Genomic DNA, 55019 nt, shown 5'->3' on the forward strand with positions numbered 1-55019 from the left:
AGACGGTCGCCGGCCGATAGCGTCGGATCGGAATGCGGCCGCCGACAAGCCCGTCCTCGCGCGCAAGGCCCGCCGGCGACGGCGCATCGAACTCGGCGCAGAGCGCATCGTACCATTTGCGCTGCTGTCCGATCGATGCATCGACCGCGTCGGCGGGGTAGAAGGCTTCGCAGCGCTGGTGAAAGGCGAGAATGCCCTTCTCCGTCGGCATCGGTTTCAATACGGCCTGATCCAAAGTCCGCCTCCATGATTTCTCCGGCAGAAGTCTAACATCGGTCTGCCCACCTTCTATCCGGAAACCGACATCACCAGGAAAATCCCGCCGCGGTTGCGTGGGACGATCTCTCGCCTGTGCTTGCAAGCACCCCACGACCGCGATTAACTGCGCGGATGGCCTTCACCTTCAGACAGTTGCAATATTTCGTCGCCGTCGCCGAGCAGGGCTCGATCACCCGCGCGGCGCAGAACCTCTCGATCTCGCAATCCTCGATCACCGAGGCGATCAAGGAGCTTGAAGGCGACCTCGGCGTCGAGCTGTTCGACCGGCATCCCCGCGGCCTTTCGATCACCCATAACGGCCACCAGTTTCTGCGGCATGCGACGAAGATCCTTTCCAATGTCTCCGACGCGAGGCGCAGCTTTTCCGACAGCCGCGAGGAGACTGGCGGCAAGCTCAATCTCGGCGTCACCTCGCTGGTTGCCGGTTACGTGCTCTCGGACCTGCTCGCCCGCTATCGCCGCGCCTGCCCCGGCGTCGAGGTCAGCGCCATCGAGGACAATGGCTCCTATCTCGAACATCTCCTGATCGGCGGCGAACTCGACGTCGCCGTCATGGTCATCTCCAACCTGCGCGACCGCATGGCGCTGCAGGCCGAGATCCTGGAAACCTCGCCCTATCGGCTTTGGCTGCCGATCGGCCATCCGCTCGTCAGTGCCGACATCATCTCGATCAGTGATATCGCCAAGGAGCCGCTGATCATGCTGACGGTCGACGAAATCGAGGAGAACACCGGCAAGCTCCTGTCAGCGCTCGGCGCCCGGCCGCATGTTGCCTTTCGCACCCGCTCGGTCGAAGCGGTGCGCAGCCTGGTGGCGACAGGTGCGGGCATCGCGCTTCTGCCCGACCTCGTCTACCGCCCCTGGTCGCTTGAAGGCGACCGCATCGAGAGCCGCGACGTCTCCGGCGCCCTGCCCGTCGTTCAGGTCGGCATGGTCTGGCGCAAGGGCTCCAGCTTGCCGCAATCGGCACGCGATTTCGTCGGCATTGCCGAAGCTCTGCGCAGTGCCCGCCCGCGCTGACGCTCGAGCACTTTCGCCGTCTGCTCCTGAACGCAGAACGCATGCAGGAGTGTTCTATCCCTTTGTTTTTACGCAATTCCGGACGCAAAACCGCTGCGCACTTTTGCTGGAATTGCTCCTGATATCGGCAAAACCGATAGCGGCATTCTGATTAATGAATTTGCGAATACGGAGAAATCAAGGCACGCTTCAACCTGGGAACGAAGCCGTAAAATGCGGCTCAACACTGGGAGAATTCAGATGAAGCAGATCCTGAAATCCTGCACCGCGCTGACGCTGTCGCTCGGCCTCGTGGCGCCCGCCTTGGCGCAGGAACCGCTGAAGGAACTGGGCAAGGGCGAAGGCGAATTGTCGATCGTCGCCTGGGCCGGCTATATCGAGCGCGGCGAGACCGACAAGAACTACGACTGGGTCAGCGATTTCGAAAAACAGACCGGCTGCAAGGTCTCGGTCAAGACCGCCGCCACCTCCGATGAAATGGTGGCGCTGATGAACGAAGGCGGCTTCGACCTCGTCACCGCCTCGGGCGACGCCTCGCTGCGCCTCGTCGCGGGCAAGCGCGTCCAGCCGATCAATACCGACCTCATCCCCAGCTGGAAGACCATCGACGAGCGCATGCAAAGCGCGCCCTGGCACACCGTCAACGGCGTTCACTACGGCACCCCCTATGTCTGGGGCCCGAACGTGCTGATGTACAACAAGGACGCCTTCAAGGGCGAAGCGCCGAAGAGCTGGAACGTCGTCTTCGAGGAAATGAACCTGCCGGACGGTAAGTCCAACAAGGGCCGTGTCCAGGCCTATGACGGCCCGATCCACGTCGCCGACGCCGCCAACTACCTGATGGCCCACAAACCCGAGCTCGGCATCAAGAACCCTTACGAACTCAACGAAGACCAATACAAGGCAGCGCTTGATCTGCTTCGCACCCAGCGCACGCTCGTCGGCCGCTACTGGCACGATGCGATGATCCAGATCGACGACTTCAAGAACGAAGGCGTCGTCGCCTCCGGCTCCTGGCCGTTCCAGGTCAACCTGATGGAAGCCGAAAAGCTGCCGATCGCCTCAACCATTCCGGACGAAGGCGTCACCGGATGGGCGGACACCACCATGCTGCACGCCGAAAGCGCGCATCCGAACTGCGCCTATATGTGGATGGAGCATTCGCTATCGTCCAAGGTGCAGGGCGATGTCTCCGCCTGGTTCGGCGCCAACCCCTCCGTCGGCGCTGCTTGCAAGGGCAATGAACTCTTGACCGACGAGGGTTGCAAGACCAACGGCTACGAGGACTTCGAGAAAGTGAAGTTCTGGAAGACGCCGGTGACGAAATGCGAAAGCCAGGGCGAATGCGTGCCCTATCACCGCTGGGTCTCCGACTATATCGGCGTCATCGGCGGGCGGTAAGCCGCCACGACCACATCGCAAGCATTCCGCCCCTCACCCTGGCCCTCTCCCCGCAAGCGGGGAGAGGGAACGCCCCCGGCAAAGCTCTCACCCCGGCATTTTAGGTGAGCTGCGGCCGCGAGCCTCCTTCTCCCCGCAGGCGGGGAGAAGGCGCCCGTCAGGGCGGATGAGGGGCCAAACTTTCCGGAGCATTCCTATGACCGCCGTGCTTTTCGACAATGTTTCCCGCCACTTCGGCGCCGTGCGCGCCGTCGATGGCGTGAACCTCGAGATCGCCGAGGGCGAATTCTTCGCCATGCTCGGCCCCTCCGGCTCGGGCAAAACCACTTGCCTGCGCCTGATGGCCGGCTTCGAACAGCCAACCGGCGGCCATATCGAAATCTTCGGCGAGACGGCAGAAGGCGTGCCGCCCTATCGCCGCAGCGTCAACACCGTCTTCCAGGACTATGCCCTGTTCCCGCATCTCTCGATCCTCGACAATGTCGCCTACGGGCTGATGGTCAAGGGCGTCGGCCGGGAAGAGCGCCGCAAGGCCGCCGAGGATGCACTCGCCATGGTCAAGCTGCCGAACTATGGCAGCCGCCGCCCCGGCCAGCTCTCGGGCGGCCAACGCCAGCGCGTGGCGCTCGCCCGCGCGCTCGTCAACAAGCCGAAGGTGCTGCTGCTCGACGAGCCGCTCGGCGCTCTCGACCTGAAGCTGCGCGAACAGATGCAGGAGGAACTGAAGAGCCTGCAGAAATCGCTCGGCATCACCTTCGTCTTCGTCACCCACGACCAGGGCGAAGCGTTGTCGATGGCCGACCGCATCGCCGTCTTCAACGATGGCCGCATCCAGCAGCTCGGCAGCCCCGAAGAAGTCTACAAGCAGCCGAAGACGCGCTTCGTCGCCGATTTCGTCGGCTCGTCAAATGTGCTGCCGGCAAGGCTGTGCCAAAGGCTGGGGGTCACATCCTCCTATGCCAGCCTTCGCCCCGAGGCGATCGTGCTGTCGGCACCGCGCGACGGCGCGCTCAGCCTCTCCGGTACCGTGTCGGCCCATAGTTTCCTCGGCGCGGTCAACCGGGTCGTCGTCGACGTCGAAGGCGCGCGCATCGCTGTCGCAAGCCCCGTCTCGCTCGTTGTGCCCAAGGTCGGCAGCCCCGTCACCATCAGCTTTGCCGCCGACGAGCTGCACCCGATGGAGGACGCATGACCGCCGTCGCCGAGAATCTCATGTCTCCGGAACGCCGCGGCCCGACCGGCCGGCTCTCGGACTTCTTCTGGAAGCACCCGCACGTGCTGCTGACGGTCCTGCTGGCGCCGCCGCTGCTGTGGCTCGGCGTCGTCTATATCGGCTCGCTCTTTGCTCTCTTGCTGCAGAGCTTCTTCTCGATCGACGACTTCTCGGGCCTGATCAATTACGAGTTCACCTTCGCCACCTATCGCCAGCTGCTCAGCGAGACCAATCTCGACATCATCCTGCGCACCGTGTCGATGGCGGCAATCGTGACGCTCGCCTCCGCACTCATCGCCTTCCCGATCGCCTACTACGCGGCGCGTTACGCCCAGGGAAAATGGAAGGTGCTGTTCTATCTCGGCGTCATGCTGCCGCTCTGGTCGAGCTATCTGGTCAAGATCTATGCCTGGAAGCTGATCCTTGCCAAGGAAGGCATCGTCACCTGGTTCTTCGAAAAGCTGCATCTGCTGTGGCTGCTCGACGCCTGGCTCTCGCTTCCCGTCGTCGGCGGCAACTCGCTCTCCGTCAGCTACACCGGCACCTTCATCGTCTTCGTCTATGTCTGGATGCCGTTCATGATCCTGCCGATCCAGGCAGCGCTTGAGCGCGTGCCGACCAACCTGATCGAGGCCTCCTCCGATCTCGGCGGCACGCCGGCCCAGACCTTCCGCCACGTGCTCTTCCCGCTGGCGCTGCCCGGCATCGTCGCCGGCTCGATCTTCACCTTCTCGCTGACGCTCGGCGACTACATCATTCCGCAGATCATCGGCTCCTCCCGGCTGTTCATCGGCCAGGCGGTCTATGCCCAGCAGGGCACGGCCGGCAACATCCCGCTTGCCGCCGCCTTCACCGTCGTGCCGATCGTCATCATGGGCGCCTATCTCTGGATGGCCAAACGCATGGGGGCCTTCGATGCGCTCTGATCGCCTCAACCGCTCACCCCTCGGCCTGAAGATCGCGGCCGCCGCCGGCCTCGCCTTCATGCATGTGCCGATCCTCTTGATCTTCCTCTATGCCTTCACCACCGAGGAAAAGAGCTACCAGTTCCCGCCGCCGGGGCTGACGACGCAATGGCTCGCGGTTGCCTGGAACCGACCGGACGTCTGGGCGGCGCTGACGCTCTCGGTCAAGGTCGCCTCGATCGCGACCGCCGTCGCCCTGGTGCTCGGCACGCTTTGCGCCGCCGCCGTCAGCCAGACGCGCTTCTTCGGCCGCGAGACGATCTCGCTCTTGGTCATCCTGCCGATCGCGCTGCCCGGCATCATCACCGGCATCGCGCTGCGCTCGGCCTTTTCCATGGCGGAGATCCCGTTTTCCTTCTGGACGATCGTGCTCGGCCACGCGACCTTCTGCATCGTCGTCGTCTACAACAATGCGGTCGCCCGCTTCCGCCGCATCTCAGGCTCGCTGGTCGAAGCCTCGATGGATCTCGGCGCCGATGGTTTCCAGACCTTCCGCTACATCATCCTGCCCAATATCGGCACGGCGCTGCTGGCCGGCGGCATGCTCGCCTTCGCACTGTCCTTCGACGAGGTGATCGTCACCACCTTTACCGCCGGCCAGCAGTCGACGCTGCCGATCTGGATGCTCGAAGAACTCATCCGTCCGCGCCAGCGGCCGGTGACCAACGTGGTCGCCATGATCGTGGTGCTGGTCACTTTCCTGCCGATCCTCGGCGCCTACTACCTGACCCGCGACGGCGACCAGATCGCCGGCGCCGGCAAATAAACTCGACTTTCAAGGGAGAACAGACATGGACACCCAGCTTTTGATCGGATCGCGCTTCGAAGCCGGAACCGAGGCCGAGGAGCATATCCTGAACCCACGCACCGGCGGAAAGATCATCGACCTCGCCGAAGCCTCGCACATGCAGGTCGAAGCGGCGGTGGATGCCGCGGAACGCGCCTTCGTCTCCTGGTCGACGACGACGCCGGGCGAACGCTCCGGCTATCTGCTTAAGGTCGCCGACGCGATCGAGAAGAACGCCGACGATTTTGCAGCCCTTGAAGCGCTCAACTGCGGCAAGCCGATCAACGCGGTGAAGAACGACGAGCTGCCTGCCATCATCGACTGCTGGCGCTTCTTTGCCGGCGCCATCCGCAACCTTCATGCGCCGACGGCCGGCGAATACCTGCCCGGGCATACCTCCATGGTCCGCCGCGACCCGGTCGGCATCGTCGGTTCGATCGCGCCCTGGAACTACCCGCTGATGATGATGGCGTGGAAGCTGGCGCCGGCGATTGCCGGCGGCAACACCGTCGTCTTCAAGCCGTCCGAACAGACGCCGCTGACCGCGCTGAAGCTCGCCCGCCTTTTGGCCGACATCCTGCCGGAAGGCGTCGTCAACGTCGTCACCGGCCGTGGCGAAACCGTCGGCAATGCGCTGATCAACCACCCGAAGATCGCGATGGTCTCGATCACCGGCGACATCGCCACCGGCAAGAAAGTGCTGGCGGCCGCCGCAAAGACCGTCAAGCGCACGCATCTGGAGCTCGGCGGCAAGGCCCCGGTCATCGTCTATGACGACGCCGACCTCGAAGCCGTCGTCAACGGCATCCGTACCTTCGGCTATTACAATGCCGGCCAGGACTGCACGGCCGCCTGCCGAATCTATGCCGAAGCCGGCATCTACGAAAAGCTCGTCGCCGACCTGAGTTCGGCCGTCTCGACCATCCGCTACAATCTTGCCGACGACACGGAGAACGAGATCGGCCCGCTGATCTCGCGGCGCCAGCGCGATCGCGTCGCAAGCTTCGTCGAACGCGCCGCCGACCAGAAGCACATCGAGATCACCACCGGCGGCGGCCCGGGCAGCGCCGACGGTTTCTTCTTCCAGCCGACGGTGATTGCCGGCGCGACCCAGGAAGACGAGATCGTGCGCCGCGAGGTGTTCGGGCCGGTCGTTTCGGTCACCCGCTTCACCGGCAGGGACGATGCCGTCGCCTGGGCCAACGACAGCGACTATGGCCTCGCCTCCTCGGTCTGGACCAAGGATATCTCCAAGGCGATGAAGGCGGCCTCGCGCCTGCAATACGGTTGCACCTGGATCAACACCCACTTCATGCTGACCAACGAGATGCCGCATGGCGGCGTCAAGCAGTCGGGCTATGGCAAGGACATGTCGGTCTATGCACTCGAGGACTACACCGCCGTTCGCCACATCATGATCAACCACGGCTGACGCCGCGCACGACGTTGGCCGCGGTGCGGACAAAGCATGCAAACGAAGACAACCGGGAGGAAATTGCCATGTACCGTCGTCAACTGCTTGCTGCTGCAGGTGCTTTGGGTCTGAGCACCTTTCTTCTGGCGCCCGCCGGCTTCGCCGCCGACGCGGCGCCCGATGTCGTCGCGGCCTACGTCGCTGCGTGGAACGCCCATGACTCGAGCAAGGCCGCGTCCTACTTCGCCGATGACGTCACCTATTACGATGCGTCCGTCGGCAAGCCGGTGACCGGGAAGGATGCCGCCAAGACCGGCGTCATCGACAACTTCCTCAACGCGGTCCCCGATGCCGTCTGGACCATGAAGGGTGATCCCATCGCCGCCGGCGACAAGGTTTCCTTCGAATGGGAATTCTCCGGCACCAACAGTGGCGCCTGGGCCGATGGTACGGCGGCAACGGGCAAGAGCTTCAAGTTCACCGGAGCCTCGGTCTTCACCGTCAGGGACGGCAAGATCGCCGCTCAAAACGACTATTATGATGCGCTCGGCTTCTACAAACAGCTCGGCTTGATGTAGGCGGCCGTCGAGCCGGCGGCACCGGCCCTTCAGCAGCCGCAAGCCCGAGCTTGCGGCTGTCCTCGCGCCTCGCCCGCGAGTTAAAACATGCGGACAAAACTCATAAAACGGCTTGCACAACGAAGAAACATGAGTAACACGGTCACCTTATGAATGTCTGACCCGTTCAGAAGGTGTCGCATGGTTGCAAGAAGGCGTCTGTCCGCTCCCGCGTTTGTGCTCGCGACGGCTCCGCGCCGCGGGCCCAGCAACGGCAGTGGGCCGGCCGCGGGCCACATGCGGGTGCCCCAATGACCGGCGCCTCCGAGCCGGTCATGGAGACGGGCGGCCCCAGGGCACTCTCATCCGCCTTTTCCGGCCCGCACGCCTGGTGCAACGAGAAGATGGTGCTGTCTGACGAGCTTTCCGACGGCATGGCGCTGCCCGAATTCTTCGCCTCCGGCGCCTTCGACCGGGCGCTTGACACCTACGCTGAAAAGTCCGGCGGCACAGATCGCCGTGCGGTCGCGTCCATGTGGTCACTCTATTACTTCTCGGCGCTCACCATCCCCTACCTCGTTGCCCGCGTGCTCGACCATCAGGTATTGCCGGTCTCGTTCGCCCGCATGAAGGTGGCGCTCGCCGAAGACGGCCTGCCCCGTGCCTTTGGCGTCGCCGATGCCGGCGACTGGAAGGCTGGCGATGACGACGACGTCTTTGCCTCCCTGGCACCGCTGATGGGCGAGCACCTGCGCGACGTCGTCGGCTATCTCAAGTCGACCGGCGGCATCGCCCCGAAACTCGCCTGGAACAATGCGCTGGTCTACATCGACTATGCCCTGCGCGCCGCCGGCGTCGAGCCGCTTCATGCCCAGGCAGAGGCTCTCATCGGCAGCAGATCCCTGCCCGACGGTTCACCCAACCCCTTCTTCGATTGCCTGCGCCACGAGGAAGAGGGCGGCGCGCGGGTCTGCCGGCGCAAGATCTGCTGCCTGCGCTACCTGCTACCCGGGGTGCGCAGCTGCGGCAGCCTCTGCGCCCTTCCCAGCCAGGGCAAACAGTAGCCCTGAGGGTCAGGACCTTCGACCGCGCCGCGGCGATATTGCCACCCGCCCCTCACCCTATATAAGGGTGAATGAGGAGGAGCTTCATGCTTTGGTTGGTAGCGTTGGTTTGCGTGGCGATCGTGTATCTGGCGGCGCGTTTCAGCCGCTTTCGCCGGTGGGCCGAACCCATCCTGTCGGTCGCAGTGGCAATCGCCCTGCTCTCTGCCTTCATCATCTGGATCAGCGACCGCGGCGAGCGCAAAGCTCCGGCGCCCGAGCCGGTGACGACAGCTCCGGCGGTTCCGGCCACCGAGAACATCAGCCTCGAGGGCATTACATTCGAACAAAGCCAGCCGGAACGAAGCTTCCGCCTGCGCGGCACGGTCACCAACAACGGCCAGACGCCACTCGAATATTTCCGCCTATCGGTAACGCTCGAGGATTGCCCGCAGGACGCCTGCGAGAAGATCGGCGACGACACGGCCCTCGTCCTCGCCCGCGTGCCGGTCGGCCAAGCGAAACCTTTCGAGACCTTCCTCACCTTTCCGAGCCGCGAGGGTGAGAGCCTGACGGCACCGAAATGGACCTACCAGGTGCTGGAAGTCCGCGGCGCCGCCAGCCGATAGGCCACCGCATCACTCCTCAATCGGCATCGACTTGAGGAGAAGTTGGTGTGGCAGGCTGCAAGCGCTGCAGCGCCCTTACGCCGCCGACGCTGGCCGCAGGGCCGAGACGATCGCAACCGTCGTCGTCACCTCGGCGAATTCCGCCCGCAACGTGGCGACATGGGCACGGTGGATTTCGCGCGCCGGGATCACGGCGCCATTTCCGTCCGACAAATCGAAGCAATCGCAGGCATCTTCCACAGGATGACCCGATATCCGAGATTGGCCCCGACCCGCACCGAGGTCGAGACGCACATATCAGTCGAGATGCCGAAGAGAACGATCGTATCGGCGCCGAGCCGGCGCAGGCGCAGATCGAGGTCGGTGCCGATGAAGGCGGCATTGACGCTCTTGCTGACGAGCGGCTCGTCGCCGGCGGGTTCGAAGCCCGGGCGCGGCGCATTGCCCGCCGCAGCCCGGCCGAGCGTCGAGCCCGGCGCGACGCTGTCGTGACGCACATGGATGATCGGTCGGCCGGCGGTACGCCAGGCGGCGAGCAAGGCACGCCCGTTGTCATCGACATCAGCATTCCACCGTGGCGGCCAAGGGGCAGCGTCGAATGCCTGCTGCATGTCGATCGGGATCAGGACGGCATTGTCGGGAAGTCTCGGAATAGTCATGGCTAACGCTCCTTGGTTGCGTCAGGAAGCTAGCCATCCTATCGTCCGGTTTCACTGGACATGATGACGGCAGGCCGGACATTCTTCCGGCCAGATGACCAAGAGGGCGACACATTGACCGAACTCGATGAGAAGGACCGGCTGCTGCTGGCCGCCTTGCGGCAGGATTCGCGCCAGAGCCTGGTGGCGCTCGCCCGCCATGCCGGCCTGTCGCGCAGCGCCGCCCATGAACGTCTGCGCCGGCTCGAAACGCGGGGCGTCATTGCCGGCTACACGATCCGCATCGGCATAGAGGACAAGGCGCCGGTCGTGCGCGCGCTGATCGCCGTCTCCTTCCAGCCCGGCAAGAATTGCGACCACATCGTGCCGCATCTCGCCGGCATGCCGCCGGTCGTCAGTTGCTGGTCGCTTGCCGGCGAGACCGACCTGATGCTGCTGATCGAATGCGCCTCGAACGGTGATCTCGACACCATCCGCCGACAGATCTCGCTGATATCCGGCGTTGCGACGGTGCAGACGCATGTGGCGCTGCGCACCCATTTCGACCGAAGGGACTGATCGCTACAGCCCACCCGCATCCCTCATTCCTGTGCTTGTCACAGGAATCCAGCGACGGCGCGTTTGCACGGTCAGTGACGTTCTTCATCACATCAGGCGCTTTCAACGCCCCTTCACACGGCCGTTGCGGCGCTGCTCGCGTCCCGCGGCCGAGACGCCGATGAGCCGTGGGTCGGCCGGCTGATCTCGTCGAGATACCAGTTGATGTAGCGCAGTTCGTTCTGCTCCATCGGCGCGATCGGCCCCGGCACGAAATAGTGCGAGCGCACGCCACGCGAGGTGTGTTCGATGATCGCCTTGTCCTCGTCGGTCGTCACCGTCCACAGCCAGGTGAGCTTTTCGAGATCGTAGTCCCGCCCCTCCTCGGCCTTGCCGTCGACGAGCCAGATCAGTTCCATCTCGCAGGTCCCAGCCGTCTTCGGAATGAAGCGGTAGATCATGCCGTGGTCAGGATAGCAGACGAGGAATGTCGTGCCGCCGAGATGAATGGAGGTGACGCCGCCGTCGAAATCGCTGAACCGGCCCATCAGGGTGCTGAGCGGTTGGCCGTCCTTGCTGCCGGTCTTGACGCCGTCATAGAGCGCGTAGCGGAAGGCATGGACCGTTTCCTTGCCGCCCGCCGAACTCTGCCAGTGGTCGCCGGAGCCGACTTCGATGCCGAGCGCGCAGGTGCGCGCCTCCATCTTGGCATTCAGCTCCTCGATCATGTGCAGCGGCTGTTCGAGCGCGTGCGTCTCGGAATATTCCGGATGCGCCGGGCCGCAATGGTAGCACTCGACATAGTTCTCGACCGCGAGCTTCCAGTTGGCATCGACAGGATAGGACTGCCGGTGCGCGACCTTGGCCTCAGCCCAGCCATATTGGCCGCAGGTCGCACGCAAGAGGTTCTCGACCTCGGTAAAATCGAGCGGCTGTTCGGCAAAGGAGATGAAGATCAGCCCCCCGACAACGCGTACATGCAGCTTCTTCAGCCCATGGTCCTCGCGCTTGAAATCCTTCGGCATCAGCCGCGCTGCCTTCAGCGCGCCGTCATTGCCATAGGTCCAGGCGTGGTAGGGACAGACGAAGGCGCGGGCATTGCCCTTGTCCTTGGTGCAGACCTCGGCGCCGCGATGGCGGCAGACGTTCAGCATGGCATGGATTGCGCCGGTGGCGGTGCGGGTGACGATCACCTGCTCGGAGGCCATGCGAAAGACTTCGAAATCATTGGGGTTCGGGATCACGCTTTCATGCGCGACGCAGTGCCAATGGCGGCGAAACACCCGGTCGAGATCCCGCTCGTAGATATCCTCGTCATGGTAGAAGGCCCTGACCAGCCCATGGCCCGGCCGATGCGCCGCGACCAGCTGATCAATGCGGTCGCCCGCGACGGTCGTATTGGAAAGGTCCGATGCGAACATGGGCCTGAACTCCCGAAAGAAGAACCGGAAGACCCGCGTTCCGGCGCGCGTATTGTCACTTGGGTAGGACTTCGAAAGCCCCTCATCCGCCTGCCGGCACCTTCTCCCCGTCTTGACGGGGAGAAGGAACTTGCCGCACCGGCCCGGTCCCCTCTCCCCGCCTGCGGGGAGAGGGTTAGGGTGAGGGGCAGTTCCACGTCGGGAGTCGTCGGCCCTCGACGCCATTCCCGAACAAACCTACATCCTCACCCGCTCGGAGCGCGGATCGTACATCGCCTTCAGCGACGCCTCGGCTTTCACCCGCGTGCCGGCGATCTCGATCTCGAAACTTGAACCGAGCACGTCGGCGTCGCTTTCGCCTTCGGAGGGCACGTAGCCAAGGCCGATGGCGCCGCCGAGATGGTGGCCGTAATTGCCTGAGGTGATGGTGCCGACGATCTTTCCATCACGCACGATCGCCTCGTTGTGGAAGAGGAGCGGCTCCGCATCGGCCAGCCGGAACTGCACCAGCCGGCGCGAAAGCCCGCGATTGTGCTTGGCGAGCACCGCCTCGCGGCCGATGAAATCACCCTTGTCGGGTTTGACAGCAAAGCCGAGCCCGGCCTCGAGCACGTGGTCCTCGTCTGTGATGTCGTGGCCGAAATGTCGAAAGGCCTTTTCGATGCGGCAACTGTCGAGCGTGTGGATGCCACAGAGCTTCAGCCCGAGATCCTGCCCCGCCTCCTCCAGCGCCTCGAACACATGCGCCGTCTGGTCGGTGGAAACATAGAGTTCCCAGCCGAGTTCGCCGACATAGGTGACGCGGTGGGCGCGGGCGAGGCCCATGCCGATCTCGATCTCACGCGCCGTGCCGAAGGGATGCGCGGCATTCGAAAAATCGTTCGGGCTCACCTTCTGCATCAGGTCGCGCGCCTTCGGCCCCATGACGCAGAGCACGCTTTCGCCGGCGCCGACATCGGTGATGACGACGAACTCGTCGCGCACATGCTTGCGCAGCCAGGCAAGATCGCGCTGCAACGTGGCGCCCGGCACCACCAGCAGGAATGCGGTTTCCGAAAGGCGCGTGACCGTCAGGTCGCTTTCGATGCCGCCGCGGCCGTTGAGCATCTGGGTGTAGACGATGCGGCCGGCCTCGACATTCATCTCGTTGGCGCAGAGCCGCTGCAGGAAGGAGAGCGCATCGCGCCCCTCAACCCGGATCTTGCCGAAGGAGGTCATGTCGAACAGGCCGACGCCGTTGCGAACCGCCAGATGTTCGGCCTTCTGGTTTTCGAACCAGTTCTGCCGTTTCCAGGAATAGCGGTATTCGCGTTCCTGGCCTTCGTTCGCAAACCAGTTGGCGCGCTCCCAGCCGGCGACCTCGCCAAACACGGCGCCGCGCGCCTTCAGATGTTCGTGCAGCGGCGAGCGCCGTACCCCACGCGCCGTTGCCATCTGGCGATAGGGGAAGTGATCGGCATAGAGCAGCCCCAGCGTTTCGGAGACGCGATCCTTCAAGTAGGCGCGGTTCTTCTGGAACGGCTGGGCCCGGCGGATGTCGACTTCCCAGAGGTCGAAGGGCGGCTCGCCGTCGTTCATCCATTGCGCCAGCGCCATGCCGGCGCCGCCTGATGAGACGATACCGATCGAGTTGTAGCCGGCCGCGACCCAATAGCCTTTCACCTCCGGCGCCTCGCCAAGATAGTAGCGGTCGTCGGGCGTAAAGCTTTCCGGACCGTTGAAGAAGGTATGGATGCCGGCCGTCTCCAGCATCGGCATGCGATTAACCGCCATTTCGAGGATCGGCGAGAAATGGTCGAAATCGTCAGGCAGCTGATCGAAGCAGAAATCCTCGCGGATGCCGTCCATGCCCCAGGGCTTGGCCTTGAGCTCGAAGGCGCCGACCAACATCTTGCCGGCATCCTCCTTGTAGTAGGTGCATTCGTCCGGCACGCGCAGCACCGGCAGGCGGGTCAGTCCCGGGATCGCCTCGGTGACGATGTAGAAATGCTCGCAGGCATGCAGCGGCACGGTGACGCCTGATTGCCGCGCGAACTCCCTGCCCCACATGCCGGCACAGTTGACGACGTTGTCGGTCTCGATCGTGTAGCTCTCGCCGTTCTGCTCGCAGGTCACGCCCGTCACCCGGCCGTCCTTCTTCAGGACGGACGTGACCTTGACGCCCTCGATGATCGTCGCCCCGTTCTGGCGCGCACCCTTGGCGAGCGCCATGGCGATGTTGGCCGGATCGCACTGGCCATCGAGCGGCAGATGCACCGCCGCCCTCACGTCCGAGGTATTGAGATGCGGATACATCGCCTTGACCTCGTCGGGCGTGATCTCGCGCACGTCGACGTTGAAGGCACGCGCCAGCGATGCCTGGCGGTAGATTTCCTCCTTGCGCTCCTCCGTCAGCGCCACGGTGATCGAACCGTTCTGGCGCATGCCGGTGGAAATGCCGGTTTCGGCCTCAAGCTTGACGTAGAGGTCGGCCGAGTATTTCGCCAGCCGCGTCATGTTCTGCGAGGCGCGCAGCTGGCCGATGAGGCCGGCCGCATGCCAGGTCGTGCCCGACGTCAGCTGCTTGCGCTCAAGCAGCACCACGTCGGTCCAGCCGAGCTTGGCGAGATGATAGGCGACCGAACAGCCGGAAACGCCACCACCGATGATGACCGCACGGGCTTTCGAGGGGATCGGCTTCGTCATGCGCGCAGTCTTTCGTTAGAGGGATCCCAGAGCGGCTGGTCGGCCTCGACGGTCGCCTTGAAGCGATCGCCGAAGATCTCGACCTCGATCTCCTTGCCGGGCACGGCGAGATCAGCGCGCAGCATGCCGAGCGCAATCGACTTGCCGACGCGGTAGCCCCAATTGCCCGACGTCGTTTCGCCGACCACCTGACCGTCCGACCAGAGCGTCGACATGTAGGGAGCGTCGCAGCCGTCGGCGGCGACCGTCAAGGTGACGAACCGCTTGCTCACGCCCTGCTGTTTCTCCCGTTCGAGTGCCGCCTTGCCCTTGAAGCCCGGCTTCGCCCAGTCGACGAACCGCTCCAACCCTCCCTGCAGGATAGTGTAGTCGGTGGAGAGATCGCCCTTCCAGGCGCGGTAGCCCTTCTCGATGCGCAGGCTGTCGAGCGCCTCCATGCCGAAGGGCTTCAGGCCATGCTTCTGACCGGCACCCCAGACCGCATCGAAGATGGCGGCGGTGTCGTCGGTCTTGGTGTGGATCTCCCAGCCGAGTTCGCCGGCAAAGGACACGCGCACCAACTGGCAGTAACGCCCGGCGATCTGCGCCGTCTGGTGGGTCAGCCAGCCCTTGGCGAGATCCGCGTTGCTGACTTCGGCGAGGATATCGCGCGATTTCGGACCCGTCAGAATCTGGCAGGCAAACTGGGTGGTGACATCGTCAAGCGTGAAGGCGGCGTCCTCGGGCAGATGTTCGCGCAGCCATTCCAAGTCGTGCCATTGCGCTGTTGCCGCCGTGATCAGGAAGAAGAAATCCTCGTCCAGCATCATGACCGACATTTCCGTGACGATGCGGCCCTTGTCATCGGAGAAATAGGCAAGGCCGATGCGACCCGGCTTCGGCACGCGGCCAGTGATCAGGCCGGAAAGCCACGCGGTCGCCCCCTTGCCCTTGACCCGGAAGCGCGAGAACCCCGGCAGGTCGAGGATGCCGGCGGCATCGCGCACGGCCAGGCATTCTTCTTCGATGCGCTTGGCCCACGGCCCTTGCCGGCCCCAGGTCTGCGTCGCCTCCTCTGACGTGTCGTCGCCGGGTTTGGCATACCACATCGCCCGTTCCCAGCCGTTATAGGGTTTGAACTGCGCGCCGAGTGCGGCGATACGATCGTGGATCGGCGACAGCTTCTTGCCGCGTCCGGCGGCCCAATAATGCTTCGGAAAATGCATCGCATATTCGTGGCCGTAGATCTCCATGCCCTTGGCGATGCAATAATCCTGGTCGGTATAGTCGGTGTAGCGCCGCGGATCGCAGGACCACATGTCCCACTCCGTCTGGCCCTCGGTGATCCACTCGGCCAACACCTTGCCGGCGCCGCCGGCCTGGCAGATGCCGAAGGTGAAGACGCAGGCCTCGAACGCGTTCGGCACGCCCGGCATCGGCCCGATCAGCGGATTGCCATCGGGCGCATAGGGGATCGGGCCGTTGATGACCCGCGACAGCCCCGCGGTTCCAAGGATGGGCACCCGTTCGACGGCGTCGTTCAGATACCATTCCAGCCGCTCGAGATCGTCAGGGAAGAGCTGGAACGAAAAGTCTTCGGGCATCGGGTCGTCGGGCGTCGTCCAGTGCGCACGGCAGTTGCGCTCGTAGGGTCCGAGGTTCATGCCGTTCTTCTCCTGGCGGAGATAGTAGGAGCTGTCGACATCGCGCAGCAGCGGCAGCTTGTGGCCAACCTCCTTCGACCAGGCGGCAAGCTCCGGGATTTCGTCGAACAGGATGTATTGATGGCTCATCACCATCATCGGCACGTCGCGGCCGAACATCTTGCCGACCTCGCGGGCGTAATAGCCGGCGGCATTGACGACATATTCGCAGCGGATCTCGCCCTGCGGCGTCGAGATCACCCATTCGTCGTTTTCGCGGCGCGCCGCCGTGACGGGACAGAAGCGGATGATCTTTGCTCCCATATCGCGCGCGCCCTTGGCGAGCGCCTGCGTCAACTGCGCCGGGTCGATGTCGCCGTCATAGGGGTCGTAGAGCGCGCCGGTCAGCTCATGGGTTTCGAGGAACGGATAGCGGCTGCGCATCTCGTCCGGCGTCAGGATATCGAGGTCCATGCCCTGGTAGCGCCCCATGCCGACGACGCGCTTGAACTCCTGCAGCCGCTCGCGGGAATGGCCGAGCCTTATCGAGCCGGTGACGTGGTAGTTCATGGGATAGTCGACGCGCTGCCCAAGATCGCGGTAGAGCGACGCGGAATAGCGCTGCATGTTCATGATCGACCAGGACGACGAAAACGTCGGCACGTTGCCGGCCGCATGCCAGGTCGAGCCGGCCGTCAGCTCGTTCTTTTCCAGAAGCACGCAGTCGGTCCAGCCGGCCTTGGCAAGATGGTAGAGCGAGGAAGCGCCGATCGCTCCCCCACCGATGATCACGACCCGCGTGTGAGACGGCAAATTCGACATGCACTGTTCCCTCGTTTTGCCGGAATTCTTGCCGTCGAAACGGGGCGCCATCAAGCGATGGAAACAGGCTTTATTGATCGACAATTTCGATTAGATTGGACGAACCTTCGAAACCGGACGGGATGCCGATGCAAGTGGATCTGATCGAGACGTTCCTGGACCTGATGGAGACGCGCTCCTTCAACCGCACCGCCGAGCGGCTGAACATCACGCAATCGACGGTGTCCCACCGGGTCAAGGCGCTGGAAGCCCAGTTCAATCGCAAGCTCTTTACCCGCAACAAGGGCGGCACGGTGCCGACGGCTGCCGGCCTGCGGTTCCTGGATTACGCGAAAGCCCTGCAAAACCAGTGGCATGAGGCAACACGCGCGGTCACCAATGCCGGCGCGCTGGAGCGCTCGATGCGGCTCGGCATCCAGCACGATCTGGCCGAAGCCTTTGCCGGCGAATGGCTCTCGGCCATTCGGCTGGAGTTGCCGACAACCGAGATCTACATGGAGGCCGATTACTCCAACCAGATGAACCGGGATCTCGGTGCCGGCGAACTCGACCTCGCCATGCTCTATACTCCGCATTATCTGCCCGATCTGCACTATGAAAGGATCGGCGATCTGCATTACACGATGGTGAGCACGGCTGCCGCCGCCTTGTCGGATATCAGGATCGAGACCTATATCCAGGCGATCTATTCGCCGGCCTTCGATCGCGCCCATCGGCTGGCCTTGCCGCATCTCTCCGCAGCACCGGTGGCAACCGGCCAGAACCTGGCGATCACGATGCTGCTGCATTCGCTCGGTGGCGCCGCCTATGTCACCACCGCAACGGCTCGCAGGCTCATGCAATCCGGGAGCGCCACCCTTGTTGCCGACGCGCCGGTGATCGCGCAGACGGTCTATGCCGCCACCAGCCTGCGCACCCGACACGCCCACCAGCACCGCAAGATCATCGGCGCGATGCAGGCGCTGCTTTCCGCAAATGACGAAGGCGCTGGCTGACGGGCCTACAGCGCCGCGCGTCTATTTAGACGCGCAAAGGTCGCTGTAACACTTTGAGTTGCTGCATAATTTTGTCCTTAAATCGATTCCGATTTAAGGAATTATGCAGTAGGCCATGCGGCGCTGGATCAGCCGCTGCAGGAACATCAGGATCGAGACGATCGCCAGATAGTAGACGAGTGCTGCCGAATACCATTCGACGAAGCGGAAGCTCGACGCGATCGCGTCGTTGACGACGGCCATGATCTCCCGCATCGAAATCACATAGGCAAGCGAGGTCAGCTTGATCAGGTTGATGAACTCGTTGACGAGCACCGGCATGACGATGCGCAATGCCTGCGGCAGGACGACGAGGAAGAAAGTCTGCAGCCGGTTGAGCCCGAGCGCGCGGGCCGCATCCGTCTGTCCCTGGCCGATCGCCGCCAGCGCCCCGCGCATCGCTTCGGCCATATAGGCGGTCGTGACCAGCGTGAAGGCGATGAAGGCGGCGGCAAAGGGCGTGTACCAGGGCGCCCGCGTCAGGCCTGGAAAGAGCTGCGGCGCGCCGTTCCAAACGATCAGCAGCACGAGGATCAGCGGGGCCGAGCGAAACAGCCAGACATAGATCTGGGCTGCAGTGCGGCGCACCGCCGCCATCGAATTCAGGGCGACGGCAAGCGGCAGGCAGAGCAGGAACGATGCGACCTGAACCAGGATGGACAGCAGGATGGCGATGGCCGCGCCCTGCAGCATGACCGGCATGGTCAGGGCATCCAGAAACAGTTTCGTATCGAAGTTCATTCCCTGCCCACCTTCTCAAGCATCAGCGGTCGTAATCGACGTCGAAGAGCGCCGGATCGAGGCCGTACTTCTTGGCGATGCCACCAAAGAAACCCTGTTCCTTCAAGGTCTTCAGCCCCGCCTTGACCGCGGCGGCATCGCTGCCTTCGCGTCTGGAGTAGATGCCGTAGGTGAAGTCCGAGGCCCAGGTGTAGGGAAGCTGCAGCTCTCCGTCGGAGCGCGAGGCGCGGTAGGCGCCTTCGGCCTCCTCGGTCACCGTCGCATCGACGCGGCCGACGAGGACCTGCTGGTAGGCCGCCTGCTGGGTCGGATATTCCTGCACCTCGACCGGCGGCTGGCCCTTGGCGATCAACGCCTTGTTCAGGGGCTCGATCCGCTCCTCCTTGTAGTAGGCGCCGGCTTCGAGCGCGATCACCTTGCCGCTCAGATCTTCCGGCACCTTGATGGCGTCGCTGCCGGCCTTGGTCACCATTGCGGTGGCCGATTTCATGTAGGACACGCCGTCATAGGTCTCGCGGCGCTTGGCGTTGATGTAGATGCCGCTGGCGATCATGTCGCAGCGCCCGGCTCCGAGCGTCGGCAGCAGCCCGGCAAATTCCGTGACGGTATAGTTGACCTTGGCGTTCCAGAGGCCGGCGAGCGCCTCGACGATCTCGACATCGATGCCGGTAGGCTTCGCATCGGCCGGGCTCTCCTTGAAGGTCAGCGGCGGAAAGGCTGCGGTGGTGCAGACGCCGATATCGCCGTCGGCGGCAAAGGCCGGCGGCTCCGCCTGGGCAAGCCCCGCCGACAGCAGAATGGTCCCGAGAAGGGTTGCATGCGATGCCAGTCTGATCATCTCTATTCCCCTCATTGTGTTGGTGAAACGCGCCCGACGATGTCGCCGTAGGTCTGGCTGTCGAAGGCGGGAAGGATAAGCGGGTCCACGAACCCGTCGCGTCGTGCCGTCAGCACGTATTGCATCATCGACGCATTGTCCGGCATCTCGAAAACCTGGACGAAATCGTAAGCTCCGAGCGTGGCGTAGAAGGCGACCGAGCGACCGCCGAGCGAAGAGACGCGGTCTTCGCTCACCTTGCGCCGCGCGCCGCTATCGGCGAGTTCGGCCAATCCCTTGGCCGTCAGTTTCATCAGCGAGATATATCGTTGCATGGGGCATCATTCCGTTGAAACGGTTGGCATAGAACCAGCGATGTGGTGGTGGTGTCGGTGTTAGCGGCTTGCGTTCGCCAGGCCGGCGATGACCGCGTCGCTGGTCGAGACCGTGCCGAAGACGCCGTTCTCGATCGAGATCATGTTGATCGCCGCCTCATGCGCCCATTGCTCGCCGCTGGCGCAGCAGTCCGAGATCGTCAGGCACTGGAAATTGCGGTCGCAGGCCTCGCGCAGCGTCGTATGCACGCAGACATCGGTGGTGCAGCCGGCAAACAGCATATGGGTGATGCCCTGCGCCCTCAGCACGTGCTCGAGATCCGTATAGGTGAACGAGCTGTTGCAGGTCTTGTCGATGATGACGTCGCTCTCCGCGACATCGAGTTCTGGCAGAAGCTGAAAGCCAGGGCTCGAACGCAACAGCACCTGCGTGTTCTCCAGACCTGAGCGCTTGCGGCGCCATTTCTCGTAGGGCGTCATGTCGGCGAGGTCGGCACGGTAGCCCTGGCGCGTGTGGACGATCAGGCAGCCGGCTCGTCGCGCGGCTGATATGACGCGGTTGACCACCGGCACGATGGCCGCGAGCGGCGCCGGATCGTAGCCCATCGAGGCGAAGTAGCCGTCGGGCGAGCAGAAGTCGATCTGAAGGTCGATCACCATCAGCGCGGTCTGTGACGGAACCAGCTTGTCGTCATAAGGAAAATCAAATGGTTGCGCCGCGATCATGGTGTCTCTCCCTCTCTCCGACCCGATTCATAGGAGTAAAAATCGATTGGGAATAGCGATTTTTTGTGCTTGATATTGTCTAGTTTCGCTAAACGATTGCGGGTTCCGACCCGAATGCAATCAGCGGCAGATCAGGGCCCGGAGGTAGAATGAAGGCGCTGCATTTCCTGCCCTATCTCAGGGCTTTCGAAGCCGTCGCCCGGATCGGATCGGTCCGCCAGGCGGCCGACGAGCTGGGCCTCAGCCCGGGTGCGGTATCGCTGCAGCTGCGCCGGCTTTCGGAGACGACGGGGCTGACGCTTCTGGAGAAATCGGGGCGCAATATCCGTCTGACCGCGGCCGGGCGCGACTTCGCCCAGACCGTTTCCCATGCCATCGGCAATCTTGCCGTCGCGGTCGAGAACGGTGCCGAACGGAAGCTCGAAAACCACCGGAAGAAGCTGACGGTCGCGCTGCCACCGGCGCTGGCGATCGCCTGGATGGCCGGCCTCCTGGTGCAGTTTGCCGATACGCGCGGCGTCACCGATCTCGCCATGCGCAGTTGCATCCGCGCAGGCGACGTCCTGTGGGACGATGTCGATCTTGCTATCGTCTACGACAATCCGCCCTTTGACGGACTTTGGTGGCAGGTGGTCAGCGACGTGAAGCTCAGGACCATATGTTCGCCGCTCTTGTTCCCGCGACTGGAAGGGTCACACCGCGACAGGAAACTGCGCGACGTCACATTGCTGCATGAAGATGACGGCCGGGAATGGACACGCTGGTCGGCCGCCTCGCGTATCTCGCTCGAAGGCAGCCGCAGCGTCCGGGTGCCCTCGGTCGCCGTCGCCGTGGCATCGGCCCTGCAGGGACAGGGGATCGCACTCGTCTCGGATGTGCTGACCCGCTCCTACCTGCAGGAAGGCCGGCTGATCCAGCCGTTCCCGACGGCGATACCGGCATCTGCGGGATACTATCTCCTCTGCCCGACGGAAAAGGCCGAGGAACCGCTGATCCAGGCGCTTGCCCATCAGATCGCCGCACATCTGCGCGGCGACTGAAAGAGCCTCTGCCAGACGATCAATAGCGCCCCTTGAGCAGCGTCTTCAGCCTTGCAGTATCATCCGTCGTCACGCCGGGCGGATCGACCACCTGCATCCATGCATCGATATAGTGTTCCGGCGCATAGACATGGCCGTAGCCGATCGGCGTCGTCGTGCCCATCGCCATGTCGGCCAGAAGCTGGAACATCGTCACAACGGGGAACCATGCAAGGTCGGGCGAGACATCGTGACCGCGCGGCGCCTTCATCCAGTCCGGCTCGCGGTAGAAGGAATGCGGATCGAAGAAGGTGATGGGGTCGCTGGCATATTGCAGGTAGACGATCCGCACCCCGCCCCACTGGGCGCCGGGAATGTCGAGCGCATTCTCCTGGCTGGTGAAGCGGATGACAGAGCCGTCGCGATAGCGCGGCAGCCATTCCGGCGAGCCCGGATTGCGGCCGGCCGTGACCGAAAGCCAGGTCTTCGTGGGGAATGGCGAGCCGACCCAGAGCGCACCCTGGAAGGGATCGCTGATGATATCGAACGGGTCGACCGATCCTTGCGAATTCATCGAGCCGAGGCTGAGGCCGTAGAGGTAGAGCCGCGGCCGCTTGTCCTTGGGCAGCGTCGTCCAGTAGCCGTAAACCTCGTCGAACAGCGCATTGGCGGTCTCGGCGCCATATTCCGGCTCGACCAGCAGGGAGAGCCAGCTGGTCAGGTAGGAATACTGCACCGCGACGCTGGCGACGTCGCCTTTCAACAGATACTCGGCCGAATCGAGCCCCGGCGGATCGATCCAGCCGGTGCCGGTGGGCACGACGATCAGTAGCGACGAACGCTCGAAACCGCCGACGCGCTTCAGTTCCTCGAGCGCGAGCTTCGCCCGCTCCTTGGCCGTCTCGGCCGAATTGAGCCCGGCATAGACCCGCAGCGGCTCCTGCGCTTGCCCACTGAAGAACGCGCCGATATCGGCCGCCGTCGGGCCTGTCGCGATGAACTGGCGACCCTGGCGCCCCAGCTGGTCCCACTGCATCAGCGAGGCGGCGCTGCCTGTCTTGACCGGGTCGCTCGGCGGCGCAATGTCGGCGTCGATGAAGGCGTCGAGCTTCTGGAAGGAGCTGTCGGCCGCATGCAGCGCGAAGCGGAAGATCACCCCGTCGACCGCCGACCAGAACAGCGCGATCGCCGCCAGCGCACCGACGGCCTTGGCGAGCGGTCGCGTCAGCACATATTCGAGCCGCTTCGAGGCGAACCGGAACGTCAGGCGAAACAACCGCGCCAGAAGCACGATGGCGACGAAGACCAGGACGGCGATGAGGCCAAGCTTCAGCGGCTCGGCGCTCTCGACCGGGTCAAGGCCCATGAGGCTCCGCACCGTGTTCTGCCACGCGGCCGCCCGCCAGAGAAAGGCGAGCGCAACGACAATGCAGCCGAGGGCCGCCGCAAGCTTGAGGAACAGGCCGGTCCTTGGGCGCACATCGGGCAATTCGAGAAACGACCAGAGCCAGCGAAGGAACACGCCGATGGCGTATCCGGCAGCAAGCGAAAGTCCTGATATGACCGCCTGGATGACATAGGGGCGCGGGATCAGGCTCGGCGTCAGCGATGCGGCGAAGAACAGTACCCCGACGATGAGGCCCGTCGTCGAAAATGACGCCCAAAGCACGGACACGAACTGTGGAACGGGCCACTTCGCCCTGCGCAGACCCGTCTCTTGAAGGTGATCCACCGGCAGGCTCCTTGTTCACTGTCTTTCGTCGGGCGCGCCCTCTTCAATTGGAGCGTGTCCCGCTTGATAGCCGCCCGGCACGCCGGCGGCAAACTGGCATTGGCCGTGCCGCTGCCCCCGTTGCAAGTGGGGTGTGCTGATCAACTCTTCTGGAAAGCCAGATGAACGCCCAGCCCGACGAGCACACCCCCGCCGACCCGTTGCATGGCGCGCTGCGCCATGCTCGAACGCTTGAGCCGGGCGATCAGCACGCCCACCAGGATGACGCAGGCAATATCGGCCGAAGAAAACATCAGGTTGACGATCGTGCCGAGGATGACGAACTGCAGCCAGACCGGAAACGCCGCAGATGCATCGATGAACTGCGGCAGGAAGGCCACGAAAAAGATCGCCGTCTTGGGGTTCAGCACTTCGACGGTGATGCTCTCGAAGAAGGCGCGGTGGCCGGATTTCGCCTCGATCCCGGGCAAGTCGCCCGCCCCTTGCGCCTTGGCGCGAAACAGCGAAATCCCGAGCCAGACGAGGTAGGCCGCACCGGCAAACTTGACGATCATGTAGAGCACCGGCACCGCGTGAAACAGCACGGAGAGCCCGGCAGCAGCCGCAAAAACATGCACATAACCGCCGAGGTGGATGCCGAGCGTCGCCATCAATCCGGACCAGCGGCCGCGCGCCATCGTCTGCGCCGCCGCATAGAGCATCGCAGGGCCGGGGATGTAGGCGAAGATCACCGTGGTCGCGAGGAAAGCCAAAAGCAGTTCCATAGACGGCATCGATGTGCTCCCAATGGGTCGGATAGTGCGGAACAGCTGGCAATAGACAATGCCTGCGCCCGCTTGGCAAGGCGAGATCGCTCCCTGCCCGCACGCGGGCATTGCAGGGGCCGACCTGCTGCGGCTCACGCCGCCTTAAACCTCCCGGCTCGTCGGCGGATCGTCTCTCAGATCCGCCGCTCCTTGATCGTGTTCATGACGAAGCTCGTCTCGATCGAGGCCACACATTTGAGCCGGGCGATCTTCTCCTTGATGAAACGCTCGTATTGTTCGAGCCCGGCACTCATCACCTTCAGCACGTAATCGCGCGAGCCGGTGACGAGGTGACATTCGAGCACTTCGTCCCAGCCGCGGATCGCCTGCTCGAACATGACGATCTCGTCCTCGTGCTGGCGGCTAAGCCGGACGGTCGCGATCGCCGTCATCGTCCAGCCCTCCACCGCCGGGTCGATCAGCGCGGTGTAGCCGCGGATGACACCGGTTTCCTCCAGCCGCCGCAGCCGCCGCAGGCAGGGCGAAGCCGACAGCCCGACGCGCTCGGCGAGCTCGTTGTTGGTGATGCGCGCGTCGGCCAGCAATTCCTTCAGAATTCGGCGGTCTGTTTCGTCGGCAATTTTCTGCGTCATATTTTCATGATCCCGGCAATTCTTTGCGCAACTCAAGGGCATGTGATCGCAAATAGCAAGGATCGGTCCAAGCGTCTGATATAATTTGCCTGTCAGACGCACCCGTTTCGCTTCAGGAGAAATGCCATGACCGCGCCGCACCCCTCCAAGACCCATATCGGAAACCACAAGCTGCATCCCGAAACCCTGATGCTGAACTATGGCTACGACCCAGAACTGTCGGAAGGGGCCGTCAAGCCGCCGGTATTCCTGACCTCCACCTTCGTCTTTCGCTCGGCCGAGGAAGGCCGTGACTTCTTCGATTTCGTTTCCGGCCGCCGCGAGCCGCCGGCGGGCGTGGGCGCCGGCCTTGTCTATTCGCGCTTCAACCACCCCAACAGCGAGATCGTCGAGGATCGCCTCGCCGTCTATGAGCGCACGGAAAGCTGCGCGCTGTTTTCCTCCGGCATGTCGGCGATCGCGACGACGCTGCTCGCCTTCGTGAAGCCCGGCGACGCGGTGCTGCATAGCCAGCCGCTCTATGGCGGCACGGAGACGCTGCTGGCGAAAACCTTCCTCAATCTCGGCGTCTCGGCCGTTGGCTTTGCCGATGGCGTCAACGAGGCCGCGGTGACCGCCGCTGCCGAAGCGGCGATGGCGAAGGGCCGCGTCTCGGTGATCCTCATCGAAACGCCGGCCAATCCGACCAACAGCCTCGTCGACGTCGCCATGATCCGCCGCGTCGCCGACGCGATCGGTGCCAGGCAGGGGCATACGCCGGTGATCGCCTGCGACAACACCCTGCTCGGCCCGGTCTTCCAGCGGCCGATCGAGCACGGCGCCGATATCTCGCTCTATTCTCTGACCAAATATGTCGGCGGCCACTCCGACCTGATCGCCGGCGCCGTACTCGGCTCGAAGGCGGTGATGAAGCAGTTGAAGGCGCTGCGCGGCGCGATCGGCACGCAGCTTGATCCGCATTCCTGCTGGATGCTCGGCCGCTCGCTTGAGACGCTTTCGGTGCGCATGCAAAAGGCCAATGACAATGCCCGCATCGTCGCCGAATTCCTGCGCGATCACCCGAAGGTCGAGCGCATCCACTACCTGCCGTTCCACGACGAAGCCTCGCCCGTCGGCCGCACCTTCGCCGCACAATGCACCGGCGCGGGCTCGACCTTCTCGTTCGACATCACCGGCGGCCAGGAGGCGGCCTTCCGCTTCCTGAACGCGCTGCAGATCTTCAAGCTCGCCGTCAGCCTTGGCGGCACGGAATCGCTGGCAAGCCACCCGGCGGCGATGACCCATTCGGGGGTGCCGATCGACGTGCGCCGCCGCATCGGCGTTCTCGACACGACGATCCGGCTTTCGATCGGCATCGAACACCCGGACGATCTGGTCGCCGACCTCACCAACGCGCTGACGCTGGCCTGATTTCGAGGAACCGGCCGCCGATCCCTTCGGCGGCCGGCCTCTTCAATGGGACAGGATATTGATCACATTGCCGAACGGGTCGCGCAGATAGAAACGCCGGACGCCCCAGGGCTCGTCGGTGATGTCATAGACGATCGTCACGCCCTTTGCCCGGGCTTGGGCATAGACCACATCGGCATCGTCCACCTCGATCGAAAGCACCGGCACCGGCGTGTCGGACCCGCCCTGGCTCGCCACGCTAACCTGCGGCATCGCCGCCTGCCCCTCCGCCGCAAACGTCAGGATCCAGCCGTGATCCATCACCACCTGGAGCCCGAGCAGGTCGGCGTAAAAGGCGTGCGCGGCACGCGGATCTGGAGCGAATAGATTGGACACGATGCGTCTGACGGCCATGTCGTCCTCCCGGGTTTCGTGGGGTGCAATCTGTATCGTGGCACCGATTTTGCCAAGAGCATCCGAGATCAGCGGGCCGCCACCGCCACGCGAACCAGCGTCGCAGCCGCCTTGCCCGCGCTCTCCATGTAGCTTGCATCCCGGTGCAGAAGGACGACCGCAAAACTTCCGTCGAGCAGCAACAGCATCTGGCGCGCCAGTTCGCCTGCATCATCGATGCCTGCCTCGGAGAATACCTGCGTCAACCAGGCTTCGAATTTCTTCTTGTGGGCAGCACCGATGCGGATTGCCGGATGGCCAGGCATGTTGGCAAGCTCGGCGGAGGTGCGCAGGAAACCGCACCCCTTCCACTTGGGATGCCGGGCGGCGCGGGCGAGATTGACGAAGATCGTCTCGACCTTCGCGGCAAGATCGCCGTCTGTCGCATCGAACCATTGGCGGAAGAGCGACAGGTTCGGCTGGTCGCGGCCCTCGAGATAGGCGGCAATCAACTCGTCCTTGCTTTCGAAGTGATAGTAGAGCGTGCGCTTTGTCACCTCAGCAGCTTCCGCCACCGCATCGACGCTGACGGCGCGAATGCCCTCGGCATAGAAGAGTTTCGAGGCGGCATCGATGATGCATTCCCGGGTGGTGCGCTCTGGTTTCGCCATCTCTATGTATACCGACTAGTGAATATACCTTGGATCTTCCCTCACCTAACCTCCCCCCGTCAATACCTCGCTCGAAGCGACAAAGGGAGACCACGATGTCCGACACCGTATTGCTGCAGATTTCCGATGGGATCGCGCTTCTGACGCTGAACCGGCCGGCCAGGCTCAATGCGCTCAACTACGAACTGATCGATTGGTTCTTAAGCCTGCTCGACATGCTCGAGGTGAACGACAATGTCGGCACCGTGATCATCACCGGAGCCGGCGAACGCGCCTTTTCCGCCGGCGGCGACATCCACGAGTTTTCCGGGAGCGTTGCCAAGGGCGCAAACACCGCCGTACGTGATTTCGTCCGCCGCGGCCAGCGCCTGACCGCAAGGCTGGAGGCGTTTCCCAAGCCCGTCATCGCCGCCGTCAATGGCCTGGCCTATGGCGGCGGCTGCGAAATCACCGAGGCCGCGCACCTTGCCGTCGCCAGCGAGCACGCCCGCTTTGCCAAGCCCGAAATCAAGCTGGGCATGCCGCCGACCTTTGGCGGCACGCAGCGCCTGCCCCGGCTCGCCGGTCGCAAACGCGCGCTGGAACTTCTTTTGACCGGCGACGACTTTTCGGCCGACCACGCGCTTGAACTGGGATTGGTCAACACCGTCGTTGCCCATGAAGAACTCATGCCCGCCGCCCGCGGGCTTGCCAAACGCATCCTGCGCCACTCGCCGCTTGTCGTCCAAACCATCATCACCGCGGTCACCCGCGGCCTCAACATGTCGATATCAGAGGGGCTTCTGGTGGAAAGCGAACAATTCGCCCGCATGGTGGCGACCCCGGACCTAGCCGAAGCGCTGGCGGCCTGGACAGACCGAAATGGGGCAAGGAGCAAGGCCAACGCAGTGGCTGTTTGAACAGCCGATACATTCAACCAAACGGTTGACAATAACGGTGGTATCGGCGATATTCAACGACATGGTTGAATATATGAACGATCGGCTCGACGCCGTATTCCATGCGCTCTCCGACCCGACACGGCGGGCGATGCTTCAGGATCTGTCGGCGGGCGAACGGCTGGTGGGCGAGCTTGCGGCGCCCTTCTCCATCTCGCTTGCCGCCGCGTCGAAACACATCAAGGTGCTCGAAGGCGCCGGCCTCGTGCGGCGCGAGGTGCGCGGCCGGGCGCATGTCTGCCGGCTCGACGCCGAACCGATGCATGCCGGAATGGAATGGATGCGCCACTACGAAGCCTTCTGGCGCCAGCGCATCGACGTGCTGGAGGCGCTGCTTCTGGCCGAAGACGCCGCCAACGGCGAAAAGACTGAGACCACGAAGCGGCCAGAAACGGAGAGGAAGCGATGACATCGCAAGTCGGCACTGACGACGGATATGCCCGGATCGTCGCGCCGGACGCGGCGCGCATCGAGCGGCTTTTGCCGGGACCGATCGAGCGCATCTGGGCCTATCTGACGCAGGAGGACAAGCGCCGCCGATGGATGGCCTCAGGAACCATCGGCGCTACGGCCGAAACGGCGGTCGAACATATCTTCCGCCATGAGGAACTCGGCACGGATTGCGGCCAACCGCCAGCCAAATATGCGGCCCTGGTCGGCGAAAGCCGCATCCATGGCCGCATCATAGCCTGTGAACCGCCGCACCTGCTGGCCTATACCTGGGGTGAAGGCACGCCGACGCCGTCGCAGGTGCGGTTCGATCTGGAAACCAAGGGCGCCAAGGTGCTGCTGGTGGTCACCCATTCGCGCATCGCGACACAGGAGATGATGGCAAGCGTCGCAGCCGGCTGGCACACCCATCTCGACATTCTCGCCGACGTGCTTTCCGGCCGCGCATCGCATGGTTTCTGGAACAAGCATACCCGGCTCGAGCAGGAATATGCGCGGCAGATCGCTGCGCGCTAACGTTCTTTAAGTCATTAAAAGTGCTGCATGATTTTCTCCCTGGATCAGCGCCGATCCAAGGCCTCATGCCGCATGCCCATTCACCCCGACAGGATCAAGGGAGGCTGTAATGTTGCTTCGTGAAAAGAGTGCGATTGTCTATGGCGGCAGCGGCGCGATCGGCGGTGCTGCGGCGCGTGCCTTTGCCCGCGAAGGCGCGAGCGTCTTCCTGGTCGGGCGGACGGCCGAAACCTTGAACCACACGGCCGAGACAATTCGGGCGCAGGGCGGGAAGGCGGAGTTCGACGTCGTCGATGTCCTGGATCAGGCTGCCGTCGAGCGGCATGCGCAATCGGTCGTCGAGCGAACCGGCCGGATCGACGACGTCCTGACCGCCGTCGGCTTTGCCCATATTCAGGGGCCACCGCTTTCGGAGCTGACGCTGGAACAGTTCGAGCGCCCGATCGTAGCCTATACCCGCGCCAACTTCATCACTGCCAAGGCAGCCGCGGCGCATATGCAGAGAAACGGCAGCGGCGTCATCCTGACGCTTTCGACGCCGGGCTCGCGCATGTCCGGTTCGGGTTTCCTTGGCTATGGCACCACCTGTGGCGCCATCGAGACCTTCTCGCGCATTCTCGCAGGCGAACTCGGCAGCCATGGCATTCGCGTCATCTGCCTGCGTCCGGACGCCATTCCCGAGGCGCTGGCGGTTTCGCACGCACGCGCCGTCTTTCAAGGCTTTGCGGACCGCTTCGATACGACCGTTGAGGAGATGCTCGACGGGCGGGCGAAGACCGGCACGTTGCTTGGGCGCTTCCCGAGGCTCGACGAGATCGCCGACTATGCCGCCTTCGTCGCCTCGGACCGAGCTGGCGCCATGACAGGGGCGATTGCCAATCTGACCTGCGGTTCGCTGGTCGACTGATGGAGACAGCCGGCGGATCTCAAAAAGGTCCGCCGGCGCGCGGTCTTCAGCTGCGTGCAAAGCCCAGAATGAACAGGGCCAGCGCACCGATCGAGGAAATCGTGCGCACATGGTTCCACCAGACCCAGTCGGTCAGGTAGCGCTGCTGCCAGATTTCGGTCGCCGCCTGCCCGGGCGTGGCCGCCGCCAGCGCATCGTTCATCGGTACGTTGAAGACGATGGTGACGATCAACACGCCGACGACGTAAACGATGCCGCCCGCTGCCAGCAGTAGGCTGCCCTCGCCTCCCCAAACAAAAGCAGCAACTGCCAGGACCAGCCCCAGAAGCGCCGTACCCATGAAGGCGCTGAGGAACAGCGGGTTCTGGATCACCACGTTGATGGCGTTCATCGCCGCGATCCCCTGCTCCGCCGGAAGCCGCGACAACGCCTGCATGATGCAGACCGAGAAGATGAAGAACAGCCCGGCCATCAGGCCGGAGCCGATCGCGGCGGCAAACGCCAGAGCGGGGATCAGCGGGATCATGCGGCAATACTCCAGACACCTGTTGCAGCGGTCTCCCGGGCGTAGTCGGCGAAGTCGCGCGGTTTACGCCCAAGCACGCGCTCGACATCGGACGTCAGTTGCGAATTGCGTCCGTCGAGCACCGATGTGAAGAGATAGCGGATGAGTTCGACATAGTCATCAGGCAAACCATCGGCCCGCAACTGCGCGGTGAAGTCGGCAACCGGCACGGACTGGTAAGCGATCCGGCGGTTGGCAGCCGCGGCGATCTCGGCCACAGCCTGGGCAAAGGTCATCAGTCGCGGGCCGGTCAGTTCATAGATCTTGCCGATATGCCCGTCGTCCAGAAGTGCTGCAACCGCGACATCGGCAATGTCGTCGCTGCCGATGAAAGGCTCGGTGATCTCATCCGGCGGCAGGAAGACGGAACCGCTGCAAACGGCATCGGCCAAAAAATCCTCGCTGAAATTCTCGAAGAACCAGCTTGCCCGGATGATCGTCCAGTCGGCGCCGGAGGCCTGCAACTCGCGCTCGGCCGCTTCCGCCTCGTCCTCACCGCGCCCCGACAGAAGCACCAGCCGCTTGATGCCCGAGCGCACGGCAAGGCTCGAGAATTTGCGAATGACGTCGACGGCGCCCGGCACCGCCAGATCCGGCTGATAGCAGACGTAGACGCGCTCGACATTTTCGAGCACGGGCGCCCATGTCGTTTCATCCGTCCAGTCGAAGGAAGGCGACGCCGAACGGGCGCCGATGCGCACGGCAACACCGCGCTCCTGAAGGCGGGCAGCGATCCGCCGCCCCGTCTTGCCCGTACCGCCCAAAACCAGTGTGAGTTTGTCAGTCATCGCTTCCTCCTGAGGTTAGTTCACAAATATGAGCAACTCTCACATTTGCAAATGTGATAAATCCTCGTATTTTAGGAGTCAAGTCAAAATGTGAGTATCACTCATGATTCTAGAGATAAGCCCAGCTGCGGTTCCCGCTGACGATGAGACCGCGCTGCGCCGGACGCCGAGCCAGAAACGCAGCCGCGAGCGCGTCGAGCAAATCCTTGCCTGCGCGACAGCGATCATTCAGGAGAAGGGCAGCGACGCCATGCGCATGAGCGAAGTTGCTGAAAAGGCTGGAATTTCGATCGGCTCTCTCTACCAGTACTTCCCCGACAAGGCGGCGATCGTGCGCACGCTGGCCGAGCGTTACAATGCGGTCTGCCGCGAGTGCATCGAAGCCGAGCTTGCCAAGGTGACGTCGATCACGGAACTTCGTGACGCCTTCTCCGTGCTGTTCGACATCTATTACGATATGTTCCTGGCCGAGCCTGTGATGCGCGACATCTGGTCGGCGATGCAGGCCGACAAGGCGCTGCGCGAGATCGACCTTTCGCAAAGCCGCGCCGGCGGCCGGCTGCTTGCCGACGTCTGGGCGCGGTTTGCGCCCGACACGCCGCGTGAAACGATCGACAGCGCTGCCTTTTTGATCATGCATCTGGGCGATTGCACGATGCGGCTTGCGGTCTCCGTCGACCGGGCAGAGGGCGACCAGATCGTCGAAGCCTATAAACGCATGATCCTTCGGGATTTTGTCGCGGATGGGCCGGGCGGCGGCGCAAGTCCAATTGACATCTCCGGGGTGCGATCCTAATCATCATGGATCGATTGGTTCTCGCAACGCGAACGCGTTTCGGGAGTAAACGGGAACGTGACGGATGGACCCATGCTGGGCATTCAAATCACGGCCGACCCCGCGACTGTAGAGCGACGTGAATGCGCCGTTCCGGAGCGATCCGGAAAAAGCCACTGGAGACGAGACCGCGAGAGGGCGGCCCTTGATCTGGGAAGGCGAGGCAAATCCAGGGTGATCTCACCCGACGTCCTGAGCCAGGAAACCTGCCAGTCGATACGGGCATAGGGCCCAAACCGGGAAATATCCCGATGCCATCACGGAGGTTGTCATGGCTACATCTACAGTTTCGAACATTCCGCTCTCCCTCAGCGATCGTCTGACCGCAGGTATCATCGCGCTCCTCATCGGCGGCTTCCTCGTCTTCGGCGCCGGCCTGGCGAATTCGGCCGTGCTGCACGACACCGCGCACGACACCCGCCACTCCTATGGCTTCCCCTGCCACTAAGCGATGTTCAGGGACGCGACATGCGTTCCGCATCGACATGGCTGCGGACAAAAACGCTTCCGGCTGCTGCATAATTCCTTCAATCGGAATCGCAGCGCCGGACGCGTTTATCTGCGTCTGATGCAGATTGAAGGTCTGCCGGGCAGAGCCGTTCGCATATTTGCCAAGGGGACACGGCGCTGCCTGCCAAGTGCATGGCGCGCCGCTATCGAGGGATATCGAAAATGATTGTCAGAACGCTTCTGGCCGCGATCGTGGCTGGATTGATTGCCGGTGTCTTCATGACCGGCGCCCAGGAACTGCGCGTCGTGCCGCTGATCCTGCATGCGGAAGAATTCGAAGGTGAGGCACCGGCCGCCGGTGAGCAGCCCGCCGCCGCACAGCCGGGAACGGCCGAGCCGGCAGCTGCCGGCCACGACCAGCATTCGTCGCTGAAGGCGGTTTCGCCGCTTGGTGCGCTGCTCGACGCATTGTCGCCGATCACGCCCGCCTACGCCCATGAGGGCGAACACGAGGAAGGCGGCATCATGTTCGGCATGAGCCGCTTCTCCGGCACGCTGATCGCCAATCTGGTGACCGGCTCCGGCTTCGCGCTGCTGCTCGCCGGCGTCAGCCTCGTCATCGCCTACCCGATCACGCTCAGGAATGGCGCGCTCTGGGGCGCCTGCGGCTGGCTAGCCGTACACATGCTGCCGGCAATCGGCCTGCCGCCGGAACTGCCGGGCTTCCCGGCCGCAGAACTCGGCGACCGCCAGGTCTGGTGGGGTGCCACCGTGCTGCTTTCGGCCGCCGGTCTCTATCTCCTGGTCCTGCGGGAAGAGATCGTCGCCAAGATCATCGGCCTCGCGCTGGTCGCGGCACCGCATGTCTATGGCGCGCCGCAACCATCCGACATCTCCAGCAATGTCCCGGCCGTGCTCGGCGCCGAATTCGCCGTGGCGGCGCTTGCCACCACGCTTGCCTTCTGGATCGTCCTCGGCGTCGTGTCGGGCTTCATCAACGATCGTTTCGCCAAGGCGTAACGAATGAGCCCTGCGGGCCGAAGGTTGGCAGGACCTACAGCGCCGCGCGTCTATTTAGACGCGCAAAGGTCGCTGTAACACTTTGAGTTGCTGCATAATTTTGTCCTTAAATCGATTCCGATTTAAGGAATTATGCCGTAGCGAAGAGAACAGCGCCCCTGATGTCATCGATGTCAGGGGCGTTGTCGTTGCGATGCCTCAGCGCGCCTGCGACGCCAGCAGATGCGCCTGCAACCGCGCGCGGCGGTCGTCCGGCGCCAGCAGCACGCAACTGTCGCAGAAGCTGCCGCCTTCGGTTCGATAATAGAGACAGCAGCCACCGCGCAGGCGATAGACCTGCGACAGTGCTCGATGGCCGGCGCAGTCCCCGATCTCGACCGCGATGTTCTCGTAACAGAGCTTGTCGGAAAACAGCGGCGTGCCTTCACGCTTGACGATCGCCAGAGCCTTGACGATAGCGGTCGCCTCGTCGCCGAGCGCGCGGCCGATCTCCAGGAAACCGCCCGCAAGCGAATCCGCCGCAAGCCGCCATTGCGCGCCCGAGGACAGGCCCGTGCGACGCTTCAGCGTGGCGATGATCGGCGCCAGATGCGCAGCAAAGGTTTCACCGAAGACGTCCGCATTCGCTAGGGCGTGCTCCCCGGCTGCGGGCAAGGCAAGGCTGAAATGAAATCGCTTGGCCGCCACGACGCGTTCGCCGTAGGAGCGCGAAAACGCTTCGAAGCGAAGGCCCTGAACCGCGACCACGATGCCCGCACCGAGATAGAGGCTGCCAAGCGCCAGGGCGAGCTGGTTGCTGTAAAAGGCGATCAGATGGGCGGCGCGGATCTTGTCGTCCATGCCCTCGGCAAACCGGTCCTGATAGGCAAGGCCGGCTTTGAGCCCGACGCCCTCCTCCGACCAGAACCGCGCCTCGGAAAGAAAGTCGTCGCCGGCAGCCTCGAGCGAAAAGCCCACTTCGGGAAAGGAAGGCTGCAGGCGCGCGATGGCGCCAAGGGCACTTCGGCGCAGCGCCTTGCCCGCCTCGTCCTCCGCCAGGCGCTCTTCCTGCCGCTCGTAGCCCAAGCTCATGCCGTCTCCATGGTCGCAAGCCAGCCGCCGCGAAAATCCGCCCGCTGCAATCCACGCCGAAAGGCCGGAATGCCGCGCGTCAATTCCCAGACGAAACCGTTTCTGGCATTCTCGATCATCATCACGACAAGCCCCTGGTCAAGCCCGACGACGCGGTCGTCGACCCAGCCCTCGGGGCCCGCACCGCGCAGGCTCGGGTTGAACCCGCCGGGAAGCCGGCCCTCGCACAGCAGGTCGGGATAACGGCTCTCTAGCACGACCAACGCCGACCGCGACGCATCGGCGGCGAAAGGCAGGCAGGCGATCGGCGCCCAGGGCACCAGCGTGCCATCGTCAGGACCACCGGGAGCGCCACGTGCCGCATAGCCGAGCATCCGCCGCCGGCGCCCATCGACAAGCCGCTGCCGCCCCGTCGGTCCACCACAGGCGCTGAGGCCCCACATATCGCTGCCGTAGCCGGCGAAACCGCCGGGATTATCTTCGGCATACCGGCGCTGCAGCGCGATCGCCCGGCCGGTATTGTCGAAATAGTCGGTCGCCTTGTCGCGCATCTGCGCATCGCGGAGAGCGCGAAGGTCGATCCAGGCCTGCGGAAAAAGATGGATGAACAGCGGACCGGCCTGCAGGTGCGGCGCGCCATCGACCGTGGTCCAGTCATAGGCGGTGGTGAAGGCGCGGTAGTGCTCCGGGCCGATCGCGTGATGCGGCGCGCCGAGCGCCAGCACATAGAGAAGCAGTGCCTCGCTATAGCCCTGCCAGCGATATTTCAGAAACCGCCCCGGCGGCCGCCAGCCCATCGTCAGCGTCTCGCCACGGGCAAGCGCCCAGCGCCAGTCCACTCGGGCATAGAGCGTTTCCGACAGCGCGCGGATCTCCCGCTCCGCCGCCCTCTCGCCGGTGAAATAGGCGGCCGCGGTCAGCGCGCCGGCAATCAGCAGCGCGGTATCGATGGTGGAAAGCTCGCACTGCCACACCCGCTCGCCGGTCTTCACGTGGAGAAAATGATAGTAGAAGCCGCGATAGCCGGTGGCCAGCGCATCGCGCCCCTGCCGGCTTTGCGCCAGAAACCGCAACGTGGTCAGCACCCGGCCGGCCGCTTCGCCGCGCCCGATCCAGCCGCGTTCGACGCCGATCGGGTAGCAGGAAAGCCCGAAACCGGTCGCAGCGATGCTCGAAGGCGCGTCGGGAAGCGACGTATCGGCGACAAGCCCGGTGCCAGGGTCGCTATAACCCAGGAAATAGTCGAAGGCGGCGGACTGCAGCCTATCGACCTGAAAACATTGCGTATTCCGTGTCTGCTGAAGCATATCCTCGGCTCATGTGGGCCTGTTGGAACGGTATCGATGGGCGGTGAACCCAGTCGATATCACCTTTTATTGAAGGTCAGCCAACCCCAAACAGTCGCCGAAAGCCAATCCTGTGTTACAGTTCCTCAGATGACGCGGCTCGCAATGACGGGTTGAAGCTATGTTAACCATGCTGGCGTTGATCCTTTCCCTGACTGGTAGCCCGACCCAAACGGCGGGCGCGCCTGTTGATGTCGACGTCGAGCTGGTGCTGGCCGTCGACATGTCCGGCTCGATGGATCTGGACGAAGCCCGGGTCCAGCGCTCCGGCTACGTGCAGGCGCTGCGCCATGCCGACTTTCTCAATGCGGTAGCGAGCGGTCGCCATGGCCGAATCGCGATTGGCTATTTCGAATGGGCCGGCACGGTCAACGAATCCTCTGTCGTCGCCTGGCAGGTGATCGCAAATGCAGCTGATGCCGCCGCCTTTGCCGCGATGATCGAGGCCCGGCCGGTCGGCACCAGGCGCGGCACATCGATTTCCAACGCGATCACCTACGGCACGGCGCTGATCGATTCGAACGCCTTTTCCGGCATGCGCCGCATCATCGACGTGTCCGGCGACGGGCCGAACAATATCGGTCCGCCGGTCATTCCCGCCCGTGATATCGCCATCGCCCGCGGCATCATCATCAACGGGCTGGCGATCCTGATTAGGCCCTCGGTCTCGACCGGCCCGCTCGACCAGTATTATGCCGAGTGCGTCGTCGGCGGCCCCGGCTCTTTCGTGCTGCCGGTGCACAAGCCCGAGGATTTCGCCATCGCCATCCGCCAGAAGCTGATCCTGGAGGTGAGCGGCCTGCCGTCACCGCCAAGCGTGCGCCTCGTCGATGCCCTGCCCGCGCCCGACTGCCTGATCGGCGAGAAACTGCGGCCGGGCTTCCTCGACCGCGTCTACCCCGAGCTCGACAAATAGCCGGCGCGCACGAGCAGCGGCCGGCTGTCCGGCGACAACGCCCTGCCACGCCAGATTGTCGTTTCCCTTCAACGCGCGCGACGATAAGATGCCGCACTCATTTGCGGATCGATTTCCTTCATGTCCCTGACCACCCATCCTGCGCCGGCCGACGCGACCACCGAAACCAGCACCCGGCAGATCCGCGACAAGCTGCGCGATGCGATCGTCGAACGACGGCTTGCGCCGGGAACCAAGCTGTCGGAAAGCGATGTCGGCGATCTGTTCAAGGTCAGCCGCACGCTGGTGCGCGCCGCCCTGCAGGCGCTCGCCTATGAGGGGCTGGTCAGTGTCGAGAAGAACCGCGGCGCCTTCGTCGCCCATCCCTCGCCGGATGAAGCCCGGCAGATCTTCGCCACCCGCCGGCTGATCGAGCCCGGGCTTCTGCGCGCGGCCGCGGCTCGGATCGGCCCCGCCGAAATCGATGACCTGCGCCGCCTGCTTGCAATCGAACAGCAACTGACGGCGCAGCGCGGCCAATCGGCGCGCCGCGCCGAGATCAAGGCTTCCGGCGACTTCCACCTGGCGCTCGCCGATCTCACCGGCAACGCCATCCTCAGGCGCTTCATGGACGAGCTGGTCGCCCGCTCCTCGCTCGTCATCGCGCTTTATGGACAATCGAGCGTGTCGAGCTGCGGCCATAACGAGCATGACGACATCCTCACCGCGATCGAAGGCGGTGACATCGAGACCGCCTGCACACTGATGATCCGCCATATCGATCACATCGAGGCCGACCTCGATCTCAGGGAGCGCAAGCCGACCGACCTCAGGGCCGCACTCGAGCTTTGACGCGTGTCGCCCGCAAGCGTGCCACGGGAAAATTTTCTGCAAGGTTTGTCGCGGCCGAAATTCCATCGGCGGCCGTTCGAAAAGCCCGCCACTGCGGGATTTCCGCCCGGGCATCCCGTATCGATCGCATCGGACCGCCATCGTCATGGTTAAAAAAGTGCGTCCACCAAGGGAACCATTCGTCATCCCCGGCGTTGGCCTCGCGCTCAAAAGACTATGAACGAGGAATGCAAGATGAGCGAAAAAACCTTCGCAACGCCGATCCACCTGAAACTGTCATCCAAGCGGCAGACCGTCGTCAGGACGGTCTGGGAGGCCTTGGAGCTGCTGCGACAATGGCCGGGCAGACGTGGGCGGGAATATCGCGCCGCCCTTCAGCGCTGCCTGGATGCGCTCGACGGGCTGACCAGCGTCAACAGGGCAAGTCGCTGCTTTGCCGCAGCCGCCCGCGAATCGGGCCTTCTGCTCGCCTGAGAAAAATCCCAGTTTGCCGAAGTTTGCGCACCGGCTGAACGGCCGGTGCGTCCATCCTACAGCGCCGCGCGTCTTATCAGACGCGCAAAGGTCGCTGTAGCACTTTGAATTTCTGCATGTTTTTATCCTTAAATCGGATACGATTTAAGGAAACATGCAGTAGAGATCGCGGCGCGCATTACAGCGCCGCGCGTCAAATATGACGCGCAAAGGACGCTGTAACGCTTTAAACTTGCTGCATAATTCCTTAAATCGGATCCGATTTAAGGAATTATGCAGTAAGCGCTATTGCGTCGGCCGGCTGATGCGTTCGGCCTTGTCGGAAACGAGGGCGGCAAGCGAGGCCTTGTCCAGCCGCCAATCCGGGGAGCCATAGCCGAGCGGCCACTTGTAGGGCTCCTTGTCGTTGAAGAACACCACGGCCGTCAAAAGCGGAAATCGATCGCGATAGGTCCTGCGATCGAAGATTTCCGCATACCAGGCGCGCTTGTAGTCAGCCGAGCCGGAAACGCCGAGCTCGGCAACCATCACCGGCTTTCCGAACCGCGCGACCCGCTGGTATTTTTCGCCAAGCGTTTCGCCAAAGCTGCGCTCGCGACCCCAATAGTCCACATCCATCTTCTGCAGCCCCCAGACGGGAATGCCGATGGCGTCGACCACGTCGTCGCCGGGATAATAGCCGCCAAGGTTGCGATGCCCCTTGGGCGACCAGACGAAGCGCACATCGGGTGCCAGCTCCCGGCAACTTTCGACGAAATAGCGAAACGCCTTCTTGTAGCCGCCCGTGTCGCGCCGCGCCCAGGGATAGCGGCCATCGGGGTCTTCCATCTCGTGACCCCAGCGCATGTAGACCGGGACTGCGACCTCGCCGGCGCGCCGGCAGATATCGCGGATCTCGCGATCGAAACGGCCGCGGCCGATATCGGCAAACAGCCGCTCGCCGCCCGCCCGCCAGTCGCTGGCGTGGGTATAGGGCTCGATCGAGATCATCAGCGCCCGGCCTTGGCCCTCGGCAATGGCGATCTTGCGCTTCAGCATCGCCTTGTCGAGCGCCTGCCAATAGATGAAGACATGCTCGATCGTGAGCGCATCGCTGTTGGTGACCGCGTCATGCGGATCGTAGACGCCGATCGCAATCTCGCCACGCGGCCCTCCTGCAGCCTTCCCGGCCGCGCCGATCGAAGCGGTCGTCAGCACACGATCGACCGTACCGCCGAGATCGGCAGCCGCAGCGCGCGAGGCGCCCCCCACCGGCAAAAGCGCCATGAGGCCGGCCGCAAGCACCGATCTGAATATCGCAATCGACAAGCGCAGTCTCCGACGGAAGGTCTCGAACATTTCAGGGGAAAACGAAACAATCTTCCCCAGGCAAGTGCGTAATCAAGGAGCTGGAGTGTTTCCGTCACTTCAACCAATGCGGAAACGCGCCAACGACACCGTATGGAAGCGAAGCGTTTCGAGCGCTCCGCCTGATCGGAATGGCTTTACAGCGAGCTTCTGAGGAAGCAGCGCGACGTATGGCCGAAGCCGCTTGGCGAGCAGATATAGGGCGCGCGGCCGAGATAGGCGGAAACGCGCTTTCTTGCCGGCAGCGGCTCGACGATATCGTCGGCTTCCGCAACTCTGATCAGCTTGCCCTGCTTCGGGGCGACGCTCGGCGCGCTCACTGCTGCCTTCGAGCCGGCAGACGAGAACAGCGGACTTTCAGCGATACCCGCCGACGAACAGCCGGAAGAGACAAGCAGAAGACCGAAAAGCGAGGCAGGCACGAGATACTTGAAACCCGAAACGGTGGTGCGGCGTGCGCCGCCCAAGGCGGTTAGGCTTCGCATAAGCATCCTTTCGAACGAGCGGCCAGCGCCGCTTGACAACTTCTTTAACGGGAATCAACCGCGAAGTTCAACCCCTACTTCTTATTATTGACAGCTAAAATTAAGAGTTTCTTTCTGAGCATCGGCTTTTTACGATCGGGAGCTGCCGCCGATCCGCGCCGACCATCTGTTAAGCCGAAACAAACGCTCTTCCCTGGGAGGCTCCGCGCTGCACCGCTCCGACCAAAGTCCCCCTCATTTCTGGCTGCCGGCTGTTTACCCAGTGTTGACGTCTGTGACGCACCTTGGCTCCCAGGCGCAACATGTTTGAGCGTATGCGCCCACTCCAAAACTGCCCGCTCCGGCGGGCGTTTTTTTGGGCCGCAGTCTGACCGGCACGTTCACATTGACAGTGTTCATCCAGCCAATCATTCCAAGCATGTGCGAAAGGGTTCGGATTTCGTCGATGCTTGAGCTGCAGATCAGCTTAACATTGGCAGTGGGTTGGATGCCCATAACCATGCCTTGGTTGAGCCACTTCAAACGGCGCGGCATGTGTTTCCGGACCGCCGTTCTCGTCGGAGTACCCTGCCGACGGTTCCCCCACTGCACATCTCGGAGATGCTGTCAGGACTTACCTGCGCCTAACCTGCTCTCATTACAGGCTCGGCGGTGCAATGAACTGGTAATACGCCCACACGAGGGTCAACCCGGCTATCACCGCGAGCCAGGTAAGTGCTTTCCTCTGCCCTGGACTAACTGACCTTGGCTCCCGCTTTGGTTTTCGTCGTTCAAACTTGATGATGTTATCGTCGCTCATGTGGCCCCCTTGGTCGCTGGCGCACTTCATAACACTGAAAGTCTCGGCGACGAACGCGCGGGACGCGAATTGTCACCCGGACAGGCCGCATCCTCATTCCGGCAGACCTGCCTTGATGTATCCATCGATAAAATGCTGACGGTCGGCATCGTTACGGAATGGCTGCGTCCTTCCCCACTGTCGCGCCGAGAAATCCGGAAATTCCGAAAGGAACTCGCTCCCCGCCTTGCGCGCGTCCGCGATCCGCTCCAGTTGCGCAAGCGCGGCGGCGAGATTGCGTTTTGAGCCGGGTCCACCCGCCTGGGGATGGCTGAGCGTCTCGACGGCATCCTGATAACGACCAGCAGCATACTGGGCCCAGCCGAGGAACGAGTAGTGGTCGCCCGGAGGATAGGGATTGAGGCGAAAACTATTTTCGGCGCTTTCGACGGCCTCGATTGCCCGTCCCTCGAACACCCTGAGATCGGCAAGGTGGGCCCAACCCGCAGAGTGATTGGGATTGAGGCGAAGCCCCTGCTCAAACTCGGCCAACCCCGCTTCGAATTCGCCCTCATAGGCACGCAGGTAGCCAAGCACGATATGCGCGTCGGCGTTTTCAGGATCAATCTCGACGGCTTTCGAGGCGGCGGTGCAGGCGGCAACGCGGTGTTCGTCCACGGGTTCGCGATAGTACAACGCATCGAAATGGTGGCTCATCGCGAGCCAGGCATGCGCCCCTGCAAAGCCCGGATCGATTTCGATGGCCCTGGCTAGGAGCGGACGAGCCGCCCTCGTTTCCCGAAGCGATTGCGTCGCGAGCGCGCGCCCGCGAACGAACAGGTCGTAAGCCTCGAGATCGATGACCCTGCGCCTCGGAAGGGGTTTTGCCGACGGCAGGGCGTGGGAAAGAGCGTTGATCACCTTGCCAACAACTTCGTCCTGCAGGCTGAAGATGTCCGCGAGGTCTCGGTCCAGACGTTCAGCCCAAAGACAGCTGGCATTGGAGGCGTCGATAAGTTGCGCATTGATGCGAACGCGCGCTGCCGCCCTCCGCACGCTTCCCTCGATAAGATAGCGAACCCCCAGCTCCCTTGCGATCATGCGCAAGTCCATCAACCGATCCCGGTAGGCGAAACTCGAATGGCGAGCGATCACCAACAGGCCATCGACTTTGGAAAGATCGGTGATCAGGTCTTCCGCGAGGCCGTCAGCAAAGTAATCCTGCTCCGCATCGTTGCTCAGGGTGGCGAACGGCAGCACGGCAATCGAAGCCACCTGCGGCAGTGTCGGCACGGCACCTGGGCCGCTGTCCTCCCCTCCGAACGAAGCCGGGTGTCCGCGGGTACTTTCCCAGCCCACCCGGAAAACCCGGATGGGGCGGGTAATGTTCTTCAGCAGACACTCGCCCTGATCGACAAAGCGTACCGGGAGCTTGCGATCAACGTGCTCATGAACGCTGTGACTTATAAGCACGCCGCCCGGCTCGGCCATGGCCTCGAGCCGGGCGGCGATATTGACTCCGTCACCGAATATATCTTCCTGGTCAGCCAGGATATCCCCAAGGTTGATCCCAATGCGGAAAGTCAGGCGGCGGTCTTCGGCAACATCCTTGTTCCACTCGGCCGTCGCTCGCTGGACGTCAACGGCACAGCGCACCGCTTCGATGGCGCTCGCAAACTCCACGAGAAGGCCGTCCCCAGCGGTCTTGAAGATTCGTCCTCTGTGGATTTCCACCGCTGGCCGGACGACATCGCCTAGCAACTTCTGCAGCCGCTCGTGGGTGTCCTCCTCGTCGCTCTCCATCAACCGGCTATATCCTGCGACATCAGCCGCAAGGATCACTGCCAGCTTCCTTTGGGGTCCGGCAGAAACCGCGATTGGTTCGTCGTCGTCCGGCATTGGAGGAGGTTACGCCGCACCAGTGCTGCCTTCAAGCGAAGAAGAAAGGCTGTTGCACGCCACAAACCTCTGAACTGGGCATCACCAAAAATCAACTTGCCGTCTGCTGGGTGATCTTCACCTGCTCGCTCGGCAAATCCTTCCCATTCAGAGGCCTCCTGATCTCTGCTTTCACGTGCAATTTGGTAGCAACTGCCACCAGACAATCGATGAATGAGGCGATAGGCGTGAGGACTGCTTCTGGCCGGCGCAAAGCAGCTACGCGCTTGACATAGAACGACCAGCTTCGACGCATGTCTCCCTAATTATGCTTTAGTGCCCTGCGCAAGGAGCCAAAACGTAGGCGATAATTGCCCGGTGTCAGGCCCGTCTCACGGCGGAACAGACGACCGAAGAAGCTCGCGTCCTCATAGCCCATTTCGTTGGCTATGGCTTCGATCGGCTGATCGGTGCTTTCGAGCATCTGCTTGGATTCCTCGAGCCGGAGCGCATGTACATAGTTGAGGGGTGTCATGCCCGATGCCTTGGCGAAACGACGTATGAACGAGCGTTCGGGCAGGCCGGAAAGGGCCACCATCGCCGCGACCGGGGCGTGGGTCTTGTAGTTCATCGAAAGCCACTGCTGGCATCGGTTGATCGCTGCGTCGTTCGTCTGCCGGAAGGTCATGAGCGATGCAAATGGCTGCTGTCCCATGTCATGCCACTGCAGCATGTAGACTTTCGCCACCTCCGTCGCTTCCTTCAGTCCGACAGACCGTGCGATCAGATAAAGTGCGAGGTCATGCCAGCTCGATCCGCCTCCCGCCATGACGATGCGCTGCCCCTCGCCGCTCAGCACGAGAGACCGATCCAGTCTGACCCTGACGCCCGGATAGTTGTTGATGAGCGTCGCGACATAGCCCCAGTGGATCGTCGCTTCGCAATTGGTGAGAAACCCGGCTTCCCCGAGCAATACCGCACCCGAACAGGCGCTGGCCAGCATCGCGCCGCCCTCATGGGTGCGCTTCAGCCATCTTGCTTCGGCTTCATATCTTCCGGCAACGCTTTCGCCGGGATTGACGAAGAAATCGGGAATGCACACGATGTCAGGTTGCGGGCTGCCGTTGAAATCATAATCAGGCTTCACCCAGATGCCATTCGCGGCGTGGAAACCATCGCATGAACGAGCGACGATGTAGGGATGCATGCGCTGCTCGCCAGCCTCCCCTTTTACGATGAACGGCCAATCCCGCCCCACTGACGAGAACAGGTCAAACATGCCATGCAATGCGGAGGCAGTGACCTCCGGCACTGCGAGAATGGCGACAGAGATGCGACTGTCTTGTCCGGGCATGGCAGAAATGACCGCCTTTCAGCAATTTTGACTTTAGTACCCAACGCCGGGTGGCGCTAGGCTCCTGCTCCAGAAGGGAGACTATGTCGTGCCCCATGACGCGCTACGAAGTCAGCTACGCGGCGATCTTCTCGAACCCGGAAGTCCCGCCTACGACGCCGCACGGATCGTATGGAACGGAATGATCGACAGGCGGCCGGAATTGATTGCCAGATGCCGGAATGCCGCCGACGTGGCGGCATCGGTAAATTACGCTCGCGCCCATCGGCTCGCGATCGCGGTTCGTAGTGGCGGACATAATGTTGCAGGCTATGCCGTCAGCGATGGAGGGTTGATGATCGACATGTCCGCGATGAATGCTGTCCACATCACGCCTGGACTTGACCGGGCGTATGTCGAAGGTGGAGCCACCTGGGGCGACGTCGATGCCGCAACGACGCCTTTCGGACGCGCCACGCCCGGCGGACTGATTTCGATGACGGGTGTCGCGGGGCTCACCTTGTCGGGCGGCATCGGCTGGCTGCGGGGTACCCACGGTCTTAGCTGCGACAATCTCGTCGCCGCCGACGTGGTTACCGCCGATGGTGACCTGATCCATGCGAGCGAGACGGAAAACGCCGACCTGCTTTGGGCCCTGAAGGGTGGTGGCGGCAACTTCGGTATCGTCGTGAACTTTGAATTTCGGCTACATCCGGTCGCAGAAGAGCTGATATTCTGCGCGCCCGCCTATCCCGAAGAGCGCGCCAACGACATCCTTCCGAAATGGCGTGACTACATGGCCACGGCACCGGACGAGATCAGCGGTCTCGCCGAGTTCTCGACCATCCCTGGTGATCCGGCCTATCCGGAGCCTACATGGGGCAAGCGCGTGGTGACGCTCGCGACGGTGTATGATGGCCCGGCAGAAGTGGGTGAGCGTGTCACACAGCCTCTGCGCAGCCTTGGCGAACCGCTGCTCGATTTCAGTGGCCGAATGTCATATCGCGCGCTCCAGAGCATCTACGACGAGATGTTCCCTAAGGGCCGCGATCGCTGCTACTGGAAATCGACCTACCTTGCGGGCCTTGACAACGGTGTTGTCGCGGAGATTACCAGGCGTGTGGCGACGCGACCGTCCGAGATGACCCTTGCCTCAATCTGGAAATTCGGCGGAGCGGTGCAGCGCGTTGCAGCCGATGCCACCGCTTTTGGCGATCGCTCCATGCCCTTCATGCTCAGCCTCGATGCGATCTGGTCCGATCCGGCAGATGACGAAGCCAACATCGGTTGGGTTCGCGACGTCTGGCGGGACATGCAACTCTATTCCACCGGTCGCCTGTATCTGAACTTTCCCGGACTCGGAGAGGGCGAAAATCTTGTCCGTGACGCTTTCGGTGCTGAAACCTACGCAAGGCTCCAGATGGTCAAACGCGCTTATGATCCACACAATCTTTTCCACATGAACCAGAACATTCTGCCGCGATGACGGCTGTTGGCGCGAAGTGGCATCTGGCTGTAGCTCGCCGCGGTCTTTTCTTGTCCAAAGAGTTCAGACGTTGATGGCGGCCAGTTCAGACGTTCATGGCGCGCCAGAAATAGATGGTGGGCCCGGAGGAATTCTGAAAAGGCAGTTACATCAATAGGTTCAAAAAATGTGGGACATTTTTGGAACCTTTAATGTTGTTATGTATTTTGCCGCCTGTGTCCCACGCAACTCACTCGGAGCGTTCTGAAATTTGCGGACATTTCAGCCCCGCATACTGCGCATGAATTCTCGCACCTCTTTCAGAATCCAGGTTCGAAAAGCACGGACCTTGGGGTGATCTTGATTGCCGACTCGGTAGATCAGATCGTAACCCCACTCCACCTCGAGTTTTGCCTCGGGAAATAGTGATACCAGACGTCCAGCGGCAAGGTCTTCCGCGACAAGAACACTTCGTCCGAGCGCGACGCCCGCCCCTCGAATTGCGGCCTCAATGGACATGCTCCCATGGCTGTACCCAGGCCCGCGCATGCCTGGATAAGGTAGTTCCATCATCGCGAACCACCGCTCCCATGTCGTGTTCATCCCGATCTCGTGAATGAGTTGGCATTTCACCAGGTCGCCTGGCGCATGAATCCCGCCCATCCTTTCGTGATACTCGTGGGAACACACAGGAGACACCGTCTCGTTCATGATGCGCTCCGCCGCCGCGTAAACATAGCGGCCGTCGCCGTAACGCAGCGCGACATCGACATGGCTCGTGGTGAAATCGACGGCCGCATCGGTGACCTCCAGATGGACATCGAGTTCAGGTGCGTCGGCCATTAGGCGATGCAGTCGTGACGTCAACCACTTGCTGGCGAAGGAGACGCTGCAGTTTACGACGAGACGGGATGCGTCGTTCTTGCGACGCAATTCTTCCGATTCTCGCATCAACTCGGAAAGAAGACGGGTGACAGTGCTGAAATAGGACTGACCCGCTTCCGTCAGCTCGATCCTACGCGTCAGACGGCGAAAGAGGGGCACCCCCAGGTAATCTTCCAGTGCCTTTATCTGACGGCTCACCGCGCCGTGGGTGAGATGAAGCTCCTGTGCAGCAAGCGTCATACTCAACCGTCGACCAGTTGCTTCAAAGGCTCGAAGTGTCTGAAGCGGTGGAAGATGGGCGGCCATAATTACATGCGTGAACTCACATCACGCATCCTGTGAGAACAAATGGTTTGTCGAACGGACATCGCTCGCCTTATGGATGGCACAATCTCACGTACGTGCCAATTCTAAGGCGATCAAAGATGTCCCAGAATTCTTTCGATACAGCCGTTATCCCTGGACCGCTCGCTCCAGCAGGTTCGCTCTCAACCAAGAGCGTAGGGGCTATGTTCCTTCTGGCACTGATGTGGGGGCTTTCGATACCGATCACGAAGCTCGGCCTTGGCAGCATTCCTCCAATGACGTTCACCGCACTCCGCTTCATGGTAGCTGTGCCGCTCATGATGTTCCTGGCCCGACGCGAACTCCGGGTTCCTAGAAGAGCAATTCCCGGCATTATAGGCTTGGGTGTCATGGGTATCACACTGGGCAACGTTGCCCAGTCGTTTGGCGTCCAAGGCACATCGGCGTCCGTCGCAACGATCCTCTCGGCGACCATTCCATTGTTTATGGTCATTCTGGCGGCCATCCGCTTCAAACAATCGGTAACGCCGCTGCAATGGAGCGGCCTGTTGGCTGCATTCGTCGGGATCGCCCTAGTGGCGGTCGGCAGCGGACCGGGTGTTGACGACATGTCAAGAACAACGACCTCCGGCGTCATCCTGATGCTGATCTCGGCGATGGGCATCGCGATCTATTACATCTGGAGCGCGGAGCTGACAGAGAAATACGGCCTGATGCCTATCGCGGCATGGAACATGCTCGTCGGGCTTTTGACGGTTATGCCGCTCGCGGGCTGGGAAATGAGCCAGCAGAGCATCCACATCACAGCCCAAGCTCTGGTGGCCATCACCTATCTCGGCGTTGTGGTCACTGTGATGGGGCTGATCCTATGGCTTTATCTTCTGAAAGTTGTCCCGGCGCGTGTTGCGGCGAGCGTCCAATATCTCCAGCCCGTATCCGGCATCAGCGCCAGCGCGTTTCTCTTCGGTGACAGATTGGGCCTGATGTTCGCAGCAGGTGTGGGACTCGTGCTCGCCGGGCTAGCACTGGCCGCTTCCGGAAAGCGAGCGAGTTCTTAGCTGGTTTGGGATCAGTAAATTTGAATCCCCCGCTCGGTTACTCCCCCAGCGATTTGGCCCGCCTTTGGCGGGCCTTTTTTACGCGGTGAGCAAAAATCACAACGAGGGCCGGCTGAAGAAAATCTACGCAGAGGATAGCAACGAAAACGCTTGAGAGTGTCTTAAATCGGCTACCCCACCAAATGTGGGGCAAAAACAGCCAAAAACCTAGCAAAATCAATGTCAATGGGCAGACTGGTGGGCCCGGAGGGACTCGAACCCCCAACCAAGCGGTTATGAGCCGCCGGCTCTAACCATTGAGCTACAGGCCCACGCCGGATCGAAGATCCGGGCATCGCGAACCAATGGCAGTTCGTGATCGGCAATGGCTCTAGCTGAAAACCTTTTTGACGACAAGTCATTGCCGCAATGCCCACACAATCGATAAGCATGAAAGCAGCAGGGACAGAAACAACCGGAGAGACACGACCCATGACTTCCACACGCACTGCCCGCACGCTTTCCATCGTTGCCTTTGCCGCTGCCTTTGCGGGTATTGCCGCTGCCGGCGCACACGCGCAGGATGCCGCCAAGGAGCGCGAAGCGATCATCACCGTTGCCGGCGAAGGTCGCTCGTCGATCGCGCCTGACATGGCGATCCTGCAGCTGAGCGTCGTCAAGGACGCCAAGACCGCGCGCGAGGCGCTCGACGCCAACAACAAGACGATGGCCGAGGTTCTGGCGGCACTCAAGGATGGCGGCATTGCCGAGCGCGACCTGCAGACGAGTGGCTTTTCGGTCAACCCGCAATACAACTACCCGACCAACAATGACGGCGGCAATCGCCCGCCGGAGCTGATCGGCTACCAGGTGGCCAACGGCGTCAGCGTGCGCGTGCGCGACCTCGCCAAGCTCGGCGAGATCGTCGACAAGTCGGTAACGCTCGGCGTCAACCAGGGCGGCGGCATCCAGTTCACCAACGACAAGCCGGAAGGCGCGATCACCGAAGCGCGCAAGGCCGCCGTTGCCGACGCCATCGAGAAAGCCAAGGTGCTGGCGGAGGCTGCCGGCGTCTCGCTCGGCAACATCGTCAACATCACCGAGCAGGGTTTCCGTCCGGAGCCGGTTCCGATGATGCGCGCCGGCATGGCCAAGGAATACGCAGCCGATAGCGTGCCGATGGCAACCGGCGAAAACAGCTACAACGTCACGGTCAACGTCACCTTCGCGATCAAGCAGTAACCGCTTGTGGTCGCGCCCGCCTGCCGACATCGTGGGCGGGCTTTGCGGTACCGGACCTGCCTGACACTGCACTCGGCTCAGACAGGCATTGGACGAACAAAAAGCCCCGCGCGGTTGCAGCCGCGCGGGGCTCTTTTGTGTCCGGCTTACAGCGCCGCGCGTCAAATATGGCGCGCAAAGGACGCTGTAACACTTTAAACTTGCTGCATAGCTCCTCAAATCGATTCCGATTTGAGGAGCTATGCAGCAAAGGCGACCGACGGCAGGGCCGCCTCTTCCCCGTCTCGCGCCGTCTCTCGATACATGTCACCCGCAGTCTTCAGCGACGTCCGCGCAACCGCATGCGGGATGCGGACGTCGACAAGCCGCCAGATACGTTCCTACGCGCCTCATTCAGGCAAAGAAAAACCCCTCACGCCTGGGGCGTGAGGGGTGCATTTCCGCCGGCCGGGGGAGACAGGACGGAAAAGGCTTGGATTACCAGCGGCCGATCGCTTACCAACGACCGATAACGGGGCAACCGCGAACGTTGGCGAAGGCGATCGTCTGGCGGTAGCCGCGGCGGCTGCCTTCAACGACGATGCGGCGGTGCGAGACGTCGGCGACATAGGCGCGGCGCAGGCCATGGTCACGGGCCTTGTCGACGGCCATCCAGGGGGCGCAGCGGCTGCGGCGGCCACCATCCCAGTGGCGATCACGACCGCGGTGGTCACGACCCCAGTCACGCTCGTCGTCGTAACCACGGTCGAAATCGCGATCGTAGTCACGATACTGGACATCGACGCCGCCGCGCGGGCCGAAGCCGAATTCGATCGTTTCTGCCGAAGCGGTGGAGGCGGCACCGACGAGGCCGGTCAAACCGATGACGACGGCGGCGGCAGCGTTGATGAGGATATTCTTCATGGTCATTCTCCGAGGGCTTGAAGGGGTCAATGTGCAATCACCGTCCCAAGCGATTGATCGGACAATAGCGGCGCGAAACTGAACGCTAGCGGAACTGCACATTCATGCAGGGTTCAGGTTGCGGGCACCTGACGAAAACGGGCGCGAGGCAAAAGATTCGTTCGACTTTTGAGAGAGGCGCAGCGGCGCGCGGCCGGCAAGCGCAATGCTGACATTCGACAGCAATATCAGTGAACTAGAGCATGTCGCGCAAAAGTGCGCAGCGGTTTTGCGACAACGACATGCGCAAAAACAAGAGCTTAAAGCGCAACAAGCGAATCCTTAGGATCGCGACGCGCTGTAGCGGATCGGATGGACCACAGGATTGCGGCTCTGAGCGCGACAAGCGGGGGCAGAACCAACACGATTCTTTGGGGCGGCCTTGGTGCGTCGATGTCGCTCAGCCGGAAAGTTCGGCTTCGAAGGCGCGCATGTTGCGATAGTGGCTGATGCGGGTGATCGACTGATCCTCGATCTCGATCACGAAGACGCTCGGGATCGAATAGCTCTGGCCGGAGGCAGCGGGGAACCCTTCCAGCGTCTCGCGGTAAGTGCCGCGCGCCGTCAGGTCGGCAGCGATCCGCTGGCCGAAATTGTCGCGCATCAGCACGACATCCCCGTAGGTTTCGTCGAAATGCCGGAGATAGGTCATGACGCTTGCCCGCAACGGCCCGACGCCGACGGTGCGCTGGCCGGTCACCGAATCAAGCGCCACATCCTCATCGACCAGCCGCGCCAGTGCGTCGAAATCGCGGTCGTTCAATGCGTCGATAAAGCGGCTGGCAATGGTCTGCGCGTCGGTCATATCTGCCTCAGATGCTGATTGCGGGTTCGGCCATGCCTTTCGGACGACGCGCGGGCAAATTCACTTCCGCGCCCCCTCCCCTAACGAATATGGAAGGCAGACCGCGCCCTTCAAGGCGCGGCCGCGATCAAGAGCACAATCGGTGGATGTCAGGGGCCAAGGTGCAGCACGATCTCGCGGCGGTGCGGCCGGTCGCGATGTTCGAAGAGATAGAGCCCTTGCCAGGTGCCGAGCGCCATTCGCCCCGCATTGACCGGGATGCCGATCGATACCTGCGTCAGCGCCGCCTTGATATGGGCCGGCATGTCGTCCGGTCCCTCCTGCGTGTGAACCACCCAGCGCATCGACGGGTCGGAGGATGGCGGCACCAGCCGGCCGAAGAATTCGCTGAGGTCACGCTTCACGTCGGGGTCGGCGTTCTCCTGGATTATCAGCGAGCAGGAGGTATGGCGCACAAACACGGTCAAAAGCCCCTCGCCCGTGCCGTTGGCGCGGACGAACTCGGCTGCCTCGTCGGTGAACTCGTAGAGCCCCTGTCCGCGGGTGGAAATGACGATCGTGGTCTGCGGCATCGGCGTCGCGTCTCCTCGGCTGGCGGCGGCAAAACGCGCACCTCCTCCCCAACGGGTCGGCAAAAGCCGCCCCAAGTCAAGCCCAAGCGCTCTGCCAGGTTCTACGGCTATTTCTCAAGAAAGGCCTCGAAGCCGCCATAGATCATGCGCTTGCCGTCGAACACATTCTTCCAGGCATCGCCCTGCAGCCGCGGATCCGCCATCACCTTGGCGACGATCGCGTCGCGGTCGGCGCGCGACTTGTAGGTGATCCAGGAAAAGACCACGGTCTCGTCTTCCTTGGCCTGCACAGCGCGGGGAAAGGACGTCACCTCGCCATAGGGCACGTCGTCGCCGAGGCATTCCGCATAGGAGAGCGCACCATGCTCCATCCACACGTCGCCCGCCTCCCTCGCCATGTTCTTGTAGGCCTCGATGTTGGCCTTGGGCACGGCAACGATGAAACCATCCACGTAACTCATGTCGATATCCTCCTCGGTTGCTTCAACCACCAAAGGACGAACGGGATGGAAAGGTTCCGACAGTGCCTGCGAATTTTCCGGATGATGCGTGTTGTGGTGCCCTCGCCGCCGTTCCCGGACGGCCCGTCGCGGCAAAAGAGCGCCCCATCGCACGGCTTTGCGAAAAAATCCTGACCGCCTGTCGGCAAGCCCGCCCTCCGTTCGTCCTTGGGACTGACCATCACCCAAAGGAGAAACCGTCATGCAGAAGATCACGCCCTTTCTCTGGTTCGACAACCAGCTCGAAGACGCCATCCACTTCTACACTTCCATCTTCCGCAATGCCCGCGTCACCGACATCAAGAAGGGGCCGGACGGCAAAGCCTTCACCGCCTCGTTCGAACTCGAGGGACAGGCGTTCATGGGGCTCAATGGCGGGCCGCATTTCAAATTTTCCGAAGCCGTCTCGTTCTTCGTGCGCTGCGCCGATCAGGCGGAGGTCGATTATTACTGGGAACGGCTGCTCGACGGCGGCACGCCGCAGCATTGCGGCTGGCTGAAGGACCGTTTCGGCCTTGCCTGGCAGATCATCCCCGATGCGCTGATGCGTCACCTGAGCGATCCCGATCCGGCGCGCGCCGGCCGCGCCCAGCAGGCGATGATGGGTATGGTCAAGATCGACGTCGCCGGGCTTGAAAAGGCAGCTGCCGGCTGAGCCCATGCCAACCTGCGCTGATGTTACATCAGCTGCCGCAGCCGTTGAGCTGGCGGCTGTAGAGCGATGCCATGCCGGCGGCGCGCTTGGCGCCGTTCTTGGCCGTGTCGCTCCAATTGCCGCGGGCATAGCCGGCATGGCCGTGATAGTAGGCGATGTAGAGCCGATAGGTGTCGTTGAGGGCGATACCGTTTCGCTGGCCGCTTTCGCGGTGATACCAGGCGATGAAGCGGATGGCGTCGGCGAAATCGGAGCGCCGCGCCGTCCAGCGGCCGGTTTCGCTCTGGTAGCGCGCCCAGGTGCCGTCGAGCGCCTGCGAATAGCCGTAGGCCGACGACACCCGCGTCCAGGGAATGAAGCCGAACAGCTTGGTCCGCGGCGGCTTGGCATTATGGCGGAAGCCGGATTCCGTATAGATCGTCGCCATCAGCACCGGAACGGGCACGCCATATTCGCGCTCCGCCTGATAGGCGGCGCGGCGCCAATTGTTGAAAAGGCCATCTCGCTGCTCGAAAACCGCGCATGCGTTCCGGGTGTCTCTCGGCACCGTTGCGCAACCGGCCAGCAACAGGAGGACGACGACAAAAACGCAACGCATCTTCGAACCTCTCGTTTCCGAGAGATTGATAAAACGTAAACGTTAAGGATCGGTTTTGAATCGAATGCGAGTGATCGCGGGCGTGGCGTGTATCTCTCAAGATTCTGCTATCTGAAGTTTCAGGATTGACCTATTCTCGGCGCGCTGGGGCACGGCAGCCGCGCCGGTATTCCGCAGGTTTTCGAAGGTCACGCGGGAACGCGGGAATGCCGACGGCGGCACGCGCGAAACGAGGAGAGCGAAGAGATGCGATTTCCTGCTTTGACGTTTGCAACCTTTGTCGGGTTGACCGGCTTGGCGCCGGCCGCATGGGCCGACGATTGTGCCAATGCCAGCGACCAGGCAACGATGAACGAATGCGCCGACAAAGCGCTCAAGGCCTCCGACACCGAGCTCAACACCCTTTACAAGCAGATCGAGGCACGCCTGAAGGACGACCAGGACAAGACCAAGCTGCTGGTTGCGGCACAAAAGGCATGGATCGCCTTCCGCGATGCGGAGTGCAGTTTTTCCGGTTCCGGTGTGGCGGACGGCTCTGCCTATCCGATGATCGTCGCTCAATGCCGGGATGGCTTGACGCAGAACCGTGTCAAGGACTTCAAGACCTATCTGAGCTGCGAGGAAGGCGACCTCAGTTGCCCCGTGCCGTCAGCCGACTGAAGCCCGCCAGAAGCAAAATGGCGAGGGCATGCGTCTTCGCCATCGCGCTTGCCGGCGCCTTTCGCGACGCCATGCGCGGTGCGGCCCGCATCCTCTCCGGAAACGGGGCGCCGTAAACGGCAGCCGCCTGTCGCGTCATCGTGACAGGCGGCATGTCGAGCCCGCGCAATAGCGCAGCCCTGGGACCATCGCTTCGGCTTGGCCTACCCGAGCGAGGCGATCAGTTCACGATAGGCCGCTTCGGGAAATGCCTTGAGCGTTTTCGTGCGCACATTGCCGGCCATACCGAGCGTCAACGCGAAACGCGCAGCAACCGCATCATCGGGCGCCTCGCAGATGGCCACCATGTCGTATTCGCCCATGGTCAAAAAGAAATGCTTGAAGGAGCCGCCCATGTCGGAAAGCACCTGCTTTGCCGCGTCGAGCCTCTTTGGAGACTCGCGCACATTCTTCACGCCCTGCTCTGTCCAATTGAGGAGCACGACATAAGTGGTCATCTCACACCTCCAACGAGGCACGCTTCACGCCCGCGGTGCGACTGCTCCCGCGTCCTAGACGGGGTGCCCCAATTGCTCCAAAGGCGCGAGTATAGTCCCGGGTCGAGGGCCTCACAAGAAATCACAAAGGCGTAGGCACAAACGAAAAAGCCGGGCAATCTGCCCGGCCATTTATTCTGCAAGGCTGCCGCCTTAGCTGTCGAGGAAGCTGCGCAGCTTGCGCGAGCGGCTCGGGTGCTTGAGCTTGCGCAGCGCCTTCGCTTCGATCTGACGGATACGTTCGCGGGTAACCGAGAACTGCTGGCCGACTTCTTCGAGCGTATGGTCGGTGTTCATGCCGATGCCGAAGCGCATGCGCAGGACGCGCTCTTCGCGCGGCGTCAGCGAAGCCAGAACACGGGTCGTCGTTTCGCGCAGGTTCGCCTGGATGGCGGCGTCGATCGGCAGAAGCGCGTTCTTGTCCTCGATGAAATCGCCGAGATGCGAATCCTCTTCGTCGCCCACCGGGGTTTCGAGCGAGATCGGCTCCTTGGCGATCTTGAGGACCTTGCGGACCTTTTCGAGCGGCATGGCGAGCTTCTCGGCCAGTTCTTCCGGCGTCGGCTCGCGACCGATTT

General features: G+C 62.6%; 57 protein-coding genes, 1 tRNA gene, 1 pseudogene and 1 riboswitch (2 of these 60 cut by a window edge). Of the genes and pseudogenes, 28 read left to right on the forward strand and 31 right to left on the reverse strand.

Annotation, left to right across the window (positions count from 1 at the left end):
* A protein-coding gene (locus BC360_RS02455) for an alpha/beta hydrolase (protein WP_413813718.1) crosses the window boundary here: on the reverse strand, positions 1 to 235 show its 5' portion. Its footprint begins 689 nt before the window's first position; 235 of the gene's 924 nt are visible here — the first part of the coding sequence; it begins with the start codon at positions 233 to 235; its stop codon lies beyond the left edge, outside the window.
* A gap of 155 nt (positions 236 to 390) precedes the next feature.
* Between BC360_RS02455 and BC360_RS02460 the strand changes: the two genes are divergently transcribed.
* From BC360_RS02460 to BC360_RS02500, 9 genes are all read left to right on the forward strand, one after another.
* The gene (locus BC360_RS02460; RefSeq protein WP_065786635.1) at positions 391 to 1299 is read left to right on the forward strand and encodes a LysR family transcriptional regulator; all 909 of its coding nucleotides are present in this window, start codon (positions 391 to 393) and stop codon (positions 1297 to 1299) included.
* Positions 1300 to 1539: 240 nt separating this feature from the next.
* Positions 1540 to 2700 carry an ABC transporter substrate-binding protein gene (locus tag BC360_RS02465; protein ID WP_065794104.1) on the forward strand — a complete coding sequence of 387 codons (1161 nt, stop codon included), beginning with the start codon at positions 1540 to 1542 and terminating at the stop codon, positions 2698 to 2700.
* Between the two features lie 196 nt (positions 2701 to 2896).
* Positions 2897 to 3892 (forward strand): ABC transporter ATP-binding protein, encoded by a 996-nt coding sequence (locus BC360_RS02470; RefSeq protein WP_139109881.1) that lies wholly within the window; start codon positions 2897 to 2899, stop codon positions 3890 to 3892.
* On the forward strand, positions 3889 to 4839 hold the full coding sequence (locus tag BC360_RS02475) for an ABC transporter permease (RefSeq protein ID WP_065786629.1): 951 nt from the start codon (positions 3889 to 3891) through the stop codon (positions 4837 to 4839). Before BC360_RS02470 ends, BC360_RS02475 begins: the two co-directional genes overlap by 4 nt.
* Positions 4829 to 5644: an ABC transporter permease gene (locus BC360_RS02480; RefSeq protein WP_065786627.1), complete on the forward strand. Its 816-nt coding sequence runs from the start codon at positions 4829 to 4831 to the stop codon at positions 5642 to 5644. Before BC360_RS02475 ends, BC360_RS02480 begins: the two co-directional genes overlap by 11 nt.
* 25 nt (positions 5645 to 5669) lie before the next feature.
* Positions 5670 to 7097 carry a gamma-aminobutyraldehyde dehydrogenase gene (locus tag BC360_RS02485; protein ID WP_065786625.1) on the forward strand — a complete coding sequence of 476 codons (1428 nt, stop codon included), beginning with the start codon at positions 5670 to 5672 and terminating at the stop codon, positions 7095 to 7097.
* Between the two features lie 68 nt (positions 7098 to 7165).
* Entirely contained in the window at positions 7166 to 7657 is a 492-nt protein-coding gene (locus BC360_RS02490; protein WP_065786623.1) for an ester cyclase, read from the forward strand.
* 290 nt (positions 7658 to 7947) lie between these two features.
* Entirely contained in the window at positions 7948 to 8700 is a 753-nt protein-coding gene (fhuF, locus tag BC360_RS02495) for a siderophore-iron reductase FhuF (protein ID WP_065794105.1), read from the forward strand.
* 86 nt (positions 8701 to 8786) lie between these two features.
* Positions 8787 to 9308: a hypothetical protein gene (locus BC360_RS02500; RefSeq protein ID WP_065794106.1), complete on the forward strand. Its 522-nt coding sequence runs from the start codon at positions 8787 to 8789 to the stop codon at positions 9306 to 9308.
* Positions 9309 to 9383: 75 nt separating this feature from the next.
* Here the strand turns inward: BC360_RS02500 and BC360_RS02505 are convergent.
* A pseudogene (locus BC360_RS02505) lies at positions 9384 to 9967 on the reverse strand (cysteine hydrolase family protein).
* 114 nt (positions 9968 to 10081) lie between these two features.
* On the opposite strand from BC360_RS02505, the gene BC360_RS02510 reads away from it, so the two are divergent.
* Positions 10082 to 10525 carry an Lrp/AsnC family transcriptional regulator gene (locus tag BC360_RS02510; protein WP_244512653.1) on the forward strand — a complete coding sequence of 148 codons (444 nt, stop codon included), beginning with the start codon at positions 10082 to 10084 and terminating at the stop codon, positions 10523 to 10525.
* 113 nt (positions 10526 to 10638) lie between these two features.
* Here BC360_RS02510 and BC360_RS02515 read toward each other — a convergent pair whose 3' ends face one another.
* From BC360_RS02515 to BC360_RS02525, 3 genes are all read right to left on the reverse strand, one after another.
* A complete protein-coding gene (locus BC360_RS02515) occupies positions 10639 to 11925 on the reverse strand; it encodes an aromatic ring-hydroxylating oxygenase subunit alpha (protein ID WP_065794107.1) in 1287 nt (428 codons plus the stop codon).
* 237 nt (positions 11926 to 12162) lie between these two features.
* On the reverse strand, positions 12163 to 14610 hold the full coding sequence (locus tag BC360_RS02520) for a GcvT family protein (protein WP_065794108.1): 2448 nt from the start codon (positions 14608 to 14610) through the stop codon (positions 12163 to 12165).
* A complete protein-coding gene (locus BC360_RS02525; protein WP_065794109.1) occupies positions 14607 to 17054 on the reverse strand; it encodes a GcvT family protein in 2448 nt (815 codons plus the stop codon). Before BC360_RS02525 ends, BC360_RS02520 begins: the two co-directional genes overlap by 4 nt.
* A gap of 128 nt (positions 17055 to 17182) precedes the next feature.
* Here BC360_RS02525 and BC360_RS02530 point away from each other — a divergent pair, with 128 nt between their 5' ends.
* The gene (locus tag BC360_RS02530; RefSeq protein WP_065794284.1) at positions 17183 to 18049 is read left to right on the forward strand and encodes a LysR family transcriptional regulator; all 867 of its coding nucleotides are present in this window, start codon (positions 17183 to 17185) and stop codon (positions 18047 to 18049) included.
* A gap of 93 nt (positions 18050 to 18142) precedes the next feature.
* Here BC360_RS02530 and BC360_RS02535 read toward each other — a convergent pair whose 3' ends face one another.
* The 4 genes from BC360_RS02535 to BC360_RS02550 are packed head-to-tail and all read right to left on the reverse strand — an operon-like array spanning position 18143 to position 20707.
* Complete coding sequence (locus tag BC360_RS02535; protein ID WP_065786608.1) at positions 18143 to 18829, reverse strand: amino acid ABC transporter permease; 687 nt, start codon at positions 18827 to 18829, stop codon at positions 18143 to 18145.
* 22 nt (positions 18830 to 18851) lie between these two features.
* Complete coding sequence (locus BC360_RS02540; RefSeq protein ID WP_065794110.1) at positions 18852 to 19667, reverse strand: transporter substrate-binding domain-containing protein; 816 nt, start codon at positions 19665 to 19667, stop codon at positions 18852 to 18854.
* A gap of 11 nt (positions 19668 to 19678) precedes the next feature.
* Positions 19679 to 19981 carry a GYD domain-containing protein gene (locus tag BC360_RS02545; RefSeq protein WP_065794111.1) on the reverse strand — a complete coding sequence of 101 codons (303 nt, stop codon included), beginning with the start codon at positions 19979 to 19981 and terminating at the stop codon, positions 19679 to 19681.
* 60 nt (positions 19982 to 20041) lie between these two features.
* On the reverse strand, positions 20042 to 20707 hold the full coding sequence (locus tag BC360_RS02550; protein ID WP_065794112.1) for a cysteine hydrolase family protein: 666 nt from the start codon (positions 20705 to 20707) through the stop codon (positions 20042 to 20044).
* 149 nt (positions 20708 to 20856) lie between these two features.
* Between BC360_RS02550 and BC360_RS02555 the strand changes: the two genes are divergently transcribed.
* Positions 20857 to 21747 (forward strand): LysR substrate-binding domain-containing protein, encoded by an 891-nt coding sequence (locus tag BC360_RS02555; protein WP_065786599.1) that lies wholly within the window; start codon positions 20857 to 20859, stop codon positions 21745 to 21747.
* Positions 21748 to 21766: 19 nt separating this feature from the next.
* Here the strand turns inward: BC360_RS02555 and BC360_RS02560 are convergent, their stop codons facing one another.
* The 3 genes from BC360_RS02560 to BC360_RS02570 all read right to left on the reverse strand — a co-directional run bounded on the left by BC360_RS02560 (position 21767) and on the right by BC360_RS02570 (position 24857).
* Positions 21767 to 23458, reverse strand: a complete 1692-nt coding sequence (locus tag BC360_RS02560) for an alpha/beta hydrolase (protein WP_065794113.1) — start codon at positions 23456 to 23458, stop codon at positions 21767 to 21769.
* Between the two features lie 140 nt (positions 23459 to 23598).
* Positions 23599 to 24231 (reverse strand): LysE family translocator, encoded by a 633-nt coding sequence (locus BC360_RS02565; protein ID WP_065794114.1) that lies wholly within the window; start codon positions 24229 to 24231, stop codon positions 23599 to 23601.
* Between the two features lie 167 nt (positions 24232 to 24398).
* The gene (locus BC360_RS02570; RefSeq protein ID WP_025427852.1) at positions 24399 to 24857 is read right to left on the reverse strand and encodes an Lrp/AsnC family transcriptional regulator; all 459 of its coding nucleotides are present in this window, start codon (positions 24855 to 24857) and stop codon (positions 24399 to 24401) included.
* Between the two features lie 126 nt (positions 24858 to 24983).
* On the opposite strand from BC360_RS02570, the gene BC360_RS02575 reads away from it, so the two are divergent.
* Positions 24984 to 26267 (forward strand): cystathionine gamma-synthase family protein, encoded by a 1284-nt coding sequence (locus tag BC360_RS02575; RefSeq protein ID WP_065794115.1) that lies wholly within the window; start codon positions 24984 to 24986, stop codon positions 26265 to 26267.
* 42 nt (positions 26268 to 26309) lie between these two features.
* Here the strand turns inward: BC360_RS02575 and BC360_RS02580 are convergent, their stop codons facing one another.
* Together BC360_RS02580 and BC360_RS02585 are read right to left on the reverse strand one after the other, a co-directional pair.
* Positions 26310 to 26660 carry a VOC family protein gene (locus BC360_RS02580; RefSeq protein WP_065794116.1) on the reverse strand — a complete coding sequence of 117 codons (351 nt, stop codon included), beginning with the start codon at positions 26658 to 26660 and terminating at the stop codon, positions 26310 to 26312.
* 68 nt (positions 26661 to 26728) lie between these two features.
* A complete protein-coding gene (locus BC360_RS02585) occupies positions 26729 to 27310 on the reverse strand; it encodes a TetR/AcrR family transcriptional regulator (protein ID WP_065794117.1) in 582 nt (193 codons plus the stop codon).
* 95 nt (positions 27311 to 27405) lie between these two features.
* Here BC360_RS02585 and BC360_RS02590 point away from each other — a divergent pair, with 95 nt between their 5' ends.
* From BC360_RS02590 to BC360_RS02605, 4 genes are all read left to right on the forward strand, one after another.
* Positions 27406 to 28209, forward strand: coding sequence for a crotonase/enoyl-CoA hydratase family protein (locus BC360_RS02590; protein ID WP_065794118.1), 804 nt, complete (start codon positions 27406 to 27408; stop codon positions 28207 to 28209).
* 61 nt (positions 28210 to 28270) lie between these two features.
* On the forward strand, positions 28271 to 28657 hold the full coding sequence (locus BC360_RS02595) for an ArsR/SmtB family transcription factor (protein ID WP_065794285.1): 387 nt from the start codon (positions 28271 to 28273) through the stop codon (positions 28655 to 28657).
* On the forward strand, positions 28654 to 29214 hold the full coding sequence (locus BC360_RS02600; protein WP_065794119.1) for an SRPBCC family protein: 561 nt from the start codon (positions 28654 to 28656) through the stop codon (positions 29212 to 29214). The genes BC360_RS02595 and BC360_RS02600 overlap by 4 nt, the downstream gene beginning before the upstream one ends.
* Positions 29215 to 29323: 109 nt before the next feature.
* Entirely contained in the window at positions 29324 to 30121 is a 798-nt protein-coding gene (locus tag BC360_RS02605; protein ID WP_065794120.1) for an SDR family NAD(P)-dependent oxidoreductase, read from the forward strand.
* 46 nt (positions 30122 to 30167) lie between these two features.
* Here BC360_RS02605 and BC360_RS02610 read toward each other — a convergent pair whose 3' ends face one another.
* Together BC360_RS02610 and BC360_RS02615 are read right to left on the reverse strand one after the other, a co-directional pair.
* Entirely contained in the window at positions 30168 to 30647 is a 480-nt protein-coding gene (locus BC360_RS02610; protein ID WP_065786573.1) for a DUF1772 domain-containing protein, read from the reverse strand.
* A complete protein-coding gene (locus BC360_RS02615) occupies positions 30644 to 31474 on the reverse strand; it encodes an NAD(P)H-binding protein (protein WP_065794121.1) in 831 nt (276 codons plus the stop codon). Before BC360_RS02615 ends, BC360_RS02610 begins: the two co-directional genes overlap by 4 nt.
* A 103-nt stretch (positions 31475 to 31577) precedes the next feature.
* Here BC360_RS02615 and BC360_RS02620 point away from each other — a divergent pair, with 103 nt between their 5' ends.
* From BC360_RS02620 to BC360_RS02630, 3 genes are all read left to right on the forward strand, one after another.
* Entirely contained in the window at positions 31578 to 32270 is a 693-nt protein-coding gene (locus BC360_RS02620; RefSeq protein ID WP_065794122.1) for a TetR/AcrR family transcriptional regulator, read from the forward strand.
* Positions 32269 to 32538, forward strand: a riboswitch (cobalamin riboswitch). It overlaps the preceding gene by 2 nt.
* Before the next feature lie 42 nt (positions 32539 to 32580).
* Positions 32581 to 32757 (forward strand): CbtB domain-containing protein, encoded by a 177-nt coding sequence (locus tag BC360_RS02625; protein WP_065794123.1) that lies wholly within the window; start codon positions 32581 to 32583, stop codon positions 32755 to 32757.
* 224 nt (positions 32758 to 32981) lie between these two features.
* Positions 32982 to 33779: a CbtA family protein gene (locus BC360_RS02630; RefSeq protein ID WP_065794124.1), complete on the forward strand. Its 798-nt coding sequence runs from the start codon at positions 32982 to 32984 to the stop codon at positions 33777 to 33779.
* A 198-nt stretch (positions 33780 to 33977) separates the two neighbouring features.
* On the opposite strand, the gene BC360_RS02635 is transcribed toward BC360_RS02630, so the two are convergent.
* Together BC360_RS02635 and BC360_RS02640 are read right to left on the reverse strand one after the other, a co-directional pair.
* Entirely contained in the window at positions 33978 to 34850 is an 873-nt protein-coding gene (locus BC360_RS02635) for a (2Fe-2S)-binding protein (protein WP_083222395.1), read from the reverse strand.
* Entirely contained in the window at positions 34847 to 36157 is a 1311-nt protein-coding gene (locus BC360_RS02640; protein WP_065794125.1) for a glucoamylase family protein, read from the reverse strand. Before BC360_RS02640 ends, BC360_RS02635 begins: the two co-directional genes overlap by 4 nt.
* 160 nt (positions 36158 to 36317) lie before the next feature.
* Between BC360_RS02640 and BC360_RS02645 the strand changes: the two genes are divergently transcribed.
* The 3 genes from BC360_RS02645 to BC360_RS02655 all read left to right on the forward strand — a co-directional run bounded on the left by BC360_RS02645 (position 36318) and on the right by BC360_RS02655 (position 38417).
* Positions 36318 to 37112, forward strand: a complete 795-nt coding sequence (locus BC360_RS02645) for a DUF1194 domain-containing protein (RefSeq protein ID WP_065794126.1) — start codon at positions 36318 to 36320, stop codon at positions 37110 to 37112.
* A 120-nt stretch (positions 37113 to 37232) separates the two neighbouring features.
* Positions 37233 to 37943, forward strand: coding sequence for a GntR family transcriptional regulator (locus tag BC360_RS02650; RefSeq protein WP_065794127.1), 711 nt, complete (start codon positions 37233 to 37235; stop codon positions 37941 to 37943).
* Between the two features lie 234 nt (positions 37944 to 38177).
* Positions 38178 to 38417 carry a DUF982 domain-containing protein gene (locus tag BC360_RS02655; RefSeq protein ID WP_065787010.1) on the forward strand — a complete coding sequence of 80 codons (240 nt, stop codon included), beginning with the start codon at positions 38178 to 38180 and terminating at the stop codon, positions 38415 to 38417.
* A gap of 285 nt (positions 38418 to 38702) precedes the next feature.
* On the opposite strand, the gene BC360_RS02660 is transcribed toward BC360_RS02655, so the two are convergent.
* From BC360_RS02660 to BC360_RS02690, 4 genes are all read right to left on the reverse strand, one after another.
* Complete coding sequence (locus BC360_RS02660) at positions 38703 to 39725, reverse strand: glycoside hydrolase family 26 protein (RefSeq protein ID WP_161491353.1); 1023 nt, start codon at positions 39723 to 39725, stop codon at positions 38703 to 38705.
* A gap of 176 nt (positions 39726 to 39901) precedes the next feature.
* On the reverse strand, positions 39902 to 40249 hold the full coding sequence (locus BC360_RS02665) for a hypothetical protein (protein WP_065794129.1): 348 nt from the start codon (positions 40247 to 40249) through the stop codon (positions 39902 to 39904).
* 892 nt (positions 40250 to 41141) lie between these two features.
* Positions 41142 to 42926 (reverse strand): adenylate/guanylate cyclase domain-containing protein, encoded by a 1785-nt coding sequence (locus tag BC360_RS02680; protein ID WP_065794132.1) that lies wholly within the window; start codon positions 42924 to 42926, stop codon positions 41142 to 41144.
* Positions 42927 to 43227: 301 nt separating this feature from the next.
* Complete coding sequence (locus tag BC360_RS02690) at positions 43228 to 44259, reverse strand: GlxA family transcriptional regulator (protein ID WP_065794134.1); 1032 nt, start codon at positions 44257 to 44259, stop codon at positions 43228 to 43230.
* A gap of 88 nt (positions 44260 to 44347) precedes the next feature.
* Between BC360_RS02690 and BC360_RS02695 the strand changes: the two genes are divergently transcribed.
* On the forward strand, positions 44348 to 45724 hold the full coding sequence (locus BC360_RS02695; protein WP_244512654.1) for an FAD-binding oxidoreductase: 1377 nt from the start codon (positions 44348 to 44350) through the stop codon (positions 45722 to 45724).
* A 261-nt stretch (positions 45725 to 45985) separates the two neighbouring features.
* Here BC360_RS02695 and gcvA read toward each other — a convergent pair whose 3' ends face one another.
* Positions 45986 to 46894 carry a transcriptional regulator GcvA gene (gene gcvA / locus BC360_RS02700; RefSeq protein ID WP_065786552.1) on the reverse strand — a complete coding sequence of 303 codons (909 nt, stop codon included), beginning with the start codon at positions 46892 to 46894 and terminating at the stop codon, positions 45986 to 45988.
* 203 nt (positions 46895 to 47097) lie between these two features.
* Here gcvA and BC360_RS02705 point away from each other — a divergent pair, with 203 nt between their 5' ends.
* The gene (locus tag BC360_RS02705; protein WP_065794287.1) at positions 47098 to 47952 is read left to right on the forward strand and encodes a DMT family transporter; all 855 of its coding nucleotides are present in this window, start codon (positions 47098 to 47100) and stop codon (positions 47950 to 47952) included.
* A 235-nt stretch (positions 47953 to 48187) separates the two neighbouring features.
* Here BC360_RS02705 and BC360_RS02710 read toward each other — a convergent pair.
* A tRNA-Ile gene (locus BC360_RS02710) sits at positions 48188 to 48263 on the reverse strand.
* Positions 48264 to 48423: 160 nt separating this feature from the next.
* Here BC360_RS02710 and BC360_RS02715 point away from each other — a divergent pair.
* Positions 48424 to 49173, forward strand: a complete 750-nt coding sequence (locus BC360_RS02715) for an SIMPL domain-containing protein (RefSeq protein ID WP_065786453.1) — start codon at positions 48424 to 48426, stop codon at positions 49171 to 49173.
* A 495-nt stretch (positions 49174 to 49668) separates the two neighbouring features.
* Here BC360_RS02715 and BC360_RS02720 read toward each other — a convergent pair whose 3' ends face one another.
* The 4 genes from BC360_RS02720 to BC360_RS02735 form a co-directional block, all read right to left on the reverse strand.
* Positions 49669 to 50076 (reverse strand): hypothetical protein, encoded by a 408-nt coding sequence (locus tag BC360_RS02720; RefSeq protein ID WP_065786452.1) that lies wholly within the window; start codon positions 50074 to 50076, stop codon positions 49669 to 49671.
* Between the two features lie 439 nt (positions 50077 to 50515).
* A complete protein-coding gene (locus BC360_RS02725) occupies positions 50516 to 50920 on the reverse strand; it encodes a ketosteroid isomerase-related protein (protein WP_065786451.1) in 405 nt (134 codons plus the stop codon).
* Between the two features lie 149 nt (positions 50921 to 51069).
* The gene (locus tag BC360_RS02730; RefSeq protein WP_065786450.1) at positions 51070 to 51492 is read right to left on the reverse strand and encodes a secondary thiamine-phosphate synthase enzyme YjbQ; all 423 of its coding nucleotides are present in this window, start codon (positions 51490 to 51492) and stop codon (positions 51070 to 51072) included.
* Positions 51493 to 51599: 107 nt separating this feature from the next.
* Entirely contained in the window at positions 51600 to 51953 is a 354-nt protein-coding gene (locus BC360_RS02735; RefSeq protein ID WP_065787004.1) for a DUF1428 domain-containing protein, read from the reverse strand.
* 241 nt (positions 51954 to 52194) lie between these two features.
* Between BC360_RS02735 and BC360_RS02740 the strand changes: the two genes are divergently transcribed.
* The gene (locus BC360_RS02740) at positions 52195 to 52647 is read left to right on the forward strand and encodes a VOC family protein (RefSeq protein WP_065786449.1); all 453 of its coding nucleotides are present in this window, start codon (positions 52195 to 52197) and stop codon (positions 52645 to 52647) included.
* A gap of 28 nt (positions 52648 to 52675) precedes the next feature.
* On the opposite strand, the gene BC360_RS02745 is transcribed toward BC360_RS02740, so the two are convergent.
* Positions 52676 to 53245 (reverse strand): transglycosylase SLT domain-containing protein, encoded by a 570-nt coding sequence (locus BC360_RS02745; protein ID WP_065794136.1) that lies wholly within the window; start codon positions 53243 to 53245, stop codon positions 52676 to 52678.
* Between the two features lie 246 nt (positions 53246 to 53491).
* Here BC360_RS02745 and BC360_RS02750 point away from each other — a divergent pair, with 246 nt between their 5' ends.
* On the forward strand, positions 53492 to 53905 hold the full coding sequence (locus tag BC360_RS02750; RefSeq protein WP_065786447.1) for a lysozyme inhibitor LprI family protein: 414 nt from the start codon (positions 53492 to 53494) through the stop codon (positions 53903 to 53905).
* Between the two features lie 203 nt (positions 53906 to 54108).
* Here the strand turns inward: BC360_RS02750 and BC360_RS02755 are convergent, their stop codons facing one another.
* Entirely contained in the window at positions 54109 to 54402 is a 294-nt protein-coding gene (locus tag BC360_RS02755; RefSeq protein ID WP_065775058.1) for a GYD domain-containing protein, read from the reverse strand.
* Between the two features lie 192 nt (positions 54403 to 54594).
* Positions 54595 to 55019: the 3' portion of an RNA polymerase sigma factor RpoD gene (rpoD, locus tag BC360_RS02760; protein ID WP_053248270.1), read on the reverse strand. Its footprint extends 1633 nt past the window's final position; only the last 425 of its 2058 coding nucleotides appear in the window; its start codon lies off the right edge, out of view; the stop codon is at positions 54595 to 54597.

The organism is Ensifer sp. LC163 (assembly GCF_001695855.1).
Lineage (GTDB): Bacteria > Pseudomonadota > Alphaproteobacteria > Rhizobiales > Rhizobiaceae > Ensifer.

What these genes read in the sequence shown, in the direction of transcription:
- BC360_RS02735 (WP_065787004.1), bottom strand. Translation starts at nt 51,953, where the DNA reads ATGAGTTACGTGGATGGTTTCATCGTTGCCGTGCCCAAGGCCAACATC.
- BC360_RS02555 (WP_065786599.1), top strand. Translation starts at nt 20,857, where the DNA reads ATGAAGGCGCTGCATTTCCTGCCCTATCTCAGGGCTTTCGAAGCCGTC.
- BC360_RS02680 (WP_065794132.1), bottom strand. Translation starts at nt 42,926, where the DNA reads ATGCCGGACGACGACGAACCAATCGCGGTTTCTGCCGGACCCCAAAGG.
- BC360_RS02745 (WP_065794136.1), bottom strand. Translation starts at nt 53,245, where the DNA reads ATGCGTTGCGTTTTTGTCGTCGTCCTCCTGTTGCTGGCCGGTTGCGCA.
- BC360_RS02705 (WP_065794287.1), top strand. Translation starts at nt 47,098, where the DNA reads ATGTTCCTTCTGGCACTGATGTGGGGGCTTTCGATACCGATCACGAAG.
- BC360_RS02635 (WP_083222395.1), bottom strand. Translation starts at nt 34,850, where the DNA reads ATGAGCTTGGGCTACGAGCGGCAGGAAGAGCGCCTGGCGGAGGACGAG.
- BC360_RS02750 (WP_065786447.1), top strand. Translation starts at nt 53,492, where the DNA reads ATGCGATTTCCTGCTTTGACGTTTGCAACCTTTGTCGGGTTGACCGGC.
- BC360_RS02490 (WP_065786623.1), top strand. Translation starts at nt 7,166, where the DNA reads ATGTACCGTCGTCAACTGCTTGCTGCTGCAGGTGCTTTGGGTCTGAGC.
- BC360_RS02650 (WP_065794127.1), top strand. Translation starts at nt 37,233, where the DNA reads ATGTCCCTGACCACCCATCCTGCGCCGGCCGACGCGACCACCGAAACC.
- BC360_RS02585 (WP_065794117.1), bottom strand. Translation starts at nt 27,310, where the DNA reads ATGGCGAAACCAGAGCGCACCACCCGGGAATGCATCATCGATGCCGCC.
- gcvA (WP_065786552.1), bottom strand. Translation starts at nt 46,894, where the DNA reads ATGGCCGCCCATCTTCCACCGCTTCAGACACTTCGAGCCTTTGAAGCA.
- BC360_RS02615 (WP_065794121.1), bottom strand. Translation starts at nt 31,474, where the DNA reads ATGACTGACAAACTCACACTGGTTTTGGGCGGTACGGGCAAGACGGGG.
- BC360_RS02730 (WP_065786450.1), bottom strand. Translation starts at nt 51,492, where the DNA reads ATGCCGCAGACCACGATCGTCATTTCCACCCGCGGACAGGGGCTCTAC.
- BC360_RS02535 (WP_065786608.1), bottom strand. Translation starts at nt 18,829, where the DNA reads ATGAACTTCGATACGAAACTGTTTCTGGATGCCCTGACCATGCCGGTC.
- BC360_RS02595 (WP_065794285.1), top strand. Translation starts at nt 28,271, where the DNA reads ATGGTTGAATATATGAACGATCGGCTCGACGCCGTATTCCATGCGCTC.
- BC360_RS02640 (WP_065794125.1), bottom strand. Translation starts at nt 36,157, where the DNA reads ATGCTTCAGCAGACACGGAATACGCAATGTTTTCAGGTCGATAGGCTG.
- BC360_RS02550 (WP_065794112.1), bottom strand. Translation starts at nt 20,707, where the DNA reads ATGATCGCGGCGCAACCATTTGATTTTCCTTATGACGACAAGCTGGTT.
- BC360_RS02600 (WP_065794119.1), top strand. Translation starts at nt 28,654, where the DNA reads ATGACATCGCAAGTCGGCACTGACGACGGATATGCCCGGATCGTCGCG.
- BC360_RS02580 (WP_065794116.1), bottom strand. Translation starts at nt 26,660, where the DNA reads ATGGCCGTCAGACGCATCGTGTCCAATCTATTCGCTCCAGATCCGCGT.
- fhuF (WP_065794105.1), top strand. Translation starts at nt 7,948, where the DNA reads ATGACCGGCGCCTCCGAGCCGGTCATGGAGACGGGCGGCCCCAGGGCA.
- BC360_RS02630 (WP_065794124.1), top strand. Translation starts at nt 32,982, where the DNA reads ATGATTGTCAGAACGCTTCTGGCCGCGATCGTGGCTGGATTGATTGCC.
- BC360_RS02645 (WP_065794126.1), top strand. Translation starts at nt 36,318, where the DNA reads ATGTTAACCATGCTGGCGTTGATCCTTTCCCTGACTGGTAGCCCGACC.
- BC360_RS02500 (WP_065794106.1), top strand. Translation starts at nt 8,787, where the DNA reads ATGCTTTGGTTGGTAGCGTTGGTTTGCGTGGCGATCGTGTATCTGGCG.
- BC360_RS02715 (WP_065786453.1), top strand. Translation starts at nt 48,424, where the DNA reads ATGACTTCCACACGCACTGCCCGCACGCTTTCCATCGTTGCCTTTGCC.
- BC360_RS02620 (WP_065794122.1), top strand. Translation starts at nt 31,578, where the DNA reads ATGATTCTAGAGATAAGCCCAGCTGCGGTTCCCGCTGACGATGAGACC.
- BC360_RS02605 (WP_065794120.1), top strand. Translation starts at nt 29,324, where the DNA reads ATGTTGCTTCGTGAAAAGAGTGCGATTGTCTATGGCGGCAGCGGCGCG.
- BC360_RS02480 (WP_065786627.1), top strand. Translation starts at nt 4,829, where the DNA reads ATGCGCTCTGATCGCCTCAACCGCTCACCCCTCGGCCTGAAGATCGCG.
- BC360_RS02740 (WP_065786449.1), top strand. Translation starts at nt 52,195, where the DNA reads ATGCAGAAGATCACGCCCTTTCTCTGGTTCGACAACCAGCTCGAAGAC.
- BC360_RS02485 (WP_065786625.1), top strand. Translation starts at nt 5,670, where the DNA reads ATGGACACCCAGCTTTTGATCGGATCGCGCTTCGAAGCCGGAACCGAG.
- BC360_RS02665 (WP_065794129.1), bottom strand. Translation starts at nt 40,249, where the DNA reads ATGCGAAGCCTAACCGCCTTGGGCGGCGCACGCCGCACCACCGTTTCG.
- BC360_RS02475 (WP_065786629.1), top strand. Translation starts at nt 3,889, where the DNA reads ATGACCGCCGTCGCCGAGAATCTCATGTCTCCGGAACGCCGCGGCCCG.
- BC360_RS02690 (WP_065794134.1), bottom strand. Translation starts at nt 44,259, where the DNA reads ATGCCCGGACAAGACAGTCGCATCTCTGTCGCCATTCTCGCAGTGCCG.
- BC360_RS02530 (WP_065794284.1), top strand. Translation starts at nt 17,183, where the DNA reads ATGCAAGTGGATCTGATCGAGACGTTCCTGGACCTGATGGAGACGCGC.
- BC360_RS02525 (WP_065794109.1), bottom strand. Translation starts at nt 17,054, where the DNA reads ATGTCGAATTTGCCGTCTCACACGCGGGTCGTGATCATCGGTGGGGGA.
- BC360_RS02460 (WP_065786635.1), top strand. Translation starts at nt 391, where the DNA reads ATGGCCTTCACCTTCAGACAGTTGCAATATTTCGTCGCCGTCGCCGAG.
- BC360_RS02590 (WP_065794118.1), top strand. Translation starts at nt 27,406, where the DNA reads ATGTCCGACACCGTATTGCTGCAGATTTCCGATGGGATCGCGCTTCTG.
- BC360_RS02520 (WP_065794108.1), bottom strand. Translation starts at nt 14,610, where the DNA reads ATGACGAAGCCGATCCCCTCGAAAGCCCGTGCGGTCATCATCGGTGGT.
- BC360_RS02570 (WP_025427852.1), bottom strand. Translation starts at nt 24,857, where the DNA reads ATGACGCAGAAAATTGCCGACGAAACAGACCGCCGAATTCTGAAGGAA.
- BC360_RS02755 (WP_065775058.1), bottom strand. Translation starts at nt 54,402, where the DNA reads ATGACCACTTATGTCGTGCTCCTCAATTGGACAGAGCAGGGCGTGAAG.
- BC360_RS02540 (WP_065794110.1), bottom strand. Translation starts at nt 19,667, where the DNA reads ATGATCAGACTGGCATCGCATGCAACCCTTCTCGGGACCATTCTGCTG.
- BC360_RS02515 (WP_065794107.1), bottom strand. Translation starts at nt 11,925, where the DNA reads ATGTTCGCATCGGACCTTTCCAATACGACCGTCGCGGGCGACCGCATT.
- BC360_RS02575 (WP_065794115.1), top strand. Translation starts at nt 24,984, where the DNA reads ATGACCGCGCCGCACCCCTCCAAGACCCATATCGGAAACCACAAGCTG.
- BC360_RS02465 (WP_065794104.1), top strand. Translation starts at nt 1,540, where the DNA reads ATGAAGCAGATCCTGAAATCCTGCACCGCGCTGACGCTGTCGCTCGGC.
- BC360_RS02610 (WP_065786573.1), bottom strand. Translation starts at nt 30,647, where the DNA reads ATGATCCCGCTGATCCCCGCTCTGGCGTTTGCCGCCGCGATCGGCTCC.
- BC360_RS02565 (WP_065794114.1), bottom strand. Translation starts at nt 24,231, where the DNA reads ATGCCGTCTATGGAACTGCTTTTGGCTTTCCTCGCGACCACGGTGATC.
- BC360_RS02725 (WP_065786451.1), bottom strand. Translation starts at nt 50,920, where the DNA reads ATGACCGACGCGCAGACCATTGCCAGCCGCTTTATCGACGCATTGAAC.
- BC360_RS02625 (WP_065794123.1), top strand. Translation starts at nt 32,581, where the DNA reads ATGGCTACATCTACAGTTTCGAACATTCCGCTCTCCCTCAGCGATCGT.
- BC360_RS02720 (WP_065786452.1), bottom strand. Translation starts at nt 50,076, where the DNA reads ATGAAGAATATCCTCATCAACGCTGCCGCCGCCGTCGTCATCGGTTTG.
- BC360_RS02470 (WP_139109881.1), top strand. Translation starts at nt 2,897, where the DNA reads ATGACCGCCGTGCTTTTCGACAATGTTTCCCGCCACTTCGGCGCCGTG.
- BC360_RS02655 (WP_065787010.1), top strand. Translation starts at nt 38,178, where the DNA reads ATGAGCGAAAAAACCTTCGCAACGCCGATCCACCTGAAACTGTCATCC.
- BC360_RS02545 (WP_065794111.1), bottom strand. Translation starts at nt 19,981, where the DNA reads ATGCAACGATATATCTCGCTGATGAAACTGACGGCCAAGGGATTGGCC.